A 57225-nucleotide genomic window follows, 5' to 3' on the forward strand; every position below is an offset into this window, starting at 1 on the left:
CATCTCTACTACTTCTACTACTTGGCATTTCCTCAGTTTACCAACTAGGAACAATAGCCCCCCTACCCATCAAGACGATAGGGTCGGCTCTCTTCCGTCAGATGATGGCTGCTACTGCCCACCATCTGAGGCCTGAACGCCTTTTGCAGCGACAGTTCAGGTTTTCCCAGACTATCAGCGGTCTGCAAAACCGCCCCCAGCACGCTCTAGGATACGCCCCACGTTGCTGCTTCGCTGGTCCCTTGGTAGCAGCACTACAATTACCCGCGCCAATGGATTGAGCCGCCCACGGGTAATAAAACTCACTGTTAGCCTGTGCCTCTAACGCAACAGTCAGCTCTTAGCAAACATTTCGAGCCATGCATCAAGATCTTCGCGAAGGTACCGAATAGCACGTCTCCCTATTCGAATATAACGTGGCCCAGGCACGCGCCCCTTCAAGTCACCGTTCATGCGTGACTGCCTGAGAAAGGACCTGCTCATCGCAATGTAATCGGCAGCTTCTGCCTCGGTGAAGCCCCTTTTTACAGCAGCCATACACGCCCCCAAGAATGTGAAGATCTCTGGGAGCCATTGTTGCAAAGACAGAAGTCATTTGTCACAGGAGAAAAATAACCAATTATTTATTCTTCCCACTTCCTGTATTCTGTGAATATTTTGCGTACTGTTGCTGGTGAAGTCCCTCTAGCTTCAGCCACTTTCCCTGTAGCCTCTTCAAACCCATATCCTTCTTCAATATAGGTTTCTACCATTAAACCTATCGTCACCATTTCACTGAGTTTCGCATTTAATGACTTTGCCCTCCTTCCTTTGTGGAAGTGGATGTTAAAAATGCTGTTGTAATCTGGCATTAATCCTTGTTGAAATTGCCTCACAATCTCAGACAGCGCTTCTGTAATGAACTCCTCTATAGGTTTTGGCACGTCTCTGCCCAGGCGCTTGCATCGCACGTAGAAATGTAAAATAAGGTCACCCGAGCAAGGGGTGCCATTCCTAATATATTCCTGTACCTTAATATCATCCTTAAGCCAAGTCATGCCCCCCCCGTTATGGTTTTCTCAGCCCCGAATCCACCACCCCCCTAGAGAGAAGCAAGTTTGCGAACTGCATCTGCCTTGTGGTCTTGCGCGAGGTGAGCATACCTCAAGGTCATTCTTATATCAGAGTGACCGAGTAACTCTCTAACTGTGTTCAATGGCACCCCTGCCATTACTAGCTTAGAGGCGAAGTCATGGCGCATGTCATGCCATCTAAAATTATTAATAGCAGCATATTTTACGAGGCTATCCCAAGAGGAGTAGATGTTGTCGAATCGCTCCCCCTTTTTATTGCCAAATACGAATCCAGTGGTCTTGCCGGTTTGCTCTTTCCAACGCTTCAGCGTAGTTTTAGCGGTTTCATTTAAAGGGATGTGTCTGGTGGTTTTGTTCTTGGCGACCACTCCATGAACAGTAAGTGAATCAACATCGAAGTTAACATCCTCCCAGCGCAGGCTGAATAACTCCCCTCGTCTCAGCCCTGTGTTAAGGGTGACAAGAACCATGGGCTTAAGGTAGTCAGCGAAGTCATCTGTTCGGATCTCAGGGTATGGTGCTAGCTTCCGTTCCAGCCTCCATTTGTTTGCAGTAAGCCTTTTTGCCCTCAGACCTGCCTCCCGTTCATTTAAAGCCGTTATGAGCCTTGTTCTTTCGTCCTCAGACAAATAACGAATTGCCCCATTGCTGTCCGTCTTGATCGGCTTCAATTTTTCCAGCGGGTGGATCGAAATCACACCCCATTCAACAGCCCTTGAGAGCGCTGAGTAAAGGCAGGAGATATCCCTGTTTACTGTCGAGGGCTTCTTTCCTTTCTTCATCTGCTCAGCTCTCCACTTGGAGATGTCCCAGGCATGAATCTCTTGTAACTCCCTATCCAGCAGGTGCGAGAAATTCCGTCTAATCCTGTCAAGAACATCCTTTCCAGTTCTTAATTCAGCCATTGCCCATGGCTCATATTTCTTATCAAGGAAACCAGAAAGGGTGTTGTAAAGGTTACTTTTGGCCTGTTGTTTTTCCGATTTCTTTTTTGCCTGGACGTCGATTCCCAAAAGCGCTTCGGCGGACTTCTCCTCGGCCCTCTCCCTTGCCTGAGCAAGCTTGATATCTCCCAGACGTCCGATTTTGTAGCTTTTGTTAACTCCCGCCGCGTTTCGATACTCATAGTAGAAGGTCATGGTGCCGGTAGGCTGAATGCGCAGTACAAACCCTTTAATACTGGTATCGTATACCCTAAACAGTTTTTCTTGAGGGGCCAGCGTCTTGAGAAAGTCCAAAGTTATCTTTTTCTTCATATTCGCCATCATAGCCCCCCAAAGTTGAAATTGTGCGGCAAATGTGCGGCAAAACCCGTGTACAAAGGGGTCTTCCAGTGACACCCAGTGAACAAACTATGCCAAATAAGGGCATGAAAGTAAAGGGAAAGACGTAATCATACTTGTTCACTGAGGTACACCTTGCAGACGGGTGAAAGGCTTTCACACGGCAGGGGTCACTGGTTCGAACCCAGTATCGCCCACCATGCAAATAGCAAAGGCCACGTCAAACGACGTGGCCTTTTTGCTTATACACTACTCTTTTCCCTGCCATGGATGCTGTTTTCCGCCTGGCTGCCCCCCACCCCGATCGTAGACCAGTGACTGGCGGCAGCCGCCGACTCCCAGGCTACAGAGATTTCACGAGTGGTTGCCTGCTACCGTTTTTCCCCGGTGAATTCGAGCGCGTCACGCGTTACAGGAATGATCGTGGTTCCTGCGGCGCTTGCCATAGACGGCGAGGCCGAGGAGGCCGGCACCCAATAGTGCGAACGTCCCGGGCTCAGGGACCGGCGCGGATGAAGATTCGGCGGAAAATGCGATTGCTCCGTCCTGGCTGCTGTAATACCAGTTCCCCGGGGTCGGGTCGAATCCCGTGGCGTGCAAGACCCCTTCTCCGAGAAGGTTCAGGAAGTATTTCGACTGATGGCCTCTGTTGATGGAGTTCAGATCGAAACTGTAGGTATTGCCGAGACTGGTCAGGGTCCATAAGGATTCCATCGGTACCAGCCCCGAACTTGGATTGAAGGTGAAGCCGGTGAACACGACAGGAGTCCCGACCGCAATGGCCGAATAGGTCCCGGAATTGGTGCCTGCCACCTGGGAATCGCCGAAGAATACGCCGGTGGCGTTGATGATGGCCGCTGCATTCGGGGTCGCATGTCCGCTCCCGGTGAAGTTGATCGTGCCGGTGATCGGGATGGCCCAGGCGGACGTAGTCAACATCACGAGTGCAGCGGTTGCCAGTACTGCAGGAACCTTTTTCATGCTTCTCTCCTTTTTCGCGCGATCCGCATCTGGTTGCCTTAAGGACCCCATGGTGTACCGTGAAACGATGCAACCCTCTCGTGGGGTGTCCGCAACTAACGCGCCAACTGCGCACCGAAGTTCATATAAAAGCCATGACAAAAAAAAGCACGTAGTGATCGAACGGGGTAGACTCATTTTATTTTCATCACCGCATCGCGCAGGATGGATCTGACCTCGCCCAGGACCTGCTCCGTCCCCACTTTCAGATCCTCCCATTCGTCGTCGCTAGCGACCGCAACCCTCTGCAACCGTTCACTCGCCTCATGCCGCTTGCGCTGCAAGGCCTCGATGGCTTGATGGTAATCCGACTTGGAGTCGGCGGTCGCGCTCGCAGCCTTGTCCTTTAGCCGGTCGATCTGGTTATCCCATTCCACCATCTGCGCCGAGAGTTTCTCGACATACTTTCTCTGCTCGTCCATGTATGGGTACCTCCTCCCGCTGCTCCACTCGACAAGCCTGGCTTTTTCCGTTTCCCACTGGGGGGTGAAGCGCCTGCCCCTCCCTGAGGCCCGCAAAAGCGAACCATCACCTGGAAAAGATCAGCACGCTGTAGGGCCCCAGAGAAATTGCGGCATGACAGGGGAGGCCGTCGCACTCGCCCGTTTCGGCACCGGCGTCACCGCTTGGATGATCAGAGAAAACTTCGCTGTAGCCCTGCCAGTCGCTGTTGAAGCGCAGCTTCCAGGTACCTTCGGCCGGGAAGCCGACGACGTAGTCCTCCTGCGGCTCTGCGAGGAAGTTGGCAACCACGACGACGTCATCCCCCGCTCCGCCCTGGTCCCAGCGGTGGAAGGCGATCACCTTGGCCTGCTCGTTCAAGTGATGCACCTGGGTGAACTGCCCGCAAAGACCGCGGGTGAAACCAGCGCGGTTGAGCCGCAGATGGATCAGGTCCCGGTAGAGCCGGACGATGCCGCGGAACTCGTCGCGCTGATCCCAGTCCAGCGGGACCGTGTCCCGGAACCACTCCCCTTCGAGAAACTCCTGCCCCTGGAACAGCATGGGTATGCCGGGGGCCGTGAAGACCAGGGCGGCGGCCAGGGTCGAGCGTTTCTGGGCGTACCATCCCTTGGGGTCTCCGGGGTTTATCTCCTGCGGGACGCGGGCCTTGCCGTTGGCCACCTCGTCGTGGCTTTCGCTGTAGATGACCCGATCGAAGGCGTCGTCGTTGTAACGGTAACATAAGGCGTCGCGGATGGCGGCAAGCGAACGGTCCTGATCGTCGGGGGTTATTACCGCCCGGCGTATGGGATGCACGAAGTTCGCGTCCCACTGCGACCCGAAGCCGGCCCCCCCTGCGCCCACGGTCTTGGTGAGCCAGCTGTTGTTCTGCAGGTCCTCGGCGATGGTGATGCGGCCGGGGAACTGCCGGGTAACCTGTTCGTTCAGCCACTGCAGGAGGCTCCACCCCTCGGGGAGGTCGTTTTCGGCCGTCCCGTCGACACTCCTGATGAACTGGGTACAGTCGTAGCGCAACCCGTCCACGTGGTATTCCCGGAGCCACATGAACACGTTATCGGAGATAAACTGGCGCACCTCTCCCACGCCATAATTGGGACGGGTCTCCCCCCAAGGGGTGTGGGACCGGCCGTCATTGTAGAAGTAGATGCCGCCCAGCCCGTTCTCGGACCAGCCGTCGAACTGCCACAGATCGAGGTCCCCTGGCCCCAGGTGGTTGTAGACCACGTCGAGGATCACCGCGACTCCCTGGCTGTGGGCACGTTTAACGAAACGCTTGAAGGCCCGGGGGCCTCCGTAGCTCAGTTCGACGGAGAAGATATGGGCAGGGTTGTATCCCCAGGATCGGTCGCCGGCAAACTCGCCCACCGGCATGATCTGGATGGCGTTGACTCCCAGTTTTTTCAGATGCCCCAGACGGGCCGCGATCGAGTCGAACTGGGCCGCCGCGTTGTCATCCTCCTGGTCATTGAAGGTCCCGACATGCAGCTCGTAGATGACCAACTCGTTCCAGGGAGCCAGGTGGAAGTCGTCGCCCCAGTCAAAGTCCGGATCGTGGACCACCGCGTTGCCGGTCGAACCGGTCACCTCTCGGGCATAGGGGTCGATGCGCGTCAACTCCCCTTTTTCGGTAGCGAGCAGGTACTTGTAGGGATCACCGATTTTGGCCCCCGGCACATCGGCATACCAGTTGCCGTTTTCTTCTGCCTGCAGGGGGTTCTTGGCACCATCCCAGTTATTAAAAGACCCGATGACAGATACCCCCGTTGCATGTGGAGCCCAGACACGGAATCCGACTCCCCCACTGTGCGGTGTCGCCCCCATCCCGTCGGCCCTTTTTACCTTGGGCTTGTCCTCCTTGATATCGGCCTCTTTGCTCATACCCACGGCCCTCCGGCAGCACTAACTGCGCCTCACCCTTCCGTGACAGTAAGCCGGGAGCCACCCGGTCAGCAGTCTTCAAAGGCTATCCAGGCCGCAATAGGGCCGGTGGTGTTCAAGGTGCTTCCTTTATGGGTCGATAGACCTTTATGTGACGGAAAACCTCTTCCCTGCCGAATCTGCCAAACTTCAATCGTCCTCTGTCGAAGTCCTTCATGGGCCTGCTCCTAATGCTGATTCCATTGAGTATTTAGCCCTTGAAAGAGGCCGGATCGCTCAGGAATCGCAACTAGCGTGCCGGATTCGTCAAGGAGTCTTAATAATTGCAAGAGTTCGATTGCACGAGGAATATTGAAGGAATCCGGAGGGGTGCCGGGAAAAACCGCAATCGGAACCCGTCATTTTTGACATAACTGCGATATATGGCGGGCAGCGCCGGGACGGACTCGTTGGCCGCACACAGTGTCGCGCTCATCGCCAAAAAACACAGAGCATTACGCAATCAAAAGCCGCAGACCAGCTTCTGCGCGCTAGTTGCCTCATGCCATCCAGACGGGAAGCAACGGCCGGTTCACCCTTGCGCCGCTGGAAGCACAACACCGTCAATAACCTCACCATCGGCAACGACGGTTCCGTCACATGTGGCGGTCGGCGCACCTTACCAGGTCGCCACGCGGTTTTCCCTGAGAGCTAAGGTTTTGCTATGACTGGTCAATACTGCCGGTTGACGAGTATCCGGCTATTGGCTTGTCAATTGCAGTGTGAAGGGGACTACAACGGATTCGAATTCGTTATTGAAAGGAGAACATCTCATGCTAAAACTGCAGCGTATTTTGCGACTAGTGGTCTGTGCCGGGTTGGTAGGAGCGTCCTTCGGGTGTGCCTCTAGCAGAACCCATGAGAGCACCGGCGAGTACGTCGACAACACCGTGATCACGACCAAGGTAAAAGCAGCCATCTTCAACGAAGCCTCGCTGAAAACCTTTCAGATAAGCGTCAAGACCTACAAGGATGAAGTACAGTTAAGCGGGTTCGTTGATTCGGCTCAAAGCGTCGCCAAGGCAGGAGAAGTCGCCAGGAGCGTTCCAGGCGTTGGATCGGTGAAAAACGATTTGCTGGTAAAATGACGCACGATGGGCGCCCCGAGGGACATTCTGCTCATGATTGCCATGTTTGCGGTGCTGATAAAGTTTATCCAGGGGCACAGGGGCCCTTTACGTTGCTGCCCCCACGAAAGGCAGCGATTTGTTTAAAAGGGAGCGGCGTCAGCGCTCCCTTTTAAATATCCGCGCCGCAATTGAAGAGCCGCACGGCAGCAATCCCTTGCCGACCAATGCGCGCGGGCCAGCGACGGCCTTTTCAGGCATTGGCAGACAATGCCAGGTAGGCGGGTGCCTATGAGGTGGGACATGAAAGTTTCAAGCATCGTTATCGCTGCAGTCGGCATGATATTTCTGGTCCATGTCGAAGTTTGCCAGGCCATCGACCAATCCATCTGTACACCGGGTGAAATCACCTACTACCCTGGCGGGCAATTGAATTCCTGCACCCTTAAGGATGATGTCGGCATCGATGGCGTTAAATGCAAGCAGTATGCGCTTGTCACTCTATATCGATCAGGAACACTGCAAAGTTGTGTCACAAGCGACTATTTCAATTACAAAGATATTACCTGCAACCAGTACAGCCAGGTCAGTTTTCATGCAAACGGCAGACTGGACACCTGCACTCTTTCCAAATCCCTGACGATCGACGGCAAGAACTGCGCCCCATTCGAAACCATCTCGCTTTTCGAAAACGGGAAACTGAAATCCTGCAGCACCCCTCATTGACCGCCCCGCCCCCCTGTGCCCCGGGCACGGGAAGCCGTTCTCTCCCACTCTTCAAGAAGAATCAGCTTGGAGTCGGCCAGCCCCTGGTAAACATCTGCTCCATCTGGAGTGCGATCTCCCTGTTGAGGACGACCGCATTCGCCTCGCCATTGCTTGACATGCTCAGGTAGTCCAGGTTTGTCGATCCTACCATGGTCGGTTGGGTAAACTCGCACATCCGGCAGCAAGGACGATGGCCAAAGCGAGGGGCGAAAACGGATATATACATGTAACCAATTTAATTAAATCTACCTGTCCTGACGTTGCCCTCCCATGCCGGCCTCCACGTTCGCCCTGTCCGAAACCAACTCTCAACTATACATGCCGGAACAGGCCACGGGCGAGAGACAACTCCAGGAACGGAAAGGGTCGTTCGACAGGCGAACAGGCACAAGGATCCGAATTAATGTCGGAACGATGAATGCGGCCGACAGCCCCGATGAGAGCGGGTCCCTGATCGCCATCGTCTTCAAGAGAACTGCCAAATACGGCGGCCCGAAATTTGGTATTAGCCAGATGTGGAAATGGGTGTTACTCTTAGTCGCAGACTTGAATGTATCAGTCAATGTATTTAATGTGTACAAGCAAATGTTTTGTGAACTTTGTAAAGAGATCGTGTATCTAAAATTTGGTTCAGAGTGTCGGGACACGAGAGGTTACAGATGGGTATTGACAAAGACAAGAGCCGTCTGAATGCGATCTACAAACCACGCCCCGCCGCACAACATCGTATAAGTGCCGTACCTGTCCCATCGCCGCCCTTGACGAAAGAAGAAATGCAAAGGCTTGTTCAGCAGCTCGAAATCCACCAGATCGAGCTTGAAACGCAGAACGAGGAGTTACGCCAGGCCAGGGAAGAGCTTGAAGTCTCACTTAACAACTACTCAGAACTATATGACTTTGCCCCGTTAGGCTATTTCACCTTCGACATAAACGGAGTGATACGGCAGGTAAACCTGACCGGCGCCCAACTACTGGGAGTGGCGCGACACCTGCTGGTCGACACCCCCTTCACCCGGTATATCGCCGATGCGCAAGGACGGGAGCTTTTTCCCCGGCACCTTGCCAGTGTCGCACAAAATTCGACCCCACAGCAGTGCCAAATCAGACTGAAAGGAGAAGACGACTCTATCGTCTTCACCCAGTTTCGCTCGGTCAGGGTCGACGGCAGCAGTAAGAAGGACGGGCATGTCCGTATCTTTTGCTCGGTGGTTGACGATACTATTGCCAGGCGCCTGAAAGAAGACCTGCAGAAGTCTCATGATAGCCTTGAATCAACTGTGTCAAGCCGGACCGGCGAACTGGCGGGGACGAACAAGTTGCTCGCGCGTGAAATTGAGGAGCGAAAGAAGACAGAGGAGTCACTCCAGGAGGCCTACTCCGTCATAGAGCGGCTAAAGGACCGACTCCAGGCAGAAAACATCTACCTGCAGCAGGAAGCTGCCCGGCAGTACAACTTCGGAGAGATCATCGGACAAAGCGAGGCCCTGGCGCAGGTAATGGCCCGCGTCGAACAGGTAGCTCCCATGAACGCCACGGTTCTGCTGCAGGGTGAAACCGGTACCGGCAAGGGAATGGTGGCGCGAGCCATCCACAACGGTTCTGTCCGCAGGAAGCGCCCGATGATAACGGTCAACTGCACGGCGCTGCCGGTTACCCTTGTGGAGAGCGAACTCTTCGGGCGGGAAAAAGGCGCCTTCACCGGGGCTTTCGCACGGCAGATCGGACGCTTTGAGCTGGCTGACGGCGGCACCATATTCCTTGATGAAATCGGCGATATGCCGCTTGAATTGCAAAGCAAACTGCTCAGGGTCATCCAGGACGGAGAATTCGAGCGACTGGGTGGCAACCAGACCATCAAGACCGATGTACGTATCATCGCGGCTACCAACCGTAACCTGGAGCAGGAAATCCGGACCGGCAGGTTTCGGGAAGACCTCTACTACCGGCTCAATGTATTTCCAATCTTGATGCCGCCGCTTAGGCAGCGCAGTGAAGACATACCGCTGCTTGTTGATTTTTTTCTCGCCAAGTTCAACAAAAAAAACGGCAGGGAGATCACCACCGTCCCGAAGGAGACCATACGCGCCCTGCAGCAATACCAGTGGCCTGGCAACGTGCGGGAGTTGGAAAGTGTAATAGAGCGGGCAGTAATCACGAGCCAAGGGAGCACTTTACAGGTGCTGGACCGGTTCGACAGCTTCCGGTCGCAAGAGGATGCCGCAGATAAGAGCTGGCAGGAAGCTGGTGAAGAGCGGAAGTGGCCGGAAGATATCAAGACCCTCGTCGACCTGGAACGCGACCACATCCTCAGCGTCTTGCTGAAAACAGGCTGGCGCATCGAGGGGGGAAGTGGCGCGGCTGTGATTCTAGGAATCAACGCCAGCACCCTGCGCGCCCGTATGCGAAAATTAGGAATCGTCCGTAAATAGCTGCACCCTTCACGGCCTATGTTCCGGCTACTCCGTTTTTTCATCCCGCTTTAACCTCCTACACCCTTCGATCAGAGCGCTTTTCTGGGTCTTAATGGCTACCTCGCACCAACGTTCATCTTCATCGGTCCAATGCGCTCTGCGACTTTTCTGGGTAAGCAGGTTTTCTATATTTGACTCAATCCCCCGTACGAACCCGATGAATTCTCTATATTGCTTTTCTCCGTTGTCTTCTGTCTTGTCCTCGACGCTGAAATCCATGGCACTCTCCTTTTATCGGTATTACTGCCTCCATACCTGGGAAAGGTTCGACGAATACCCACCCCTGTGATGGCGGGCTGAGTAAGAAATTGGTTCTGGGAGGGGGGGTGACGAGCAAATCCTAGGCAGATGAATAAACGCGGACCGCTCAATAGGGCCAGGTACGCCCTACTGAGCGGAACTCATTTGTTACTTCTTGATCACGCAGTCGATGATGGCATTTATCCTTCTGTTCTGTTGCCTTCCCTCGGGCGTGTCGTTATACGCGATCTGCCGGGTGGCTCCATACCCCTTTGCTGAGAGCCGGACCCCATCGATACCGCTTTTTTCGATCAGGTAATGCACCACACTTTCGGCACGCTGCTGGGAGAGCTTCAGGTTGTGCTCGGCAGAGCCCATGCTATCGGTGTGTCCCTCGATCACTGCGGTGGTCGTCGGGTACTTCTTCATGTACTCGCCGACGGCGTCGATCTGGTCGTAAAAACGGGGGTCGATGCGGGGGCTGTCCGAGGCGAATTCAAGCTTCAGATTCATGCAAAGCCGTTCGGGGGGAGGTGCAATGTCCTTCACGTCGAGCGCGCAGTCGATGATGGCATTGATGTGCCGGTTTTTCTGCCGTCCCGCGTCGGTTGCGTTGTCGGCCACCGGCTTCGCCTCGCCGTATCCCTTGGCGGAGAGGCGGGCGGGGGCGATACCGAAATTATCCTCAAGGTATTTCACCACGCCCTCGGCACGCCGCTGGGAGAGTTGCACGTTGTAAGCCCGATCGCCGACCTCATCGGCATAACCTTCGATGACTGCGGTCGTCGAGGGATACTTCTTCATGAAGTCACCGACTCTGGCCACCTCATCGCGATACTCGGGGCGAATGTCCGCCTTGTTTATGTCGTACTCGATGCCTAGGTATACGCAGTACTTGATCCGGTCCGGGGTCGGTTCGACGACCGGTACCGGTTCAGGCTTCAACTGGCCGGGTTCGCCCACGGGAATGATTTCTTCAACCGCTGCGGCCCGCGGCGGACAGAGGGCGTTGGCCTGCGCCGTGGCCTTCTTAGCCAGTGCGACGCCCTCTTCGGTATGGCAGGCCCTGAAGACATCGTAGGCGTTGTTCCTGGCATCCTCGGCGGCTTTGAACTCGGCAGGGCAGGTCTTGTCCTTGCCGGCCTGGCGCGCGGACTCCACGGCCCGATCAGCTTCCTGCATCTCCGAGCGGATGTAATACCCTGGAATGCTGCCGTGACCGTTGTTGACCTCGTAGTGAGCACACCCGGACAGTGCCGCCATTGAGGCCAACAGCATCGGAAGTGAAAATACTCTCAAGACTTTTGGCAGGTTCATTTTATTCTCCTTTCATACTTCTCGTGGCCGAATTAGTACCTCGTCGACGCCAGATCATCAGTTTGCATGAAGAAAACCGAGCTAAAGTAGAGAAAGGAGCAACTAACGAGCCAATGTGTAACAGCGCGCATTGAGAGTGCAAGCCCTTGATTCAGAGCCTTGATCTGAAGAAGGCCCCGCTCGGCCTCGTGGATCCACCAATAAGTCCCGTCACATTCCACATTACCGCCATATAATACGGCCGTGGGACAGGTGAAAAGTCTGGCGTTCACTGGTCGTGGCCGTGCCGAAGCAGGATGCCGTATTTCTGCATCCGGGCCTGAAGATTTCCGGGAATGAAGGGGCGCAAACCGCCTATGAAGCGGGCGAAAAATCAACGGCGGGATTTACGGGGAGAGATAAAGGGGTGAGGGAATCCGCCTTTTATCATAGCTGTGACATAAGACGGAGCACTGTGGTAGCCATCGTTAAGCGGGACTGAAAAGGGTACAGAACGGTCAGCACGGGCGGGCATTAAGCAGGTCGCATCACAGCGGACTCCCTGCCGCAACAAGCTTCTCGAGCCTCGCAATTTCCTCGCGTAACCCAGCCTCCAGGGCCTTGGCAGCGGTAATATCCGAAAAGGTGATCACCACCCCGTCGATTACCTCCTCCATGGTACGATAAGGCATGATGCGCACCAGATACCACCCCCCGTTGTTGGTGGCGATCTGCCTCTCGGAAAAGACCAGAGTCCGCAGCACCTCCTCCGCCTCCTCGATTATCTGAGGATAGTGAAGATGGCTCACGATATCGCCCAAGGGGCGCCCCACGTCACCCGGGATCAGTTTGAAAAGCTTGTTCACCCCCTTGGTGAAGCGCCGGATGCGGAAATCATTGTCCAGGAAGACGGTAGCTATTTCCGTGGAGTTCAAGAGATTCCTCATGTCGTTGTTCATCCTCGCAAGCTCGTCCATCTTCGACTGCTGCTCGGCGTTCACCGTCTGCAGTTCTTCGTTTAAGGACTGCATCTCCTCCTTCGACGTCGTCAGTTCCTCGTTGGTGGACTGAAGCTCCTCGTTGGTGGACTGAAGCTCCTCGTTGGCGGACTTGAGCTCTTCCTGCGAGGACTGCATCTCCTCGCGGGTGGTCTGCAGCCTTTCGCGCAACTGCTGAAGCTCCTGCTCCAACTCGACAACCCTGGCGTGATCGGATGGAGATGCCTTGGATCTGGTCGACCTTCTCCCCCCCGGGGGCGTGGCCTGGTCGATGAAGACGATCATCACCATTCCACTGAGCGCCTCCGGCTCTTCTATGGCCCGGACGGTGACGTCAACGGTCTGCGTACCGCTCCCCCCCGCGATCTTGACCCCCTTGAGGACAACGGCCTCCTTTTGCATGAGCGCCTTCTCGAACGCGATCCTCAGGTCGTAACTGAGCCCTTCGCGCGCCATGGCGAAGATATTCCAGTTGGCCTTGCCGGCCGCAGGCTCGAGATACTTGCCCGTCCGCCCACTGATATACAGGATGTCACCCTTGTCGTTGACCAAAACGGCAGGGGGGGAAAAATGCTGCAGCAGCAGCCTGTCCGCGAGCGACTGAAGATTGGTTGCAGGTTTGGGCATGGGTAATTCCTTGGCAACCCCCGGCTGCGGGGGGACAAAAGATGGTGGAAACGCGAGCGGTTCGTTTGACATGACGGTTTCGCGCCGGCGAAAGATTCTCGACTTGGTGTTCAAGGCAGTGAAGAGGTCGGCGCTGCTGTTTAGCGATTCGGCACTCCCCAGGAACAGGACGCCGCCCGGGTTCAGGCTGTAGTGAAAGAGCGGCAGGAGCTTTTTCTGGACTTCCGGCGTCAGATAGATCAAGAGGTTGCGGCAGATGAGGACGTCAAGCTTGGTGAAGGGGGGGTCCATGATGAGGTTCTGCGTGGCGAAGGTGACCATCTCCCGGATCTCCGTGCCGATCCGGAAGCCGCTCTCCTCCTTGACAAAAAAACGGCGCAGCCGCTCCTCAGACACGTCGGCCGCTATGTTGGCGGGATAGACCCCCTGGCGAGCGCGGTCTATGGCATCAGGATCCAGGTCGGTGGCGAAGATCTGCAGCGTGAAACCCGCCTCCGGTTTAAGCCGCTCCACCGCTTCCTTGAAGGTGATGGCCAGGGAATAGGCCTCCTCCCCGGTGGAGCAACCCGCCGACCAGGCCCTGAGCCCCCCGCGCCGATCCGCCAACAGGGCAGGAATGGCCTGCTCCCCCAGGAGTTCCCAGGCCTCCGGATCGCGGAAAAAGCTGGTCACGCCGATCAGGAGTTCACTGAAGAGGAGTCCCACTTCATGGACGTTTTCTTGCAGGTAGCGGACATAGGTCGCGATCCTGTCGATCTGATGGATACCCATGCGCCGCTCGATGCGCCGGTACAAGGTGTTCTTCTTGTACAGCGAGAAATCGTGTCCGGTCTTGGCGCGTAAAAGGATGAGAACCTTCTCCAGAGAGCTCGGGTCCTTGTCCTCGAGCGGATAGTCCGCCTTGGAGATGATGATCGCGTGCCTGAGGTAGTCCACGATCTTTCCGGGCAGGTCTTCCACCGGGGCCACCAGATCGGCGAGGCCGGCATCGATGGCGCTCCGGGGCATGCTGTCGAACTTGGCCGAGGCAGGATCCTGGACCAGCGCCAGGCCCGCCTTTTCCTTGATGGCCCTGAGGCCCATGGTGCCGTCGGAGCCCATCCCGGAGAGGATGACACCTATGCTGCGTTCCTGCCGGTCCTCGGCCAGAGAGCGCAGGAAAAAGTCGATGGGAAGCCTGAGGCCGCGCGGCGTAGTCGGCTCGAACAGGTGCAGGACGCCGTGCAGGATGGACATGTCCCGGTTGGGAGGAATGACATAGACGCAGTTAGGCCGGACCCGCATCCGTTCCCTGACCTGGAAAACCTCCATCGCGGTGATGCGCTGGAGCAGTTCGGGCATGATCCCCTTGTGGGTCGGGTCCAGGTGCTGGACGATTACCAGGGCCAAGCCGCTATCCCTGGGCATCCACCGCAGGAACTGTTCCAATGCCTCCAGTCCACCTGCTGAGGCGCCGATGCCGACGATGGGGAAAGGTATGTTGTCCCGGCGCAACGAGGTATCTCTTGTTGAGGGCTTGTCCGGTTTGTCGTCCCTGGATGTCGGGGTGGAGGTTTTTCTCATGCGGGAAATATATCAGCATTCACTGGAATAGTCTCATTTATCTTGCGGAGAGGGGCAACCGCGGCATCCCTTCTGGTCCACCCGCTTGACGGGCCCGGCATTTCCTAGTTTATTTATCCCCGATGCTGTTTTCTTTGGGGGGTGACGCGCCAGGCCAGACAGTACTTAGATAAGTGAAAGGGCGGCGACATGAAAAACCACGACGACAAGAGGCAAAAAGCTCACGACCAACTGCGGAGCAAGGCAGAAGCCTTGCTGCAGGCGAAACAGGATCGGCAGCCTCCATTGCCCCCCCCGAAGGCCCCCAAAAGGGCACTCCATGAACTAGAGGTCCATCGGATCGAACTGGAAATGCAGAACGCAGAACTCATCAGGAGCCGGGTCGAGGCCGAGAAAGCTTTGGAGAGGTACACCGACCTCTACGATTTCGCGCCGCTCTGCTACCTCACCCTCGACCCTGCCGGGGTGATCACCGCCGTGAATCTCAGCGGAGCCGCCATCCTGGGGGTGGAGCGCTTTCGGCTGCTTGGCCGGCGCTTCGCCTCGTTCATCGTTGAGGAGGGCCGGCAGGCATTTGCAGCCTTCCTGAGCAAGGCCTTCATCAGCCATACGAAAACCTCCTGCGAGGTTTCCCTGCAGACAGATACCAAGGTGCCCTTTTTCGCGCAGATCGAGGCGATAGCTGCGGAACCCGGGGCGGAATGCCGCATTGCCCTGATCGATATCACTGAGCGCAAACTGTTCGAGTCCAGGCTATTCCAGGCCCAAAAGCTTGAAAGCCTCGGCATATTGGCAGGCGGCATCGCTCACGATTTCAACAACCTTCTGATGGCAATCTTCGGCAACGCCGATCTCGCACTCCTGCACATCGACGGGGAGTCGCCGGCCGCCGAGCACCTGCAGAGAATTCAGCAGGCGGCAGCACGGGCCGCCGATTTGACCCGACAGATGCTCGCCTATTCCGGCAAAGGACGATTCCGCGTCGAAAACCTTGACCTGAACGGACTTATCGAGGAAATACTGCAAATATTAAAAATCTCCATTTCCAAGAAAGTGTCCGTGAAATTGAACCTGCAGCGCCCTCTCCCTGCGGTGCAGGCTGATGCCACCCAGATGCACCAAATAATCATGAACCTGGTGATCAACGCATCCGAGGCGCTGGAAGAGAGAGGAGGCAGCATCATCATTACCACTGGTGACCAGGAGTGCAGCGGCAACTACCTGAACGAGGAGGCGTTGAGCCAGCACCTCAGCGAGGGCCACTATGTCTATCTGGATGTCGCCGATACCGGCTGCGGCATGAGCAAGGAAACCATGGCAAAACTGTACGACCCGTTCTTCACCACGAAATTCGCCGGAAGGGGGCTGGGCATGGCGGCGGTGCAAGGTATTGTCAGGGGGCATAAGGGGGCCATAAAGGTGGAAAGCGTGCAAGGTGTCGGTACGACCTTCAGGGTGCTGCTGCCGGCAAGCGACCTGCCTGCCGAACTCTTGCATCAGGATGAAAGTATCGATGACTGGAAGGGGAGCGGCACGGTCCTTCTGGTGGACGACGAGGCTGAGGTGCGCCGTATAGGGGCAGAGATGCTGCAAAGCCTTGGTTTTACGCCGATCACGGCCAACGATGGGCAAGAGGCACTCCGCATTTATCAGAAGGTGGCCAACATCGCCTTGGTGATCCTTGATTTGACCATGCCAGTAATGGACGGCATCCAGTGCTATACGGAACTGCACCGACTGGATCCCGACGTCAGGGTGATCATGTCCAGTGGCTATTCGGAGCAGGAGGTGGCACAGAAATTCACCGGCCAAGGGCCTTCCGGTTTCCTCCTCAAGCCGTACACCCTGTCAGCCTTGCGCGATGTTATAAGGGCTTTTTGCTGAAGCACCCACATTCCGCACTATCTGATGGTTCTACCATATGTTACGGCAGACGCTGGCTGGCGCCCCCCCCCGCTCCCCTCTACCCCCTCTAACCCGCTGATACCAATCGATTTACAAAACCAGAGCGACCCCACTTTCATGGCAAACCTTTTGCTGACTAGGGACAGAACAGCAAGCCACACTCCTCTACCGGTTTCAGCATCGGCCCGAGAGCCGGTCCCACTCCGACGAAAATGCACCAAAAGAACGTGGGCATTATTGGGCGGTTTGCCTTATTTTTCCCAGGAGCGGCGCATTCCACTCTTGGGGTGGACCTTAACCCGGAGCGGAGGCAATAGCCCCAAAAGCCCCTGCCCCTACGTACATGGACGGGAGGACCGCATGCGAAAAATACGTTACGGATTGATTGCCCTGTTGATGTTGCTGTGCTCGGCGAATGCCTCGGTGGCAGGTGTGACCATCGGCATCGGCTTACCCAACGTGAGCATCGGGATCAACCTGCCACTGTTCCCGGAGTTGGTCCCGGTGCCGGGCTATCCGGTCTACTACGCCCCGGAGGTGTCCGGCAACTACTTCTTCTACGACGGCATGTACTGGGTGTATCAGAATGACAATTGGTACGCGAGTTCCTGGTACAACGGCCCTTGGGGATATGTGGACCCGATATACGTGCCGCTTTATATCCTGCGCATCCCGGTGGGGTACTATCGTCAGCCTCCCGGATATTTCCGCGGCTGGCAGTCCAACGCACCGCCGCGCTGGGGTGAACACTGGGGCCGCTCCTGGGAACAGCGCCGCAGCGGTTGGGACCAGTGGAAACGCGGCTCTACACCAAGACCAGCTCCACTTCCCACCTATCAGCGCCAGTATACCGGAGACCGCTATCCCCCGGTGGAGCAGCAGCCATCGATACGCACCCAGCAATACCAATATGAGCCGCGTGAGGAAATGATTCGCCAGCATTTTAAGCAAAGTGGACAAAAGACACCTGCCGCCGGGCGCGTCAAGCAGGAAGCACCCCAGGTGAGAAGCCCACAGCAGCAAGAAGCTCCTGCGCCCCAACGCCAGCCTCAGCACCCGGCTGGCGATAATGAGAAGGCAACCCCGGCCCAAGCCACGCCGCAGCAACGCCCTCCATCAACGCAGGAGAAGCGCCAGCAGCAACTTCCTGCAGCTCAACGCCAACAGCAGCAACAGCATGCTCCGCAAGATCATGAAAAACAAAACCGCGAACCAAGAGGCGGCGGACAGGAGCATGGACAGGAGCATGGACAGGAGCATGGACAGGAGCATGGACAGGAGCATGGACAGGAGCATGGACAGGGGCAAGGGACGAATAGGGACTAGGGATGCGGCAAAGCAACCGGTCACTAAAGACCGGCACCCCACCCCACTTTGGCAACGTGGGGTGTTTTTTTTGTATCGCATGAATAATTCGGCGCATTCATCAATTCGCAGTGGGAGCCTTGCCGGTCTCAATTTCACGCTTTTCATGGTAGAGGAAGCGGACCATGTAGTACTCGAAGGGGTAGCCGCTCTCATAGTAGCGAAAGCTCTGTTGATGCCGCATGTCGACTGCCTCCAGTGACGCCACCCCGGCGCTGATGGCAAAAGAGTGGCCGGTGTCTGCGAAAGGGTCGAGCGCGGTATAGATCCCGTAGGTGATCCCGGTGTCCACGGCGAGACCTCCCGTGTCGCGCACCGAAGAAGGGCCAAAGAACGGCAGCACCAGGTAGGGCCCGGAGCCTGCCCCCCAATAACCAAGGGTCTTGCCAAAATCCTGGTCATGGCGGTCCAGGCCGAACCGGGTGGCCGGGTCGAACATGCCGCCCAGACCGATGATGGTGTTGGTCAGGAAGCGCCCCAGCGTCGTCGCCGACTCCCCCCCCTTTAACTGGAGCAGGCTGTTGGTCAGATTTCGTACCTCCCCAAGATTATTGAAGATACCAGACACGCGGTGCTGGACGAAGGTCGGCGTGACGAACTCGTAACCGTTCACGACGGGGATAAGGAGATATTTGTCGAGATAGTAGTTGAACCGGTACATGCCCAGGTTGAACCCTTCCCATGGATCCGCCACATCGGCGAAACGCTGGTCCCGGAACTCGTTTATCGAGTGCCAGGGCCGCACCTCGAGTTGGCTCTTCACGCCGGTTGCGCACCCGGCGAGAGGGAGAGCCAAGGAAAGAGAGACCGCTATCCGGCAAGCATGGTATCTCATGGCAGCACCTCCTTATCCTTGAAGAAGTCGACCATGTAGGCCATGTTCTCCTTGTACTCGAGGTTACCGAGATGGCCACCGCGTGGGTAAATCTTGGTCCTTGGACCAAAGAGTTCCCGCAGGTAGTCAAGCTCGGCCTTGGTCAGTATGAAATCGTTCTCGTTGGCCATTACACCGAATTTGCTGTTCCCCTTAAGGTATGCCTCGATGTGCCTGAGGCTCAGGGACTCGATGAACGCCTCCCTGGTGAGTCCGGGCCGCTGTTTCTGGAAATAGGGATAGAAGTACTCGTTGAAATAGTCGAAGAAGCTCAGGTGGGTGGAAACCAGGAAATAGTCGGAAAGCGAATCTGTAGGCTTGAGCACCCGGTTCTTCGCAACCACATAGCCGCTGTTGGTCACGACATCGGATGCAAATATTACCCCTGCCAGGTTGATGCGGAAGGTGAGTCCGATGAGCCCTGCCGTTTCCTCGGGGGAGAAAAGCTTTTCCTTGTAGATGGAGTAGAGAAAATCATCATTTATGGCGACAAAATTGCCATAGCTGTAATATTCGCTGAATCTGGACAACATTCTGTTAAAGAATACCCCCTGCTTCTTGGCACCTCCGGGGATAAGTTTCAACATATCCTCAATCCTCGTCACCGCCCCATAAAGACTTACCGCCGGGTTGATCATGAGGACCTTGCGAAAGTTAAAGCTGCGGCGTTCCTCGTCAAGTTTAGCAACGAACGCCGCCTGGGTAGCCCCGAGGCTGTACCCCCCCAGATAGAAGGAGGAAACCTGAACCTCACCCTCAACCATTTTCCAGACACCTTCCATAGCCCGGTACAGGTCGGCCGAATCCTCGGCCAGGTCACCCGGGATCCCGCTTTGGGAGGCGGAGACGATGAAATTGGCATGGGAAGGTGATGGCAAGGTTATCACGTGGAAGCCTGCCAGGTAGAGAGCCTTCATCATAATCACGAGTTTGCTGGACCGGTCGTTTGCGCCCGCTCCGCCTATCAAAAAGACGAGCGGCGCCTGCTTTTTCTGATAGGCGAAGGTGCAGCGCAGTCCCTCGTCGTAAAAGAAAACCGGAGGCTTTTTCCGATGCGGCACTGCATCGAGTAGAAGTTGCCGGGTGCGGACCTGCCCGGGGAGCGCGGGCATGAGAGCCGCCGGCGTTCCGAGGATGGTGGCTTCGTACGCCCCCTTGATCGGGTATCCGTATCCGTCATCCGCCGCGATGCTCGGCAAGGGGAGCAGCAAGATGCAAGCGGTGATGAGTAGTCTTAGAACCATACAGGCCTCCCGATTGAAATTCGTGCCTTGAGATTGATAAAGTTCCTGGCACGCGTCTACTTTTGCCGATCAGAATAGACTCTGAAGTACAACTAACGTGCCACTTGAAAACACCTTATGCTTAAGCGTTGAATCGTGGAAATACGTCACACCTACCGACCTTACCCAGCACTGCACGCGGTAATCCGTAAAAATCATCTGTCGTATTTAGCAATGCCGTCACATATAGCGGCCGCCACCGTAATGCACGGGGACGCCAGGGCTCAGTCTAAAAGAACCGGGGTTGTTTTTTGTTGTCCCGTCGCCTATTTGCCTTTTACATCGCCCCCACCGGCCCTGGGCACGCTAGCTGCAGCAGTCCCACCGGCCAGCAGCTGTGAGCCCAGCGGGCAGCCGAATGTCGTAAACCCGTGACCCACTGAAAAGCTGAGCAAAGGAGCAGGGCGATGAAAAGATTAATGGCAACCCTGGGGGTGTTGGTGGCAGCCATGATGCTGTCCGGCTGCATTGTCCCTTACTGGAGCGACGACGAGCGTGGTGGTTACCGGGACGGTGGTTACCGGGACGGCGGTTACCGGGATGGCGGTTACCGGGATGGTGGACGTTACGACGGTAGGGACCGCCGCTGACAAAAATGTTGAGGCCGAGGGCGATCAACATGTTGCGGTCCCCCTATCGGCAGCAGACCGGTGACGCGTGGTCTTACCTAGGGAGAACCTATGCAATCAGAAAAAATAATGGTCGCCTTCGTTATAGTGCTCACCGGGGCACTGTTAACCCTCAAGCCCATCGCTTCGCGGACGGCAGAACATGCGCCCCATGCTCACGGCGGACCGGTTGCAGCGTTCGCCCCGGGACAAGTCCCCATCGCGGAGGTGGGTGCAGCTGACCGGAGCGATCGTCCTGCGGATAGCGGTGCCGAGATACCCGCGAAAAAAGCGCCCCCACATCCAACTTCCGTGCAAGGCGACCCCTCCGGAGCCCTACTTGAGGATCTGGTCAAAATGGGCCAGGGACAGCCTACAAAGAAACCATGACCACTGCGCCGCGTCGAGGCAACACGCCGGCCTGGCTGCCTTCATGCCGCTTAAGCCAAGGACTTCATATGCACATAAAAATAGAGGCACTCGGACCAGGCCCGAAGCAAATACAGGGCGCCCCGAGCTCTAAGAAAAATAAACCCGGTGGAGAAACCTCGTGCCGCCATGCGCAGAGCCCGCTCTACGCCATGCCTTCTGGGAATGACCTCCCGATGAGCGACGCCGACCCGTTGCACATACTGCAGGAGTTGCAACTCATGACCGAGGCCAACCACAACCTGGAGTCGTTCAACTCCGCCATTGCACACGACCTTTGCTCCGCAATCACTGCCATCAGCGGCTATTGCCAGTTGCTCACCGAAGTTTGCAGTAACCAGCTCGATGAGCAGGGGAAGGCATACCTCGGGTGCATCTACGATGCGACGCTGGACATGAAACAGCTCATCGCGTCCCTGCTGAACTTTTCGCGCATCGGCCGCGTCGAACTGCACCGGGAGAAAATAGACCTGAGCGAGATGGCAAACGTGGTGGCTGAGCAGTTGAGACTCTCACAACCAAAGCGCAGGGTCACGTTCCGTATCGCCCGGGGCATCAGCGCCGAAGGTGACCCCGGACTTTGCCGCAGCGTGCTGGACAACCTCATCGGCAATGCCTGGAAGCATGGCTTCCATCGGGGAAATACAGTCATAGAGTTCGGCATGACACTACTGGCAGGGCAAACAACCTATTTCGTCCGGGACAATGGGCCGGGATTCGACATGGCGGTTGCGGACCGGATCTTCGCCTGCTTCCAACGCCTTCCCGGGACCACCGTCGAGGGGCACGGCATCGGCTTGGCCACCGTCGACAGAATAGTCAGGCGCCACGGCGGCCGCGTCTGGGCCGAGAGCAGACCGGGGGAAGGCGCGACCTTTCTTTTCACCATGGGATGACCCGCCGGCGCCTTCTTAAACGCATCAAGCCTCCACTTCTGCACTAGTGTTCACCTGCATGACAGCTTGCTGGACATCCCCCTGCACGGTTTGCACCTTGCTGGTGGTCGTTGCTGATCGCTGCATTCCGGTGGTGGCGTAGCCGCTAAGAAAGATAACGGACGCGAGGAACAGCGTGGAAATTGCGGTCAGTCGAGCCCTGAGTTCCATGACGGTCATCTTTTTTTTTGTACGCGCAAGCCGTCGGACTCGGGAGCTGCTCGCCTGAATCCGACTTCACGAATGAGGCGGAGATGAACATTCTGCTCGTCTATCCCGAGTATCCTGACACCTACTGGAGCTTCCGCCATGCCTTGCCGTTCATCGGCAAAAAGGCGGTATTCCCTCCACTGGGGCTACTTACCGTGGCGGCAATGCTTCCGGAACAGTGGGAGTTGAGGCTCATCGATCTGAATGTGGAGCGACTTTCAGACGGCGACCTGCAGTGGTCCGATTACGTCTTCATCAGCGCCATGACGGTCCAAAGGGCATCGGCACAGGAGGTCCTGGATCGGTGCCGCGCCGTTGGGGTCAAGACCGTCGGCGGAGGCCCGCTTTTCACCACCTGTCATGACGAATTCCCGCAGGTAAACCACCTCGTGCTCGGCGAGGCGGAGGTCACCCTTCCGAGGTTTCTGGCTGACCTGGAAATAAAGATGCCGCAGCGGCTGTACCTTCCCGACGGCCGGCCCGACATATCCCGCACGCCGCTTCCCCGATGGACGCTCATCGACCTGCACAAGTACGCCTCCATGAATATCCAGTATTCACGGGGATGCCCCTTCGACTGCGAGTTCTGCGACATCACCCAACTCTTCGGACAGAAACCGAGAACCAAGACCACGGACCAGGTGATCGAGGAACTCGAAGCGCTCTACCGCGTGGGATGGCGTGGAGGGGTCTTCTTCGTCGACGACAATTTCATTGGTGACAGGCCCAAGCTGAAAAAGGAGGTGCTCCCCTCCATGATCTCGTGGATGAAACGACGTGGGAACCCATTCTTTTTCTATACCGAGGCTTCCATCAATCTCGCCGACGACCCGCATCTTCTGGAACTGATGTTCGCCGCCGGCTTCCGGGAGGTGTTCATCGGCATCGAAAGCCCCGAAGAGGATGCACTCAGGGAAACCGGAAAAACCCAGAACCGTAACCGCGACCTCGCCGCCTCTGTGCGGTGCATCCAGCGGGCGGGGCTCCAGGTGCAGGGTGGCTTCATCGTGGGCTTCGACAGCGACTCGCCGGCCATATTCGACACGCAACTCCGCTTCATCCAGGAGAGTGGCATAGTCGTGGCTATGGTGGGCATATTGATGGTCCTTCGCGGGACCAGGCTGCATGGCCGACTCGCAAACGAGGGAAGAATCATCAACAGCTCGACCGGGAACAATACGGAGGCCTTCTTGAATTACCGTCCGAAGATGCCCCCTCATGACCTGATTGCGGGATACCAGCGTCTGGTGAGGACGCTCTATTCCCCCAACTATTTCTACGACCGCCTGATGATCTTTCTGAAAGAGTACCGGCTTTCGGGGACGTCTTCGTTCGCCCTTCTGCAGCCCCGGGACATCAGAGCGTTCATCCGTTCCATACTGTTTCTCGGCATTCTGGGGAAAGAGCGAATCCACTACTGGAAGGTCTTCTTCTGGACGTTACTGAGGAAACCGCGACTGCTGCCTCTGGCGATAACGCTGACGATCTACGGTTTTCATTTCCGCACCGTCGCGGCAGAAATTTGCTCATCGCCCCACCGTACATCCCCGGAACAACCGTAAGGCCAGGCAAAAATCCCCCACCCTAGCCACCCCGCTCTCTACCGTGATTACCCGGCGTTGTCGTAGGGAGCCCTCGCCCTGTCCAAAGACTCTCACGGCCGGAGCCGCCCGCCATGCCCATCCGGGCGCACAAATGCGCGGAGGGCCATGCTTCTCCGCGAAATATGAAGGTTCCACCAAATGATGCGGCCCGAGACTACTCCGTGGTACCGATCTGACTGCAGAGCGGTCGGAGAACCTGCCCCGGCGTGGCGCTACGCTGTTCCGTGTCCAGGCCAGCCCCATTGGCATATCCCGTGCTGTAGCATGTGAGAAGGAAATTCAAGGGAGATCAACGTGAAAGCCTGCAAGGGTGTGGTCCAGTTGAAGAGAGGGTTTGCTGGCGCGCATGGCAACAAAAGGAGGATCTCATGCTTTGGACAATTTGTCTGATTCTGATAGTTCTGTGGCTTGCGGGTGTCGTCACCTCATACACAATGGGGGGCCTGATCCATATCCTGTTGGTCATAGCCATAATCGTCCTGCTGGTACGCGTCATCCAGGGGCGTAAGGTGCTGTAACCATGTCGCTAGACATGGTCCCCGAGCAAAGCAACCTGGTAAGGACCGCCCCGCGCCTGTTGCAGATACTGCGGGTGCTGGCCCGGCACAAGTTCCTGGGGGGCATGCGCGGCAAGGAACACTGGCCCGGACCAAAAGAGGTACGGGAGACCTTTGAGGAACTGGGGCTGACCTTTCTAAAGTTCGGCCAGGTGCTGGCACTGCGGCGCGACCTTCTGCCGGACGCCTACATCGAAGAACTGGAACTGCTGCACGACCAGCTCCCGTCACGCCCTATAGGTGCGGTGCGCCGCACGGTCGAGCGGGAACTTGGCAAGCCGATGGGGGACCTATTCGCAACTTTTAGCGAAACACCGCTGGCCGCTGCCACCATCGCTCAGGTGCATGAGGCCACTTTGCACTCCGGGCGCCACGTGGCGGTAAAGGTGCAACGGCCAGGCCTTGAAGAGATGATCTCCACTGACGTCGCGGCCATGTTCTATCTGGTGAAGCTGGCGGAAAAATTTTTTCCGCGCCTGCATGCACTCGACCTGCCCGTGTTGGTGCGGGAGTTCGCCGCTACCTTGAACAGGGAAACCGATTTCAGCCACGAGGCCCGCTCCCTGGTCCTCTTCCGCAAGGCGCTGGCGGATGTCCCGGGTCTCTGGATTCCCGATGTCGTGGCTGAACATTCCAGCGGCAGCGTGCTCACCATGGAGTTCGCTGCCGGCAACAGGATCGATCTCTACGCGGATTTGCACCCCGAGGACATGCCTCGCCTCATCAACACATTGGTGAGGCTCACATTGCAGACCATCTTCGAGGAGGGGCTTTTCCACGCCGACCCGCATTCGGGAAACGTACTGGTACTCCCTGACGGGCGACTCTCACTCCTCGACTTCGGGATGACGGGTGAGTTGGACGAACCGATGCGCGATTCGCTGACGCTGCTGCTGGAAGCGGTAGTAAAAAGCGACGCGCGCGCGGCCACCGAGGCCTATCTTGAGATGACCGCGGCAAGCGAGAAGGTGAACCGGGGGGCCCTTCTGATGGACATCAAGGCGGTACTCTCCGAGATTCACCGAATCGATCTGGCGGAGGTTTCCATCGGGGATTCCTTCGGGTCGCTGCTGCGCGCCGGCAGCCGCCACGGAGTTCACAATCCCGCCGAGTTTTTCCTCCTGACGCGTACCTTCATCATCCTGGAATCGATGATACGCCAGCTCGACCCGGAACATGACTACCTGAAATCGTTTCGACAGGAGATCGCGCGCCTGACCAAACAGCACTTCTCGCTGCCGAACATCAATGAAAAAACGCGCAAGTTCGCCCGCGAGTTGGAGCGACTGGCAGGCGACGCGCCGGGCGACACGCGCCGCATTCTGCGGCGCTTTGCCGAGGGCGATCTGGGGCGGCTGCAGACTCCGGCCCTCGAGGCTCTCGGGGGACGCGTGAGCCGCAATCTGGAGCGGCTGACCGGGGCCATTGCTGCCGCAGCACTGGTGGTCGGCGGTGCCATGCTGGTACTCACTCCGCCTGGCGGCTGGAACCATGCGCTTGGAGAGACGATGGTCGTCACAGGCATCACCGGCATTGTCATGATATGGATAGGTGCGTTGCGTCGCGACCGAGGCAGGCGCTGATCTCCTCTGGCAAGGACGCCGACCGGGCCTTGCTATTCAGTGTGAAGAGGTAGAAGGCATGAAGGTATTGGGGGGAACGAAAGCGGAATTGGTTCGGGAGGTCGCTGAACTGCGCGAGCGTTGTGCCACCTTGACGCTGACGGCTCACTTATGCCTGGAACTGAAAACCGAGATACAGGAGGCAAGGGAGTACGCCGAGAGCATCGTGCAGACCGTGCGTGAGCCGCTGGTGGTCCTTTCCTTCGATCTGAAGATAATAACGGCCAACAACAGCTTCTACGAAACGTTCAAGGTTACCCCCGAAGAAACGATCGGCTATTTCATCTACGACCTGGGGAACCGGCAATGGGATATCCCGAAGCTGCGGGTGCTATTCGAGGAGATACTCCCCCACGATACCGTCCTAACCGGTTACGAGGTGGAGCATGACTTCCTCGATATCGGCAAGAAGATCATGCTTCTGAACGCCCGCGAGATCTTCTTGGAGAAAACGGGCTCGCGCATCATCCTGCTGGCCATGGAAGACATCACGGTGCGAAGATTAGCGGAAAAGCGGGTCAGTGAAGTCGTGCGGCAACAACAGGCCATCCTCGACAACATCCCCAACATGGCCTGGCTAAAGGACAGCGCAGGAAGGTATCTCGCGGGGAACCAGCCGTTCACCGAGGCGGTAGCTATATCCCCTGAGGAATTGATAGGAAAGAGCGATTCAGACATTTACCCACCGAAGCTGGCTGCGAAGTACCGGAAAGACTCCCGAGAGGTGGTGGCAAGCGGCACCCGCACCTATTTCGAGGAGTCGAGCCCTGGGCCGCTGGAGAGCATTCAGTACCTGGAAAAAGTTGAGACTCCCGTTTTCGACGATAACAACGTGGTCATCGGTACTATAGGAATCGCCCATGACGTCACCGCGCACAAGGAGGTCGAGGTAGCTCTGCGTTACGAAAGCACCCACGATGCCTTGACCGGCCTCTACAACCGGGCCTTTTTTGACGAAGAACTGGAACGGATGGACCAAGAGGATATGTTTCCCATGAGCGTGGTGATGGCGGATGTCAACGGACTGAAAGCTGTCAACGACACGGTGGGGCATGCAGCGGGAGACGAACTTATACAGATGGCCGCCCGGGTCATCCGGCACGCATTCCGGACCAAGGACATCGTTGCCCGGATTGGAGGAGACGAGTTTGCCGTAATTCTGCCGGAGACCGAAATCAGTGTGGCCAGGGAAACCGTCCGCAGGATAATGAAATCCCCGGAGGTCATGGATGGCCGGGTGAGCATCGCCTTCGGCATAGCCACAGCAAAAAACAGGGATGAGATTAAGGACGCCTTGAAACTGAGCGACGAGAGGATGTATCGGGAAAAATCGGAGCAGAAGCAATCGCAGACAGAAGGCCTTGAAGACCAGGGAGAGGAAACGCCATGAACATTTTCGATTGTGCCATCAAGATGGAAGAGGACGCGAGGGCGCACTACCAGCAACTGGCTGAGGCAACCGACGATCAGGAACTGAAGAATCTCTTCGCCATACTGGCGGAAGCCGAGCAGGAACATCACGATGCCTTGGTACAGCTAAAAACAGGGATTAACTCAAAAAGCCCAAAATTCAAGGCGCTGCAGGAGACCGCCTGCCTTTTGAACCCCATGCTCGCCCAGCGCGAACAGATGGCAGGGCTAAAAAAAGACCCCGACGCCTATCAGGCTGTCATCCGTCGGGAACAAAGATCGATCGAGTTCTACCACGAACTAGCTGCACAGATAAAGGACAAGGAAGCCCGTAAGATCGTGCTGAGCATCGCCGACGAGGAACGTAGACACCTGAGCATCATCGAGAACATCTATTCCTTCGTCGAGTCGCCCAAAAACTTCCTTGCCTGGGGGGAGTTCAGTAACCTCAAGGAATACTGAGAGGGGACTACACCAGCAGAGGTCGATCATGGAATCCGAACGGGGAAAAAAGAAACGGTGCCGGACGGAGGACGAAACGCGGCGGCTCCTTCACGTGCTGCAGGTGCACCAGATCGAACTGGAGATGCAGAATGCGGAGCTCCGCCATGTAAGGGATGAGCTAGAGGCAACGCTTGGCAAGTTTACCGACCTCTATGATTTTGCCCCGATCGGCTACTTCACCCTGGACCGCGGGGGAACTATCCTTGCCGTGAACCTAAGCGGCTCCGCTCTTCTGGGCATCGCACGCGGAGAGGTTTTGGGCAAGTCATTCCCGGAATTTGTGTCCGACAAGTCCCGAACTGACTTCTTTGAATTTCTCGGGAGGGTCTTCGCCTTGCAAAGGAAGGAATCCTTAGAGATGGCGCTGCACCCGCAAGGGCACGATCCTCTTTTTGTGCGCATAGATGCCGCGCTCTGCGGTTCGGGGATCGAGTGCCGCCTTGCCGTTTCGGACATCTCCGAGCAGAAGCGGGTCGCAGACGCCCTGGCGAAGAGCGAGGAGCAGTACCGTGCCATAGTGAGCAATATAAACGAGTACGTCTACAGTGCGAGCTTCGAAAATGACGCGTTGGTGTCAGCCTACCACAGTCCCAAATGCGTTGCCATCACAGGGTATTCCCCAGAGGAATACTCACGCGACCCGTTTTTGTGGCTCTCGATGGTTCACGAAGATGACCGGGAACTGGTTTCCCATTTTCTCGATGCCATTCGTGCCGGCAAAAACCCTGAGCCGATCAGGCACCGCATCCGGCACAAAAACGGCGGCGAACGGTGGATACTGAACAGCTGCACGGTGCAGAGGAGGGAAATAGAGGGGGTTGCCACGATTTCACGGCTGGACGGTTTCATCCTCGACATCACCGAGTTGAAGCTCGCAGAGGAGAGCATATTTTTCCTGGCCCACCACGATCCGCTCACCGGACTTCCCAACCGCAGCACACTGTACCAGCGGATAGGCCAGGTCATGACCGTAGCCCGGAGAACGAGCAAAAGCATTGCCCTGCTCTTTCTAGATATCGATGGCTTCAAACAGGTAAACGACACCCTGGGCCACGATGTTGGAGACAGGGTCCTCCAGTCAGTTGCAAGGCGCCTTAAGGAATGCACGCGGTACTGCGACATCGTGTCGCGGCTTGGTGGGGATGAGTTTGTCATCATGCTTTGGGATTGCGGCGCCGCGGAGGCCACAGCCGTGGCAAATAAAATCATAGCGTCAGGTTTCACCGTCGCGAAGGTAAGTGCCGCCCTGAACGCCAGCATAGGCATAAGCCTGTTCCCGCAAGACGGTACGGACTACCTCACCCTGCTAAAGCACGCCGATATCGCGATGTACCACGCCAAGAAATCTGGCGGCAAGAGACATCAGTTCTTTACCCGCAAGTTAACCGAGCACGCCCGCGAACGGTTCATCATGGAGGCCGATTTGCGGCACGCGGTGGAGCGGAACGAGTTCGTGCTTTACTACCAGCCGAAGGTCGACCTCATTACCGGCAAATCCAGAAGCATGGAGGCGCTGATCCGTTGGCAGCATCCCGTCAAGGGTTTCACCCTCCCGGGAAATTTTATCGGCATCGCTGAGGAGACAGGACTTCTTACTCTAATCAGCAAATGGACCATACGAACCGTCTGCCGGCAGTTACGCCAGTGGAAGCAGCAGGGGGTCGGTCTTCTTTCGGTGGCCATAAACCTTTCCGCAACCTTTTTCCAGCAGGCAGACTTCGAGGAGACCATCGAGTCGGCCCTGTATGAAACAGGGGTGCCGCCAGAATGCCTGGAATTGGAGCTGACAGAAGCCACCCTCATGAGCGATCCCGAAAAGGTCCTGGCGAGCATGGCCGCCATGAAGGCCCTCGGGGTACAACTGTCCATCGATGATTTCGGGATGGGCTATTCCTGCCTGAATTACCTGAAGAAGCTCCCTATAGACAAGCTGAAGATCGATCAGTCTTTCATTCATAATATAGCTTACGATACCGATAACATGGCGGTGGTTCGGGCCATCATGAGCATAGGTCGAAGCATGCAGCTCAAGGTGATAGCGGAAGGGGTTGAGAACGCTTCGCAACTCGCCTGGCTTCAGGCGGAGGGGAGCGAGGAGGCGCAGGGGTTCTACTTCAGCCGCCCGCTGTCGGCAAGCAGGCTGACCCCCCTGCTCAAGCAGGAGGCCAACTACCTGCACAATCCCCGCGGCAGGCTGAGGCTGAGAGAGCCTCAACTCCTGACCTAGCGCATCTTCTTTCGCGTGGCTTGAACGGTCCAGCCGTTATACCGGTTTTTTTGGGCCTCGTTTTCCTCCTGGGGACGAGGCTCCTTTTTTTACCCCGCCGCCAGACAGGCCAGCGGCGTACGCTGGCGTCAAGGACCATAAGGCGGACGCCGTTTTCTGCCACACCACGACCCGCCATATATGGCAGTTATGTCAAACATGACGATCCCGGGTGGCGCAGACGCTCTCCCCTCCCCCCGCCGGATTGAGAAGGCACGCAGTTTCAGACCCTTGCAGACAGAGTGTCAACTCGGATTCTTTGGCATGCTAGTTGTAGAACCAGATATTAAAATGGTATTGCCTAAGCTTTTGTAACCACAACGAGAGGAGATCGAGCCATGAAAACAAGAACCGTATCTATCTTGCTGGCAACCGTCGCTTTTATGGCGCTCAGCGTTCCCGCGTCCTTCGCCCAGATGAAGCATATGCCGATGGACGATCAAGGACCGGGATATGGACAGATGATGGAGCCCGGCAAAATGGGCGACATGACGGGGATGTGCCTCAAGCATGCGGAGAAGCTCGGTCTCACCGATGATCAGATCATGAAGATGAAGCCTCTGCACCGGGAAATGCAAAAGAAGCAGGCACGGTTCGCGGCGGACCTGAAAATTGCGGAAATCGAACTCGCCGAAATCATGGACGTAAAGGATTTCGATCTGGAGAAGGCCAAGTCAGCTGTCAAAAAGATTGAAGGGATAAAAACATCCCATCATCTGGAAATGCTGACGGCTATGAAGGATATGCGGGCGATCCTGACGGACCTACAGTTTAAGGAAATGATGAAGATGGCGCCCATGAAGATGAAGATGGGCGAGGGGAAACCCGGCGCGAAACATATGAAGAAACGTAAGTAGCCCGGAACCCGCTGACGTGGGGGGCCTGGTCCTCAAAACCAGTGAAGGGGGGGGCCATAAGTTTCCGCCATTAGCCACCTCCATTAAAAGGCCTTTGGTACCCCCAAGGGCTTTTTCTTTTTCAGGTTCAGGAATTCAACGGTTGCCACAGCCCTTGGGCTTTCTAGTAATAAAAGCACATCTGCTGTCTAATCGTGGTATGGTACAAAGGACAGAACTTTTACGTAATGCAACTTTACGACAAGGAGTAACATCATGAGTAAAGGCCAAGACAGCAAGAAATCATCCAAAAAGGAACCGGCAAAAACACAAAAAGAAAAGAAGGCCGACAAACGGCTCAAAAAAGAGGAAAAAACTGCTGGCGTAAAGCTTACGATCTAAGAAAGTCCGTCTTGATATTGTTTTTGAAGACAGCGACAGCCCGCGGTACTTTACCGTCTCTTGACAACCACCGCACAGCCGCTCTTCTTCCCTCTGAATTTCCCACGCAACGGAATCTCCTCCAGCCTGCTCTTCACGTAACAAACCGTCTGTAACAATGGGAGAAATCATGACCCTCACAATAGTGGTTATCTGTGTCTTTTGTGCCGCAGCCCTCGCCCTCCTGAACAAGGGGCCAATGGACCGCCAATCCAAGCAGAGCACGACCTACTGGGCGCGATACGAGGGTAAATAGACCTTATACAAAATGGCGTCGTTACGGCGGCTTGCCGCTGGATAGACTTGAGCAGCATCCCGTCCTCCTGTCTTGATTTATTGGGTTCTTGGTCGAAACCAATAATGCCAGACCTGAGGCGGGATGCACTTTTTGATGAAGCGGATCCCTCCCCTGCACCCATTTCCTTCTCTTGCGTCCTTACCCCTGGCCCGAGCCCACCGGGTCCTGGGGAATCGCGATGTTCACACGCGTCCCTACCCCGAGCTCGGTTTCGATCCGGAACTCGCCCCCCAAGTACTCGATCTTCCTGCGCAGGTTGAACAGGCCGAATCCACCGGTGCGACTCTTTTTCGCGGCGGCCTCAGCGGGATCGAAGCCGGTCCCGTTGTCGGCTATCTCGATAAGCATGCACTCCCCGTCGCTGCCCAACCGGATACGGGCCAGGCTGCACTGCGAATGCTTGACCACGTTCAACAGGATCTCGCGCACCGCCTGGAAGATGGAGGAGCGCACCTCGTACCTGAGCGCCGGCGGGGTGTGGTCGTCGACCAGTTCGAAGTTCAACCCGTAGTTTTCCCTGAGTTCCTCCGCCAACCACTTTATCGCCGCTCCCAATCCCGCGTTGGCGAGTATGGGGGGGCGCAACTGGAAGGTAAGGGACCGGATGTCCTGGATGGACTGGGAAAGGAGCTTGTCGATCTCCTCGGCTACCGCTATTTCCTTCTCGGAACCGAGTTCGTTGGCCAGCCACTGCAACTTGAGCTTCACCAGGATGAGGTGCTGACCGACCTGGTCGTGCAATTCACCTGCGATCCGCTCCCGTTCGCGCTCCTCGGTCAGGGAGAGTTCCTGGGTCAGGGCCTCCATTTTATTTTGATGCTCGAGAATCTGCTCTTCGGCCCTCATGCGCTCCTCGACCTCGGCGCGCAGCCGGGCGTTGGCGGCGGTCAGCGATTCCGTTCTCGCGGCGACCTGGCGCTCCAGCTCGTCCCGGGCATTCTCGAGGGCCATCTCCGCAAGCTTTCGCTCGGTGATGTCGATGGTGACCTGGATGGCGGAATCCATCCTGCCATCGGTCACCAGCGGCCCGAGCACGGTCTCGAACCAGCGCGTGCTCCCGTTGTCTCCACCCCCCGAGACGATGATCCTCTGCGGAGTCTGCCGTTCGAAGGTACTCTTAAGTGCGGCGCGGTAGATCTCCTTGCTTTCGCCTTCCAGGTAATCATACGAACTGGTGCCGATCACTTTTTCCGGATCGAACCCTTCCGAGCACCGGTTGATGAATCCTATGTTCCCCTCCCGGTCGACGTTGGTCACCAGGAAGGGAGCGTTCATCACCAGACTGCGGAACTTCGACTCGCTTTCGACCAGTTTCAGTTCGAGTTGCCTGCGCTCGGTCACGTCCTCAAGCAGCCACAGCGTCCCCTTGGAGAGGTCCGGCGGATCGATGGCCTTGCCTATGTACCTGACGCGCAAGCGTCCCCCATCCTTTCGTATCAGATCCTGCTCCGTTTCAAACGGCACCCCCTGGGCCAGCACCGGATACGCCTCCTGCGCCAAAAGGTCGTAGGCCTCGTCGGAGGGATAGAGTTTACGCGTGGTTTGGAATTCCATCTCCTGCTTCGAATACTGGAACAGTTCCTCCGCCTTGCGGTTGATCCATATCTGTTTCCGGTCTGCGATCTTGAAGATGGCGACCGGCGCGTTTTCGAGGATGATGCTCTGCTCCTGCATCATAGCCTTCAGTTGAGCGTTCATCTGCTCGAGCTCGCTTATGCGCTTGCGGGAGACCTCGCCGAAGGCCTCGGCGATGGGGCGTCCGGTGCTGATGATGGTCTTCCAGAAGGTGAGCACCCCGACCAGGATGCAGACCCCGCCCGTGTATTGCGCCGTCCTGCCGGCCCACCCGATGGGGCTTCCGACCGACTTCTGCAAGAGCACGCCGGTAAGCCCGGTGGCGAAAAGGGCGAGACCGGTTGAGTACCAGCGCAGCAGTTCGACCCGGGAATCGAGGTATTGTTTCGTGCACAAGGCGGCGGTCGCGGCGTAAAAAGCGATCGCGGTGGCCAGCACAGCCTTTCCGGTCGAGGTGGCCCCCACCCCCTGCACGATGAAAGGCGCGGCAAGGTCAGTGACCGCTGCCACGACGATGCCGCCCGAGACCGCCGCGACCCCGAGGTACCCCAAAAGGACCAGGCGGAGCCGGAGCCGACGTGGGACGTCCTTGAGCCCAAGCAGCGGCGCGACGGCGCTGGCCAGGAGCAACAACCCACTGAGAAGGGCGCCGCTGTTGTAGATGGTGACCGTTGTGTTGGGCCCGTCGTGCCCGCCTATGAACCATCCGCAGACCGCCCCGCCAGCCCCCAGTGCCAACATACCGCAGCCGAGCATGAGCATGGGGAGGCGACCGACGGCCAGGAACAGCCTGGTCGAGATGAAAACGATGAACAAGGGGGTTAAAGCGAGGAAAACCGTGTTGAGGGCGGGAAGCAGGGCGGTCGGCTCCACCACCACCTGGGGGTCCACCCAGTAAAGAGTTGCTATGAGCGTCGCGAAGCACGTAAGCAGCTGCGCCGCTATATTACCTAACCTGGGCATGATCAATCACCATTTACGCCAACCAGCATGATGGTCATCACTGAACCAACGCCTGCACGTTGACCTGTCGAGGGTGTACCTTGACGTTGTTATCTGCTTTGTTCTTGATGCCCATCGGCAAAGGAACAGTCATAGAGTGCCGGAAAAATACCACATTGCATGTTTATTACAATAAAATAATGCCTCGTCAACCTGGTTTGCAGTTACACGGACTCAAAAGTAGATGGTTGGAATGGGCCAAAAGGCAAATCCCCACTGCCCCCCCCTTCGCAAAGGGGAAACGCGGTTCTCGTGCCGCTTGGTGGACAACATGGTACAGATCCCCGGCATTTCCCGTTGAACATGAAAAAGGCCAGGTCCTCCTGTGGACCTGGCCTTTGCCTTGCTGCGAAGCGTCAAATAAAGAAGTCATCATTCCCGCGCAGGGGGAAGGCGGTTACTGATGTCACGGTCGATGCCCCGGAAACCACAGAACGCACCCTCGGTGTCGAAGATGGGCACGGCGCTGGTCTCGAGGAGTACTTCACGGCCGTCTTTTCTGAGGTTCAGGTTCTCCATGTTGTGAAACGGTTCCCGGCGCGCAATCAACTCGCCGAAGATCATGAGGAGCCGGTCGGCCTCGCGCCGCGGCATGAAGTCGAATGGGGTCTTCCCTACCACTTCCTCCGGCGTATACCCCAGGAGGTCGAATACCTTGGGGCTGGCGTACGTGTAGACCCCCTCGGCGTTCACCTCCCAGACCCAGTCGGAAGTCACCTCCACCAGCGCCTTGAAACGCTTCTCGCTTTCCCTAAGGGCGGCCTCTGCCTTCTTCTGACGGCTTATGTCCAGCATTACGATGCGGCATTCCCCCTGTTCCTTCGAGACGGTGGACTCCAGCAGTACCGGGGTGTCGTTGTGCAGCCGGACTTCACAATGAATCTTGCCGGTTCCCTGACACAGGCGCCCCAGGTAGTCAACAAGAGCCGGACGGTCTTCCTTGAGCACGAAATCGAGCAGATCCTTTCCCTGCAGCACGACGCGGTCCCTTTGCAGGAGCTCGCAACAGGTGAGGTTGGCTTTCACGATGCGGCGCCCCTGCCCCAGGGTCAAATAGCCCACCGGCGCGAAGTCGTAAAGCTCCGCGTACTGGGCCAACGCCTTGTCCAACTTCGCGTAGGCGTCCAGCAGTTGCTGGTTTTGTCGTTCCAGTTCCTGGTTCTGAGCGCTCAGGTCGTTCATGGTTGCCCCACTGGATGCCGCGGCTCTCAGAACTTCAGCCTGAGACCGAGGGTTGCGTTGTGCGTTTGGAGCTCGAATTCGCTGTTGATGAAGGATGCCTTCGAGGTGCCGAAGTAGCGGTAGGCGAGGTCGAGAGAAAGCTGCCGGTTCAGGGCAACCTCCAAGCCCCCCCCTGCCTGGTAGGCGAGCACCACCTGGTCGTCTGCCCAGTACACAGGGTCTACCAGGGCGGGAGTGAAGACGTCGTTCAGATGCAGGGCGGCGAACCCGACGCCGCCCCCGATGTAGGGGGTGATGGGGCTGTCGTTGTGCATGTCGAAGAAGACGTTGGCCATGAAAGCGGTCGTATCGACGTTCCCCTCCTCGATCCGTAAGGACGGGCCTCCATCGCGGTCGGCGATCGTGTTCAACTGAATGTCCTTGTATGAAATTTCCCCTTCGAAACGCATGAAGCCGAAGTCGTAACCGAGGGTGCCCCCCACGTTGAGACCGGGATCGAACTTGATGCGATCGTTGAAGGTGGTGGGGCCCTCGAAGCTGGTCGCGTTGACTGTCTCGGGCACGGTCAGACCGACAAAACCGGAGACGTAGGGGCCGGGACGGGGCGGCGTCGCGGAAGCGGCGGCGGGAAGAGCAAGCAGGGTCAATACGAGGATAGCGAGTAGGGTCTTTTTCATGGACGTCCTCCTTGTAGTAGGTCTCTTTCACAACATTCGAAAGCTACGCCAGGGCAAGCCACGGAAGTATACAGCGATCGGACCGGCTTGTACACGCTTTCGTTATCAACGTCCTGACATAACGCCGGCGGAGCACCCTCTGACTCAGTTCCTGGCCGGAGCGTCTGGCGGCTGAGTCCTCACCGCTGCCAGTGATTCATCTATGGCTGAGAAGAGATGGCGGTAGTCGATCGGCTTTTCAATATAATGATCGAGCTGAAACCCGCCCCCCACCGCATGTTCCACCGTCGCTCTGCCAGTATCCGCCGTGATGAAGATGAATTGAACCTGCGGCTTCATCTCCCTGATTGCCCGCACCATGGCCACGCCCCCCATCTCGGGCATGTTGACATCGGTGATCACGATGTCCACCGCCCGTTCCTTGAAGAGTTCAACCCCTTTCCTGCCGTTGTCCGCGGTGCACAATAGCAGGTCGCCATACTTGCGCCGCAGCACGACGGAAAGGATCTCCAGGGTGTCGCAGTCGTCTTCAACAAGCATCATCGTCGTTGCCATGTCACACCTCTATCCTGAATTGAGCCCCGCCCGCGACGTTGCACGCCGTGAGCATACCGCCCATGTTTTTCTCTATGATGGTCTTGGACATGAAGAGCCCGACCCCGGTCCCGCTCTGCGGGCCCTTGGTGGTGAAGTACGGGTCGAAGATCTTGTCCATGATTTCCTCGGGTATCCCGCCTGCGTTATCGGTCACCGTGACCACCGCTCTCCCGTCTTGCTCGGCGATGCGGACCAGCACCTTCGGGGAGACCACCTCGCGTTCCGCTATGGCATCCCGGGCGTTAACCAGTATGTTGAGCAGTACCTGGGCAAACTCGTTCGGGTACCCCTCGATGGCGGGATCGCCATCCTGCTGCACGTCCAGGGTGACGCCAAGAGATTGCAGGCTGCCATCGACAAGCGAGAGCACCTTGGCGACTTCGTCGCAGACCTTGAAGCGCCGCTTTTCCTTGTCCGGCCTGAAGAAATTCCTGAAATCGTCGATGGTCTGCGACATGTGCTGCACGAGCGCCATCGACTTGGACTTATTCTCCTCCAGGAACTCACGATCGAGCTCCCCCAGTTCGTGGAACAGCAGCGGTTGCTGCACCAAAAGCCCCAGGGCGTTGAGCGGCTGACGCCACTGATGGGCGATATTGCCCACCATCTCCCCCAGTGCGGCTTGGCGGCTTTGCTGGGTGAGGAGGTGTTCCTGCCGGCGCACCTCTTCCATGGCCCGGATCCGTTCGGCGGTCTCGCGCTTCAGGTCTTCGATGGTGTCGGAAAGCTGTCGCTCCGCCTGGTCCCGTTCCGCCGCCCTGCGTTGCAAAAGCTGCGACGCCTGCACCAGGGCCTCCGCTACGTCCGAGGTCTCCTTGCCTGAATCGGTGCCGATCGTCGTGGCCGGCTCGCCGCGGCCGATGGCAAGGGCGGGTTCCACCAGCGACTGGATATCCCGTGCGATCCGCCTCGCGATCCATGAAGCGAGCAATATCCCCAAAAAGGAGGTGAAAACGCCTGCGCCCACCACCCAGCGCATCCAGCTGTAGATCTCTCGGAGCGCGAATTCCCTGGGGACCGCGACGGCCACGGTCCATCCCGACAAGGGGGACTTGGCGTAGGCGGAAAAGGCGACCCCGCCCTGGGGAGTCTTGATGCGGAGTATCCCCTCGCTGGCACGCGACATGGCTGTGCGCAGTTCGCCGGTTAGTTCCTTGCCGACGAAGAGGTCGCCCTTGCTGGTCCGGACGGTGATCACACCGTTTCGGTCCACGACGGTGCCGTACCACTCCTTGAACACGTTCTGGCTCCGCAGCACCGAGGAGAGCTCGTGCGCGGGGAAAGACATGGAAAGATCATAGGCCACGCGGCCATCGATCATGACCGGTACGTCGATGGCGATCACGGGACGCCTGGTTATCGCGCCGTAATAGAGGTTGCTCACGACCGGTTTGCCCCCCTCGAAGATACGGCGCACCGTGTCAGGGTTGTTGCGCTTGGGAAGCACGCTCCCCAGGGGGCGGTAGGTGTTCACGAGTTGCTGCCCGTCGGACTCGGCGACGATGATGTCCGCACCGGGGTAGTTCTTGAGGATTTCCCTGCTCTGCAGATGTATGGCGACGAAGTCGCGGGCGCGAAAGGAAGGAGAGGTACCAAGAGCGGTGAGGGAGGCCTGGACGTTGGCGAATTCGCGGTCGACCGCCATGGTCATCGAGCGGGCGTTCTCGAGGAGGTCGCGGTTCACCTGGTCCAGCTTGGTCACATAGACATGACGGGCCATCAAGGCCCAAATCATCCAGACCGGCAGGACGCAGGCGGCAACCAGCGTGGACAATTGGTGACGGATAGTTGGTTTCGCGCTAGAAAACATCAAGGTCCTTACCGGGAGACGAGGCCTCCCTCCGAGATCAGCTTAATGTGCGGGGCGTGGCTCATTCCAGCATCTCGGTGAGTATCGCGTCCAGACTCTTTCCCTCATAGAGACTTTCCAGTAACTTGTGCAGGGTGGTCTGGATGCCTTTGTACTGGCAGTTTGCTACCAGCTGGTTCTCAAGGATCTGCAGTTGGTCCCTCGTCATTGTCACCTCCGCTCTCTCATTATGAAGATATAGACACCAATTCTGCCAAACACGGTGCCCCTGTCAATGTGTCCCCCCTACGTCCGTGGCTGTTGAGTGTCATTTCCTCTCCAGCGAACGCCGAAACCAGGAGAGCACCGCCTCGGCCGACTGCGCGCCGGACAGCTGCTCCACAGATTTACCCCCGCGCAGCAGATGCAGCACCGGGATGCCGCGCACCCCGAAACGCGCCGACAGCGCCGGGCTTTGATCCGTGTTGACCTGTACCACCGCGGCCTCCCCGGCCAGTAGCGCCGCCACCTTTCGCACCGCCGGTGCGAATGACAGGCAATGCGGTCACCAGGGGGCCCAGAACTCGGCGAGCACGGGCCCCGGGTAGGAGGCGATGAAAGCGTCGAAACCGGCGTCATCCAGTTCGCGGGGGGTGCTGTAGAGAGGGGGAAGTTTGGCGCGGCAGTTGCCGCATCGCCCGGCCACCCCCTCCTTGTCGGCGGGGATGCGGTTCGCGGCGCCGCAACGGGGACATTTGAGTTGGAAGGATGTCATATCTGCCTCCTTTGGGAATTTCGACTGCAGAATTCTACCATCCACCCAGCCATCCATCACGCTACTATCGTTCGCGATGTCCACGAAGCGTGACCAGTGAACGGAAAGTTCTCGCTGCCAGCTTGTCCCCCCTCCCGGCCTCCCCCTCCGGGGGGAGGGGCGCGGCCCGACCGGTGTACTGTAGGGGCGAATGATCATTCGCCCGCCTTCGATTAAAGTGGACGGGCACCTGAGGAGCCAAACACGGAATGCAGAGGGAAACCTCCCTTTGACGCCCCCCTCCCGCAAGAGGAGGGGGACTAAGGGCGACCTTTTCCAGGAATACTCCGATCACCCACGCAAAGGGGGAAAGGTAACAGCGTCGTCGCGTCCTTCGGCGGACCGCGCAACCCCGACTTTCAGGAAGACCCTTTCGTTTCCGCCCACGATTCTGCGTTTCACATTCGTGCACTTTCTGGTATGTTGGGATGTTCGTAAATTCACCGGAGGTCTTATACCGCATGAAGTACCGCATCCTGCTCCTGATCCTCGCCGTCGCCCTGCTGGCCGTACCCGGCGCGCAGGCCGTCAGCCCCGCCAAACCGGCCCAGCCCGCCGCCGGTCAGGGGGTCAACGTCCCCATACTGCTCTACCACCGCTTCGGCCCCACCGTGGCCGACGGCATGACCATCAAGACTTCGGTCTTCGAGGAACACCTGAAGTACCTGAAGGACAACGGGTACACCGTGATCCCGCTCAGAAAGCTCGTGGACTACTACCTGAAAAAGGGCCCCGCCCCCGCTCCCAAGTCGGTGGTGATCGTGGAGGACGACGCGCACAAGTCGGTCTACAGCGACATGCTGCCACTCGCCAAGAAGTACAACGTCCCGGTCACGGTCTTCGTGTACCCCTCCGCCATCTCCAACGCGAAGTACGCGATGACCTGGGAGCAACTGAAGACCCTGCAGAAGAACGGTTTCGACATCCAGTCCCACACCTTCTGGCACCCCAACTTCAAACGGGACAAGAAGAAGATGGCGCCCGCCGAGTTCGAGAAGTCGGTTCAGACCCAGCTCAAGAAGTCGAAGGCCAAGCTGGAAGAGAAACTGGGGACCAAGGTGGACCTGCTCGCCTGGCCCTTCGGCATCTATGACGACTACCTGCTGAAGAGGGCGGCAGAGGCGGGATACGTGGCGACCTTCACCATTGAGGCGCACCACGCCGGCCCCAACGACGTCGCCATGAAGCTGCCGCGCTACCTCCTGATCAACGCGGACCAGGGTAAATCCTTCGCCCGCATCGTCGAGGGAACCGCCCCCAAGAGAAACGTGGTGTACTAATACCGGCCCAACAGGAAAAGCGGCGCCCGGCAATGGCGCCGGCGCCGCTTTTTTGTCACAGCCGTCGTGATGGTTACATGGAAGAAAAGAAGAACTGCGCTGAAAACTGCAAGAAATACCCATGCCCGGACTGCACCTTCTGCCAGTGGTGTTCCGATGACAGGTGCAGGATGTGCCGGGCGCGACATAAACCCGCGAGAAAACTCTCAACCGCGGAACAGATAGCTCTTTATGAAGCTCTTAACCAGAAAAAGCCCGAGTAGTGCCAGCCTGTTTCTCTCCCCCCCCATTCAAATCCCTCAAGTAGTATCCCCTGAATCCGAATAGTAGCTTGGGTCAGATGTCAGCCCCCTCACGCACCACCACGTTCTTGACGGTCACCCGTGCCCTGACGCCGCAGATCTCGCGGAACAGGGACGCCAGGTATCTGAAGGTGACCACCTTGTGGAAGAAGGACTGCGTCATCCCGTAGCAGAGTTTGCGCAGCCGGGAGGGGTTCCTGCTCCCCAAAAGGAGCGGGCAGTAGTCGGAAAGCTGCACCGTGACCCGGACCCGGTCCGCGCCCGCCGCGCTCAGCAGGGAGAACATGCCGCTGTCGCACTCCCCCGGCTGGACCAGGATGCCTCCGCTGATGCAGAGGTGCACCGCCTGCGTCGTCCCCGCCGTCTCGAAGCGGGGCGCGCTGAAGGCGAGGAGGGCGCAGCGGGTACCGGTCACCCGGAACTCCACGGCGCTCGCGGTCATGACGGGTGTGATCACCCCCAGGGTGCAACGGCGCACCACCTTGAAGTAATGCTCCAGCAGGAAAGCGGGGGTGGCGCGGAACGCCGCCTCTGCAGGGAGCTCGATCCACTGCACGGAATAGACGGAGGAGTCGGGCAACAGTATCTGCTGGCAGGATATTTCCAGTTCATGCGGTCGTGGCGTGCCCATGAAGACTCCGGTGCATACGGCGAAGTTGGCGGCGATGGGCAAAGATAGCACAGAGTGGCTCCGGTTGGCTACGGAGCAAGACGAATTGGCTTCAACACGTCCCCATAGGGAGAAGGTTCATGGAATTAATAGAGTGGTCGGATAGTCTCAGTGTGGGAATCGGGAAGGTGGACGAACAGCATAAAAAGCTGATCCAGATGATGGACGAATTGGACCAGGCCATCAGGAACAACGAGTCCGCCGACGTGGTGGAGGACGTGCTCACCAACCTTTTCAACTACGCGCAGGCACATTTCGCCGTGGAGGAAGAGCTCTTCCGGACGCATAAATACCCCGAGATGGCGCTGCACGAACTGGAACACCAGCGCTTCATCGCCAAGGCTTTCGCCTTCAAGGAGCGGCTGAGCTCCAGGAAACCGGGGCTCGCGCTGGAGCTATTGAACTTCCTCTCAAGCTGGGTGCTGAACCACATCGAGCTCACCGACAAGCGTTACGCGAAATTCCTGCACGACTGCGGGGTGAGCTGATCCAGCCGTTTCACCCCTTCACGGCGATGACGTACTTGAGGTAGCGTCCCTCGGGAAAGGTGACGGGGTACGGGAAGTCCTCGGGCTGGCCGCTGAAGGAAACCACCTGCAGTTGGTCCCCTCCCTGCAAGGCCCCGCGGCGCAGTTCCTTCAAGTAATCCGCAAGGTCCACCTTCTGGTGGTTGGACGAGGAGATGAGCACCCCTCCGCTTTTAAGGAGCTTGAGCGCCGCGGCCACCAGGTCAGAGGTGCCGCCGCGCGTGGTGAAGCGGCTCTTGGCCGTGGTGGAGAAGGAGGGGGGATCCATCAGGATCACGTCGTAGACCTTCTTCTGCCGGGCGAGGTCATCCAGCATGGTGAAGCAGTCCCCCACCAGGAACTCGTGCCGCTTCGGGTTCAGCCGGTTCAGCTCGAAGTTCTCCCTGGCCTGGGCCATGTAGCTCGGGGACGCGTCAACGCTGGTGACGAGGCTCGCACCAGCCGCGGCCGCTGCGACCGAGAAGGCGCCGGTGTAGGAGAAGAGGTTCAGGAAGCGCTTTCCCTTCACCCGCGCCATGAGGTCGCGCCGGTTCTTGCGCATGTCGAGGAACAGCCCGGTGTTGAGGCCGCGCTCCAGGCTGACCCGGAAGGTGAGCCCGTTTTCCCGCACCAGCAGAGGCTCCACCGCGGCCGTGCCCGTCAGCAGCCGGCCGTACTTCTTGTCGTCGCTTTCCGCCTCGAGCTCCCGGGTGTTCTGGGGGCGCCCCTTCTCGTAGATCCCCGCCGGCGCAAGGAGCTCCTCCAGCGACTGCGTCACCAGCTTCAGATGCCTGCGCCACCCCGAGCAGTAGACCTGCACCATGAGGTAGTCCCCGTAGCGGTCGACGGTGAGTCCCGGGAGTCCATCCCCCTCGCCGTTCACGAGCCTGTAGGCGTCCGAGTCGTCGAGGTCCGCGTGGTTTCGTCTCAGCGCCACCGCCCGCTCCAGGCGCGACTGCACCCAGCCACGGTCAAGGCGCATCCGCTCCCGCGACAGGATCCGGGCCACGATGCGGTCCTTGGGATCCAAAAGGGCCATGGCCATGAAACGCCCGCTGCCGTCGACCAGCTCCACCAGGTCCCCCGCCTCTCCGGCGGGCCACTTCCTGGTGTAGGCATCCGCGATGATCCAGGGGTGTCCCAGTTCGATCATCCGCACCGATTCGTTTCCTACCACGTACTGTTTGGACATGTGACTCCTTCGCGGTCGCCCCATCCCGCTCATCTCCGGGAGAAGGTGCCCGCAGGGAGGGTAAGGGAGCTGCTGTTATGGTGCTCTTCCTTGCGGCGCCCTCACCCCGACCCTCTCCCAAAGGGAGAGGGCGAAGCTGGAGGGTGCCAGCAGGGAGGATGAGGGAGCTGCTGTTCTGGTGCTCTTTATTTGCGGCGCCCTCACCCCACCCCTCTCCCAAAGGGAGAGGGAGGAACTGGAACACAGCACTGCTTCAGAAAAACAAAAAACAGGGGCGGCGATCCCGTACGGGATGCCGCCCCTTTTACCTTGCTGTCGCGGTACTTTAGTGGGTGACCTGGCCCGCCTGCTCGGCAGCCAGCGCCTGACGCGCCTGCTCCATGGCGTCGAGTTCTTTCAGCTTTTCGCCCAGCCAGAAGTGCAGCTCGCGTGCGGTCTGGTGGTTCACCACGACGCCGTTGATGACCTGGCGCACCAGGCTGCGGCCCAGATCCGACGGCTCAACGGCGGTCTCGGGACCGATGGTGCCGGTCGGGGTGATCTCGTGGCTGATGGAGTTGGGCAGCGGCTGACGCTCGAGGTAGAAGTTGATCACGAGCTCGCCACGCGGGGAGATACCGCCGTGCGCACCGTTGACGTAAATGGGGTTGTAATCGTAGGTGAAGATGTATTTAAAGGTCATTTCGTTCTGGTTTTTGGCCATTGCAGATCTCCTTTGTTTGATGTCATTGAATTACAGCACCGCTCTTATAGCACGGAGCGGGCGCTTATGGCAAACAATCAATGTAACCAGCACTAATCTTTGCTACCGCCCTGCTCCGGTTCAGGCATGCGCCGTCTTGGAGAGATAGTAGTCGTAATTCCCCTCGTAGAGCCGCATCTCGCCATGATCGACCTCGATGACACGGTCAACGAGCCGGCGCAGGAAGTGGCGGTCGTGGCTCACCAGGATCACCGTCCCCTGGAAGTTCTCCAGGGCGTCCAGGAGGATCTCGCGGGAGCGGATGTCGAGGTGGTTGGTCGGCTCGTCGAGCACCAGGAAGTTGACCGGGCGCGCGAGGAGCGTGGCCAGCACCACGCGACTCTTCTCGCCGCCGGAGAGGTTCTCGATGCGCTTGTCGACATCGTCCCCCTGAAACAGGAAGGCCCCGAGGAGGTTGCGGATGACGCCGATGGTGGCCAGCGGGATCACGTCCTGCACCGTCTCGAAGATGGTCTTTTTGGGATCGAGGATCTCCATGGCGTGCTGGCTGAAGTAGCCGAGCTCCACGTTCGCCCCGAGGTTCACGCTCCCTTCGGTGGCGTCGGTCTGGCCGGCGATGGTCTTCAGGAAGGTCGACTTGCCGGCGCCGTTCACCCCGACCACGGCGATCTTGCTCAGGCGCTTGATGACGCCGGTGACGCCGGAGAAGATGGGGTGCACGCTGCCGTCAGGGTTCAGCCAGCTCTTGCCCAGGTTGCCCATGACGACGACGTCGTCGCCGCTTCTGGGGGGGGTGGCGAAGTCGAACTTGACGACCCGCTCTTCGGGCGGGATCTCGATGCGCTCGATCTTCTCGATCTTCTTCACCCTCGACTGCACCTGCGCGGCGTGGGAGGCGCGGGCGGCGAAGCGGGCGATGAATTCCTCCTCCTTGGCCAGCATCTCCTGCTGACGCTTGTGGGAGGCGAGGAGCTGCTCGCGACGGATGTCACGCTCCTTCTCGTAAAAATCGTAGTTACCGCCGTAGGTGGTGACGGTCTTGTTGGCCACCTCTACCACCCGGGTCACAACGCGGTTCATGAAGTCACGGTCGTGGCTGGTCATGAGGAGCGCGCCCTTGTACTCGTTGGCAATCCACTCCTCGAGCCAGATGATCGATTCGACGTCGAGGTGGTTGGTCGGCTCGTCCAGCAAAAGCACGTCGGGCGACAGGGTGAGGATCCCGGCGAGCGCCACGCGCATACGCCAGCCGCCGCTGAAGGACTCGACGGGGTTGTGGAAGCGGTCCGGACCGATGCCGAGGCCGGTCAGCACCTCCTTCGCGCGCGAGTCGAGATCATAGCCACCCCTGTGCTCGAACTCCTCCATCGCGGAGCCGTAGCGCTCCAGCAGCGCTGTCATGTCGTCATCGGACATGGGGAGCCCCATCTGCTCCTCCATCTGCTTCAGTTCCCCGGCGAGACGCACCGTCTCCGCCGAGACCGCCATCACCTCTTCCAGCGCCGAACGCCCCGCCATTTCACCGATATTCTGCGAGAAGTAGCCGATGGTCGTCTTCTTGGCCACCGTGATCTCACCGGCGTCCACATCTTCCTCGCCGGTGATGATCCTGAAGAGGGAGGTCTTGCCCGCACCGTTGGGGCCGACCAGGCCGGAACGGGTACCGGGGAGTATCTGGAAGCTGGCATCGCGGAACAGGACCTGCGAGCCGTGCTGCTTGGTTATGTTGGACAGATGGATCATGCTTTCTCCCTGTGCTGAATTCGCAACTGTCCAGCGTTAGCATGAACCCGGCTACAGTGACAACTTAATTTTCATCAAGGATGTTAAAAACCAGACCGTTAGCCGCGGGAGGAAATCAGAGAACTGCACTGCAAACCTCACACTATAAGCAGACCGGTGACATGGAGACAACTGTGGGTCTGTGAAACGGCGACGCCTCTGAGAAAGCGGCGCCTGGCCCGGATAGTCTCAGAAGTTCCCGTGGTTGTTGTTTCAATCTTGTTGGGTCATTTAGCGTAAAAACCGAACAGCACCTGTTCAAAAGCCGTACAACATGAACCTCAGGACCTACCCTACCCTGCCCTGACACGTACTCGACGCCACCGCAACATACTGTAACTACTGGCTTATAATCTTAATGAGAGATAATGTCCTTAGGAGGAGATTTGGGCTTCGTTTATGCTACAGCGAGGGAAACCAATCTGATCCGGTAGCGGGAGGAGAAATTTATGAACATGTTCGGCGCACTGATGATGACCGTCACCATGACCATGACCGCTGTCATGTTGCCTCGCATCTACATGTCCTGGATCGTGGCTGAACGCTACTTCCTGGAGGGAGAGGTCGAGCAGTTGATGCAGCTCCTTGTGGAGCAGAACAACTGGGTGTGGCGGCAGTTCGGTTGCGGCGCGGTGGCTGTGGCCATGATCTGGATAGTGCGCAACTCCCAGCACGACCTGGCCATCCCGGCCTCCATGGAGGCGACGCTGGCCATCTACGCCGCCATCTCGCTTGGTTTCGCGGTACTGGAATCGCTCATCGCCCAGAGGGTGTCCGGCTTCCTGGCGCTGGTACCGGCCCGCGCCGAAACAGGTGAAGACTAGCGCTTTTTGAGGGGCTCGACCACGCGCCGCACCAGATTCGCCAGGTAGATGGAAACGAACATGATGAGGGCCACGTTGACGAAACGGGTCCAGATAGGATCGGCGGCGAGCCCCCGTCTGGTGATATTGTCGTAGATGTACCAGCCACTCAGGAGTGCTCCCACCACGGCGCCCGCGATAACGAAGGGGCGCCGCAGCTTTGATACCTGCTTTTGCTGCTTAGGCAACATCTCCTCCCCCGCTCAGTGATACTGGCGCTCGCCGAAGAGGGCGGAGCCTACCCGCACCAGGGTGGCACCTTCCTCGATGGCGGCCTCGAAATCGCCGGACATTCCCATGCTCAGTTCACGCATCTCCACTCCCGGGATGGCTGCCACCCTCACCTCGTCGGCCAACTCGCGCAGCTTCCGGAAATACGGGCGCGCTCCCTCGGGGTCATCGAAGAACGGAGGCATGGTCATCAGCCCCTTGATCTTGAGGTGAGGCAGTTGCGCCAGTTCGCGCACGAGTTCCAGGAGTTCCTCGCTGCTCGTCCCTCCCTTGGTCTGTTCGCGGGAGATGTTCACCTGGACGAGGATGTCGCACACCTTGCCCAACGCGCCCCACTGGCGGTCGATCTCGCGGGCGAGGCTCAGGCGGTCCACGGAGTGGACCAGGTCGACCTTGCCGGCGATCTGGCGCACCTTGTTGCTCTGCAGGCTGCCGATGAAATGCCAGCAAATGCCGGCCGGGAGTTCGGGCTGCTTCGCCACCAGTTCCTGGACGTAGTTCTCACCGAAGATAGTCTGGCCGCAGCCGAAGGCCTCGGCTATCGCGGCGGCGGGTTTGGTCTTGGAAACGGCGACGAGGCGCACCCCCTCCGGCTCGCGCCCGGCCCTGGCAGCGGCCTGCGCGATCCGCTCCCGGATCTCCCTGAGATGTTCGGCAATATTACTCATCGCGTCCCCCTCCCTCTACAGTGCTCCCAGTACCCTGAGCTTCTCGACCACCTCGCACAGCGGCAGCCCCACCACGTTGGTATAGGAGCCGTCGATCTTGCGCACCATGTGCGCGGCCCCCCCCTGGATGGCGTAGCCGCCGGCCTTGTCGAAGGGACAGCCGGTGGCGATATAGGCGTCGATCTCCTCGTCGCGCAGATGTTTGAAAAAGACCTTGGTGCGTACCGCCTCCACCAGTGCGCCGTCGCGTTCGCGGTCGTAGATGGCGAAACCGGTCACCACCTCGTGCGGCACGCCGGAGAGCTTTCTCAGCATACGCTGGGCGTCGGCGTGGTCTTTGGGCTTACCCATGATCTCGCCGTCGCAAAGGACGATGGTGTCGGCGCCGAGGAAGAAGCGCCCGTCGGTCCTTTCGGCGGCGGCCCTCGCCTTTCCTTCCGCAAGACGCAACACGTGGTCCACCGGATCTTCACCGGGAAGCTGATCCTCGCAGATGTCGGCGGGGAGGACGCGGAAACTGATCCCTGCGGATTCGAGGAGTTCGCTGCGCCTGGGGGAGGCGGAGGCTAGGACGATGGTGGTTGCTGACATGTTGGTATTCTCCTGACGTCCCCGCGCTGCGGGGGGACGGATTAAATTGCCGGCCGCAACCGGCGCGGGCATCCCCTGATCCCCTGATCCCCTGATCCCCTGATCCCCTGATCCCCTGATCCCCTGATCCCCTGATCCCCTGGTCCCCTGATCTCTGATCTCTGATCTCTGATCTCTGATCTCTGATCTCTGATCTCTGATCTCAGGTCTCTGGTCCCCTGATCCCCTCTCCCCCCGGGAGAGGGTGCCCGGAGGGCGGGTGAGGGCGTTGCCGTGATCAAGAAGGGTGCGCAGCAGCGGCACCCTCATCCCGCCCCTCTCCCGGGGGAGAGGGAGGATGACAGGCGGCGGTCGGGGCACGGGCGGCCGGGCAAATGTTTATTTGCCCCTACAACGCCGGCAGAAGCGGAATATCAGGACGACCAGCAGCGCGGCGGTGGCGCCGAGGGCCGTCTTGAAGTGACTGCCGGTGGCGATACCGTAGACGAGCGAGGCGACCCCCATGACGAAGACCAGGGCCTCCAGCGAAAGCAACCGCCCTACGACGCTTATCTCCTGCCGTTCCTTGTTCCCTGTCATGGTATCCTCCTCGATGCGCCTCCGGGGGGCGCGGCACCGGTGGTTATCCCGCAACTCCAGGCAGCCAGGCTTCCAGCGCCTCAAGCCCCCGCTGCGCCAGAAGGCCGCGTTTCTCCTTCTTCTTTATGCGCCCGGGCAGCGGCGGGAAGAGGCCGTAGTTGACGTTCATGGGCTGGAAGTGCGCCGCTTCCGTGTTGGTGATGTGGCGCGCCAGCGCGCCGATGGCGGTTTCGGCGGGAGGGACGGTCAGTTCCTCCCCCTTCGCCAGCCGCGCTGCGTTGACGCCAGCCACGAAGCCGCTCGAGGCGGACTCGACGTACCCTTCCACGCCGGTGATCTGCCCTGCGAAGAGGACCCGCGGGTCGCTCTTCAACTGGCAGGTGGCCAAGAGGAGCTGCGGCGCGTTGATGAAGGTGTTGCGGTGCATGGAGCCCAAGCGCAGGAACTGCGCCTGCTCCAGCCCGGGAATCATCCGGAAGATCCGCTTCTGCTCGGGCCAGGTCAGCTTGGTCTGAAAGCCGACCAGGTTGAACATGGTGGCCTCGCGGTTTTCCTGGCGCAGCTGGATCACCGCGTAAGGTTCCACCCCCACCCGGGGATCGGTGAGCCCCACCGGTTTCATCGGGCCAAAGCGCAGGGTCTCGATGCCACGGCTCGCCATCTCCTCGATGGGCATGCACCCCTCGAAGTGCACCACCTTCTCGAAGCTCTTCGGCTCCACCTTCTCGGCGGCGAGGAGTTCCTTCACGAAGTGGTGGTACTGCTCCTCGTTCATCGGGCAGTTGAGGTAATCGTCGCCGTCCCCCTTGCCGTAGCGGGAGGCGCGGAAGGCCTTGTCGTAGTCGATGGAGTCGGCGGCGACGATGGGAGCGATGGCGTCGTAGAAGTACAAGTAGCTGCCGGCCAGGCCGCCGATCTCTTCGGCCAGGGGGCCGCTGGTGAGTGGTCCGGAGGCGACCACGACGATCCCCTCCTCAGGGATACGGGTCAGTTCCTCGCGCACCACCTCGATGTCGGGATGCTCCTCGATCATCTTCGTGATGTAGGTGGAGAACAGTTCGCGGTCCACGGCCAGCGCGCCTCCGGCGGGGACCTTGGTGGCCTCCGCCCCCTCCATGAAGAGCGAACCCAGGCGGCGCAACTCCTCCTTCAAAAGCCCCACCGCGTTCTCCAGGGAATCGCCGCGCAGGGAGTTGGAGCAGACCAGTTCGGAAAGCCCCGGGAGGTGATGCGCCTCGGAGTACTTGCCCGGCTTCATCTCGTACAGGCGGACCTTCACGCCGCGTTTGGCCGCCTGCCAGGCCGCCTCGCATCCGGCCAGTCCGCCGCCTATTACCGTGATCTGCTCAGTCATTACTTCTCCTAATCTTTAAAACCAAAAGCTTTAACGCAAAGGCGCAAAGGCGCTGAGGAAAAACCCGCGAGGCAAACATAATTACCTAACACAAAGACGCGGAGACGCTAAGAAACCAGGAAAAACTTTCGAGGGAAACGCAACCGTGTTTCTCCTTGCGCCTTTGCGGCTTTGCGTGAGATGGGTTTGCGAGCCTGTCCCGCCAAAACTAAAGCGGGGTCCGAGGACCCCGCTCACTTCGTCTATCACTACCGCCCCGCCCTACTCCTTGTTGCTCTGGTAGTCGCACCCTTCCTTGGGACACTTCAGGAACTCGCCTTCGCGCTTGTAGACCTTCTTCACCAGAAGCGGGAAACCGCACTTGGGACAGGGCTTTTGCACGGGAAGATCCCACAGCGCGAACTTGCACTCGGGATAACGGTTGCAGGAGTAGAAGAGCTTGCCGAAGCGGGACTTCTTCTCGATCAGCTCCCCCTTGCCGCAGGCGGTGCAGGTGATGCCGGTCCCCTTGGGCTTCACCAGCGGCTGGATGTTCTTGCAGTTGGGGTACGCGGAGCAGGCGAGGTACTTGCCGAAGCGCCCTTCCTTGATCAGCATGTGGCTGCCGCACTTGTCGCAGACTTCCTCAGAAACCACAGGCTCAACCACCTCGCCGGTTTCCTTGTCCAGCGGACGGATGTAACGGCACTCGGGGTAGCCGGTGCAGGCGAAAAACTTGCCGAACTTGCCGAGCTTCACCACCAGCGGTTTGCCGCACTCGGGGCAGACCTCGTCGGTCGCCTCGGTGGTGAGGTCGGACTTGCTCACCTCCCCTTCCTTCAACTTCAAAAGGTTGATGAACGGTCCCCAGAACTCGTGCAAAAGCGGCCGCCACTGCTTCTCGCCGCGCGACACCATGTCGAGCTGCTCTTCCAGGTTGGCGGTGAAGTTGTAGTCGACGTACTGGTTGAAATGGTTGGTCAGGAGGTCCGAGACCACCATCCCCACGTCCTCGGGGAAGAAGCGCTTCTTGTCCAGGCGCGCGTACTTGCGCTCGATGATGGTGTTCATGATGGAGGCGTAGGTCGACGGGCGCCCGATGCCGTACTCCTCAAGGGTCTTCACCAGGGTCGCCTCGGTGTAGCGCGGCGGCGGCTGGGTGAAGTGCCGCTCGGGGAGCAGCTGCTGCAGCTTCAGGATGTCCCCTTCGGCCAGCGGCGGGAGTGTTCCTTCCTTCTCCTTGTCCTCGACCTCGTCGTCGACCCCCTCGATGTAGAGCTTCATGAAACCTGCGAAGCGGATCACGGTGCCGGCGACGCGGAAGCGGTAACCCTCACCGGCGGTGATCTCGACGGAGGTCTGGTCCAGGAGCGCCTCGGCCATCTGGCAGGCGACGGTCCTCTTCCAGATCAGATCGTAGAGCTTGAACTGGTCCGAGGTGAGGAACTTCTTCACCTCGACGGGGGTCTTGGAGATGTAGGTCGGGCGGACCGCCTCGTGGGCCTCCTGCGCGTTCTTGGACTTGTTCTTGAAGAAACGGGGCTTCTCCAGGGCGTACTCCTTGCCGTAGAGCGAGGTGATCAGCTGCTTCGCATCCTCGAGGGCCACGTTGGAGAGCGCGACGGAGTCGGTACGCATGTAGGTGATGAGACCGACCGCACCCTCGCCGACGTCGATACCCTCGTAGAGCTTCTGCGCTGTCGACATGGTCTTCTTGGCCGAGAAGCCGAGCTTCCTGGCCGCCTCCTGCTGCAGGGTGGAGGTGGTGAACGGCGGCGACGGCGAGCGCTTTCTCTCGCTCTTGGTCACCTTGTCGACGCGGTACTCCGGGCTCGCAGGCGTCCCCACCACGAGCGGCTCCGCACCATCTTCCCCATCCTGCTTCGGGAACGCGCCGGTGCCGCCGAGTTTCTCGTAGAGCCGGAACGCCGCCCCGCGGTCAGGGATGTCGAACTTGCCGAGCTTCTTCCCTTCCGCCTCGACCAGCGCGGCGGTGAGCCCCTGCTTCTTGGCCGTCTCCAGCTTCGCGCCGATGGTCCAGTACTCCTGTTCCTTGAAGGCCTGGATCTCCTTCTCGCGCTCGCAGATGAGCCTCAGCGCGACCGACTGCACGCGGCCGGCGGAAAGACCGTAGCGGATCTTCTTCCATAGAAACGGCGAGAGGGTGAAGCCGACCAGGTAGTCCAGGATGGAGCGCGCCTGCTGCGCGTCCACCAGGTGGCCGGAGATGTCACGCGGGTTTTGCACCGCGTGCACGATGGCGTCCTTGGTGATCTCGTGGAACACCACGCGCTTTATGTCGAAGGAGATTTTCTTCTTGCCATCGAGACCGAGCGCCGCCAGGAGGTGCCAGGATATGGCCTCCCCCTCGCGGTCGGGGTCTGTCGCGAGAAGCAGCGAGGTGATCCCCTTCATCTCTTTCTTGATGGCGTCGATGTGCTTCTTGCTCTCGGGGAGCACCGCGTACTTGGGCTCGAAGTCGTGCTCCACGTCCACCGATCCCTGTTTGCTGGGGAGCGCGCGCACGTGGCCGAACGAGGCCAGCACCTTGTAATCGGGGCCGAGAAATTTTTCTATGGTCTTCGCCTTGGCGGGAGACTCGACTATGACGAGATTATGAGACATTTGTCCACCTGGTTACGGTATTGGTCAGACGACCACAAAGCGCTTGCCGGGAAGCTGGGTGATGATCCCCTTCATTTCCAAGCGCAGTAAAGTAGCGGAAACCTCGCTGGCTGTCAACGCGCTCTGCACGATGATGTCATCGATCTGCAGCACGCCCTGGCACAAAAGCGCGTAGAGCTCGGCCTCCTGCGGGGTGAGCGGGAAGGAGCGGGGCTGTTCCAGGGGGTGCGTGGCGAGGGGCTCGATGGCGAGTTCCTCAAGGATGTCCTCGACCCGCTCCACCAGCTTGGCCCCCTGCTTGATGAGCCCGTTGACGCCGCGGCTGCCGGACGTGGTGACGTTGCCCGGGACGGCGAACACCTCACGCCCCTGCTCCAGCGCATACTGCGCCGTGATCAGGGAACCGCTCCCCTCACCCGCCTCGACCACGACCACCCCGAGGGCCAGGGCGCTGATGATGCGGTTGCGCCGGGGGAAGTTCTCGGGGAGGGGAGAGGTTCCCATCGGGAACTCGCTGATGAGCGCCCCCCCCTCGCACAGGGTGCGGTACAGGGTGTCGTTTTCGGGGGGGTAGATCACGTCGACGCCGCAGCCAAGGACCGCGACGCTACGCCCCTCCGCCTTGAGGCAGCCCCAGTGGCTGGCCGTGTCGATGCCGCGGGCCATGCCCGAAATCACGGTGACCCCCTGCCCCGCCAGTTCCTTCGCGAGACGGGTCGCGGTGCAAAGGCCATACTGGGAGGCATGCCGGGAACCGACCATGGCGACCGCGGTCTCGCTCCCCTCGAGCGCCCCCATGAGGTAGAAGAAGGGGGGTGGATCAGCTATCTGCATCAACAGGCGCGGATAGCGATGCGAGAGGATGTCGACCACCTGCACGCCGCTTGAGTGGACCCGCTCGCATTCCGCTTCGGCCCAGGCGCGAAAATCGTGTTCCGCGATGGAACGGGCGGCCGCGGCGCTCACCCCCTTGACGGAGGAAAGCTCGGAGACCGAGGCCTTGAGGACCTGCTCCGGGGAGCCGAAGTGCGACAATAGCCTCAGGAAGGTGACGTTCCCCACCTGCGGCACCGACTTAAGCGCGAACCAGTAGTAGTGATCCATGGGGTCACCCCCTTTGGCGTCACCTGCTCTTTTTCATCTCCACGCGGTCGCCGCGGTAGACGGTATCGACGCTCTTCACGATCACCGCGGTCGAGCTGTTCATGCCGGTGGCAACCACCACCAGCGCGCCGACCACCTCCACCGGGAGCTTCTCGATCTTGGCGTTGGCGTAGCGCTGATCGGGTACCACGTCGCGCACGATGTAGAGCATGTTGCCGGGCTGCACCCCCTGGGATTTGCCCAGGTCGAGGAAGACGACGTCGCTCACAGCGAGGGCCTGGTTGCCGGTCTGGGTCTGCACGATGTAGCCGGTCAGGTCGCGGTCGGCGGATTTGAGCGTGATGGTCAGCTTGCGCTCCTGGTAGGGGAGCAGGAAGGAGCCGGCGCTGATCTCCTGGAAGCTCTTGGTGACGATGGCCTTGGACGCCTTCTCCTCGAGTTCGGAGAGCTGCAGTTCGCCCAGCGGCATTACCTGCTGCCCCAGGATCACGTTGGTCACCGGGTGGCTCACCGGACCGATCTTCTTGTATATCTGGTAGCGGTCGCCCGGGTTCCCCCCCTGGATGCGCCCGATATCGGTGTAGACGATGTCGTCGGTACCGGCCATCTCGCGGTTCTGGTGCAGGGAGATCACGGTGCCGGAGGGCTTCAAGCCGTTCTCGATCAGGAACCCTTCGCTGCCGTTCACCGTGAAGGTCACCGGCTGAGCCTCCTCACGAAGTTCCTGGGGAATGGGCGCCTGGGGCTGCGGGGCGGAACCCGGCGCCGGCTCGATCTCGATCCGGTCGGAATAGATGCGCACCTTCTGCCCTGGATAGATGAAATGGGGATTGCCGACGGCCTGATTGTTGGCCCAGACGTTGGGCCAGTAGTAGGGGTCCTTCAGGAAGCGCTGCGACAGCCCCCACAGGGTGTCGCCGGGGACGATGGTGTAGATGGTCGGTTGTTCCTGTGCCGCGGCGAACGGCGCGGCGGCCGTCAGGCCCAGGAAGAGCAGTGCCAGACAGAGGTGTTTTTTCATAGGCTCCTTTAGGGGCACGGTCGCCCCACCCTCCTCCTCGCTCCGTACCGGCGGCGAGGCATGCAAAGTGATACAGCGCTCATGACATCGGTAACCAGATCAACGGCCAACCATTCATTAGTTTTCGGGACCCATTCTGAAGAGGAAGCCGGAAAAGCGCGCCGCATAAGCCACTGAAACCGCGAACTTAGATGCCCCGTCTTTTCGGCTTGCCTTCGTTGGTACCGACAAAAATTTAACATAATTAAAGCCTTTTGCCCATCAATGTCAAGGGGAAAGCGCCTTTGGGGGGTTCCCTTGTCCGGCCGGTCTGTGCTAGGTTACCCGGTGCCGGGTGTGCCGCTACAGCGCAATCGCCACCGGCGGCAACGGGCCGACAAGGAGCACGGGTGACAGGTAACGGGAACGAGCTGGAGAATTCGGGGATGGGTGAAACGGACGGGGAGCGGGTGGTGCGCCCGCGGGTGAAACCGGAGCTGCTGGCGCCCGCCGGCAACATGGAGAAGTTGAAGGTGGCGATCCGCTACGGCGCGGACGCCGTCTACCTCGGAGGGAAGGCGTTCGGGCTTAGAAACCTCGCCGGCAACTTCACCCGGATCGAGCTCGACGAGGCGGTGGCGTACGCGCACCGGCACGGCGTGAAGGTGTATCTTACGGTGAACGCCTTCGCCGACAACGAGGACCTCCCGGTCCTGGAGCGCTACCTGGCCGAGGTGGCCGGCATACCCTTCGACGCCTTCATCGCCGCCGATCCCGGTGTGGTGGCGCTTATCGCCGAGCGCTATCCGGAGCGCGACATCCACCTCTCCACCCAGGCCAACACCACCAACTGGCGTTCCGCCCGCTTCTGGCAGGCCCAGGGGGTGAAGAGGGTCAACCTGGCCCGCGAGATGTCCCTGGACGCGATCCGGGAAACCGCGCAGCGCTGCGACATGGAGCTCGAGGTATTCATCCACGGCGCCATGTGCATCTCCTACTCCGGGCGCTGCCTCCTCTCCTCGGCCATGACCGGCCGCGACGCCAACAAGGGGGAGTGCACCCAGCCCTGCCGCTGGAACTACTCCATCGTCGAGGAAACCCGCCCCGGCGAATACTTCCCGATCCACGAGGACGAAAGCGGCACCTTCATCTTCAACTCCAAGGACCTCTGCCTCATCGAGCAGCTCCCGGCGCTGGTGGAATGCGGCGTCGATTCGCTGAAGATCGAGGGGCGCATGAAGGGGATCTACTACGCGGCGAGCGTGATCCGGATCTACCGCGAGGCGCTGGACCGCTACTGGGAGGATCCGCTTGGGTACCGGCTCAAGCCGGAATGGCTCGAGGAGCTGGCCAAGGTGAGCCACCGCGGCTACACCACCGGGTTCCTGCTCGGCAAGCCGCGCGACGTGGACCACGAGTACCTCTCCACCTACGTGCGCAACTTCGAGTTCGTGGCGCTGGTGGAAAAGGGAGTGCCCGGCGGCGCCCAGGTGATGGTGCGCAACCGGCTCCAGGCGGGGGACGTGCTCGAGCTGATCGGCCAGGGGGCCCAGTTCACCCGCTTCACCCTCTCCGCGATGACCGACCTCGACGGCGTCCCCCTCACCGTGGCCCACCCCAACCAGCAGGTGATCCTGGCGGGGGTCGAGGGTGCGGGCCAGTTCGACCTCATCAGGCGGGAGAAGCTGGGGTAGCCCCCGCCGTCACCACCCGGTTCTTGCCGCTGTTCTTGGCGCGGTACAAAAGCTGGTCCGCGCACTCGAGGAGCGCCTGGGGATCGACGCCGTCCTCCGGGAAGGAGGCGACCCCGACGCTCACGGTGACCTTCCCCAGGGGCTGGGTCTCCCTCCCCGCGAACGGGTGCTCCGCCACCCGCACCCGCATCTCCTCGGCCGCCTTCACCGCCCCCTCCTTCGCCGTCTCCGGCAGCAGGAGCACGAACTCCTCCCCCCCGTAGCGCGCGGCGACGTCGCAGGCTCTGGAATGGGACATCACGATCCGGGCCAGCCCCTTCAGGAGCCGGTCCCCCTCGGGGTGGCCGTGGGTGTCGTTGTACTGCTTGAAGTTGTCGACGTCGAAGAAGATCAGGCTGCAGCGCTTGTCGAAGCGTTTGGAGCGGGCCACCTCCTGGGCGAACGCCTCCTGGAAGTAGCGGTGGTTGAACAGCGAGGTGAGACCGTCGCGAACCGCCATCTCCTTGAGCGCCAGGTTCGCCTCCTGCAGCT

The 57225-nt window shown here is 59.0% G+C and carries 52 protein-coding genes (1 of these 52 cut by a window edge); 19 read left to right on the forward strand and 33 right to left on the reverse strand.

Translation table 11 applies throughout. The features are described 5' to 3' along the window. Positions 1-333 precede the first annotated feature (333 nt). The 6 genes from KP001_RS22370 to KP001_RS08000 all read right to left on the reverse strand — a co-directional run bounded on the left by KP001_RS22370 (position 334) and on the right by KP001_RS08000 (position 5719). On the reverse strand, positions 334-537 hold the full coding sequence (locus KP001_RS22370; protein ID WP_217289001.1) for a helix-turn-helix transcriptional regulator: 204 nt from the start codon (positions 535-537) through the stop codon (positions 334-336). Positions 538-623: 86 nt separating this feature from the next. Further along, the gene (locus KP001_RS07980) at positions 624-1037 is read right to left on the reverse strand and encodes a hypothetical protein (protein ID WP_217289002.1); all 414 of its coding nucleotides are present in this window, start codon (positions 1035-1037) and stop codon (positions 624-626) included. 44 nt (positions 1038-1081) lie between these two features. Next, a complete protein-coding gene (locus KP001_RS07985) occupies positions 1082-2329 on the reverse strand; it encodes a site-specific integrase (RefSeq protein WP_217289003.1) in 1248 nt (415 codons plus the stop codon). A 429-nt stretch (positions 2330-2758) separates the two neighbouring features. After that, complete coding sequence (locus KP001_RS07990; RefSeq protein ID WP_217289004.1) at positions 2759-3337, reverse strand: PEP-CTERM sorting domain-containing protein; 579 nt, start codon at positions 3335-3337, stop codon at positions 2759-2761. A 173-nt stretch (positions 3338-3510) separates the two neighbouring features. Continuing rightward, a complete protein-coding gene (locus KP001_RS07995; protein WP_217289005.1) occupies positions 3511-3798 on the reverse strand; it encodes a sll1863 family stress response protein in 288 nt (95 codons plus the stop codon). A gap of 106 nt (positions 3799-3904) precedes the next feature. After that, complete coding sequence (locus KP001_RS08000) at positions 3905-5719, reverse strand: alpha-amylase family glycosyl hydrolase (protein ID WP_217289006.1); 1815 nt, start codon at positions 5717-5719, stop codon at positions 3905-3907. Between the two features lie 812 nt (positions 5720-6531). On the opposite strand from KP001_RS08000, the gene KP001_RS08005 reads away from it, so the two are divergent. Beyond that, positions 6532-6846, forward strand: a complete 315-nt coding sequence (locus KP001_RS08005; RefSeq protein ID WP_217289007.1) for a BON domain-containing protein — start codon at positions 6532-6534, stop codon at positions 6844-6846. Positions 6847-7128: 282 nt separating this feature from the next. After that, a complete protein-coding gene (locus tag KP001_RS08010) occupies positions 7129-7551 on the forward strand; it encodes a hypothetical protein (RefSeq protein WP_217289008.1) in 423 nt (140 codons plus the stop codon). A gap of 61 nt (positions 7552-7612) precedes the next feature. Here KP001_RS08010 and KP001_RS22375 read toward each other — a convergent pair whose 3' ends face one another. Continuing rightward, a complete protein-coding gene (locus tag KP001_RS22375) occupies positions 7613-7819 on the reverse strand; it encodes a phospholipase D-like domain-containing protein (RefSeq protein ID WP_367620601.1) in 207 nt (68 codons plus the stop codon). A 433-nt stretch (positions 7820-8252) separates the two neighbouring features. Between KP001_RS22375 and KP001_RS08020 the strand changes: the two genes are divergently transcribed. Beyond that, a complete protein-coding gene (locus KP001_RS08020; RefSeq protein ID WP_217289010.1) occupies positions 8253-10022 on the forward strand; it encodes a sigma-54 interaction domain-containing protein in 1770 nt (589 codons plus the stop codon). Between the two features lie 27 nt (positions 10023-10049). Here KP001_RS08020 and KP001_RS08025 read toward each other — a convergent pair whose 3' ends face one another. The 3 genes from KP001_RS08025 to KP001_RS08035 form a co-directional block, all read right to left on the reverse strand. Beyond that, positions 10050-10283 carry a hypothetical protein gene (locus tag KP001_RS08025; RefSeq protein WP_217289011.1) on the reverse strand — a complete coding sequence of 78 codons (234 nt, stop codon included), beginning with the start codon at positions 10281-10283 and terminating at the stop codon, positions 10050-10052. Positions 10284-10472: 189 nt separating this feature from the next. Next, positions 10473-11621 (reverse strand): OmpA family protein, encoded by a 1149-nt coding sequence (locus KP001_RS08030; protein WP_217289012.1) that lies wholly within the window; start codon positions 11619-11621, stop codon positions 10473-10475. Positions 11622-12148: 527 nt separating this feature from the next. After that, positions 12149-14719 (reverse strand): chemotaxis protein CheB, encoded by a 2571-nt coding sequence (locus KP001_RS08035; protein WP_239027929.1) that lies wholly within the window; start codon positions 14717-14719, stop codon positions 12149-12151. Between the two features lie 258 nt (positions 14720-14977). On the opposite strand from KP001_RS08035, the gene KP001_RS08040 reads away from it, so the two are divergent. Together KP001_RS08040 and KP001_RS08045 are read left to right on the forward strand one after the other, a co-directional pair. Further along, a complete protein-coding gene (locus tag KP001_RS08040; RefSeq protein ID WP_217289014.1) occupies positions 14978-16672 on the forward strand; it encodes a hybrid sensor histidine kinase/response regulator in 1695 nt (564 codons plus the stop codon). 381 nt (positions 16673-17053) lie between these two features. Further along, the gene (locus KP001_RS08045) at positions 17054-18019 is read left to right on the forward strand and encodes a hypothetical protein (RefSeq protein WP_217289015.1); all 966 of its coding nucleotides are present in this window, start codon (positions 17054-17056) and stop codon (positions 18017-18019) included. Positions 18020-18119: 100 nt separating this feature from the next. On the opposite strand, the gene KP001_RS08050 is transcribed toward KP001_RS08045, so the two are convergent. Then, entirely contained in the window at positions 18120-18893 is a 774-nt protein-coding gene (locus KP001_RS08050; RefSeq protein WP_217289016.1) for an MlaA family lipoprotein, read from the reverse strand. Next, entirely contained in the window at positions 18890-20176 is a 1287-nt protein-coding gene (locus KP001_RS08055; protein ID WP_217289017.1) for an alpha/beta hydrolase, read from the reverse strand. Before KP001_RS08055 ends, KP001_RS08050 begins: the two co-directional genes overlap by 4 nt. 446 nt (positions 20177-20622) lie before the next feature. Between KP001_RS08055 and KP001_RS08060 the strand changes: the two genes are divergently transcribed. After that, on the forward strand, positions 20623-20805 hold the full coding sequence (locus tag KP001_RS08060) for a hypothetical protein (protein ID WP_217289018.1): 183 nt from the start codon (positions 20623-20625) through the stop codon (positions 20803-20805). A 623-nt stretch (positions 20806-21428) separates the two neighbouring features. Further along, on the forward strand, positions 21429-22148 hold the full coding sequence (locus tag KP001_RS08065; protein WP_217289019.1) for a sensor histidine kinase: 720 nt from the start codon (positions 21429-21431) through the stop codon (positions 22146-22148). Positions 22149-22172: 24 nt separating this feature from the next. On the opposite strand, the gene KP001_RS08070 is transcribed toward KP001_RS08065, so the two are convergent. After that, on the reverse strand, positions 22173-22358 hold the full coding sequence (locus KP001_RS08070) for a hypothetical protein (protein ID WP_217289020.1): 186 nt from the start codon (positions 22356-22358) through the stop codon (positions 22173-22175). Between the two features lie 83 nt (positions 22359-22441). On the opposite strand from KP001_RS08070, the gene KP001_RS08075 reads away from it, so the two are divergent. The 8 genes from KP001_RS08075 to KP001_RS22210 all read left to right on the forward strand — a co-directional run bounded on the left by KP001_RS08075 (position 22442) and on the right by KP001_RS22210 (position 31598). Then, entirely contained in the window at positions 22442-23959 is a 1518-nt protein-coding gene (locus KP001_RS08075) for a B12-binding domain-containing radical SAM protein (RefSeq protein WP_217289021.1), read from the forward strand. A gap of 410 nt (positions 23960-24369) precedes the next feature. Beyond that, entirely contained in the window at positions 24370-24519 is a 150-nt protein-coding gene (locus KP001_RS08080) for a lmo0937 family membrane protein (protein ID WP_217289022.1), read from the forward strand. A gap of 2 nt (positions 24520-24521) precedes the next feature. After that, positions 24522-26141: an ABC1 kinase family protein gene (locus tag KP001_RS08085; protein WP_217289023.1), complete on the forward strand. Its 1620-nt coding sequence runs from the start codon at positions 24522-24524 to the stop codon at positions 26139-26141. Between the two features lie 58 nt (positions 26142-26199). Beyond that, positions 26200-27570, forward strand: coding sequence for a sensor domain-containing diguanylate cyclase (locus tag KP001_RS08090; protein WP_217289024.1), 1371 nt, complete (start codon positions 26200-26202; stop codon positions 27568-27570). Then, positions 27567-28052 (forward strand): ferritin-like domain-containing protein, encoded by a 486-nt coding sequence (locus tag KP001_RS08095; protein WP_217289025.1) that lies wholly within the window; start codon positions 27567-27569, stop codon positions 28050-28052. The genes KP001_RS08090 and KP001_RS08095 overlap by 4 nt, the downstream gene beginning before the upstream one ends. A 28-nt stretch (positions 28053-28080) precedes the next feature. Continuing rightward, positions 28081-30321, forward strand: a complete 2241-nt coding sequence (locus tag KP001_RS08100) for a putative bifunctional diguanylate cyclase/phosphodiesterase (protein ID WP_239027930.1) — start codon at positions 28081-28083, stop codon at positions 30319-30321. A gap of 377 nt (positions 30322-30698) precedes the next feature. After that, positions 30699-31217: a Spy/CpxP family protein refolding chaperone gene (locus tag KP001_RS08105; protein ID WP_217289026.1), complete on the forward strand. Its 519-nt coding sequence runs from the start codon at positions 30699-30701 to the stop codon at positions 31215-31217. Positions 31218-31472: 255 nt separating this feature from the next. Beyond that, the gene (locus KP001_RS22210; RefSeq protein ID WP_015719648.1) at positions 31473-31598 is read left to right on the forward strand and encodes a hypothetical protein; all 126 of its coding nucleotides are present in this window, start codon (positions 31473-31475) and stop codon (positions 31596-31598) included. Positions 31599-32073: 475 nt separating this feature from the next. Here the strand turns inward: KP001_RS22210 and KP001_RS08110 are convergent, their stop codons facing one another. The 7 genes from KP001_RS08110 to KP001_RS08140 all read right to left on the reverse strand — a co-directional run bounded on the left by KP001_RS08110 (position 32074) and on the right by KP001_RS08140 (position 39532). Continuing rightward, the gene (locus tag KP001_RS08110) at positions 32074-34473 is read right to left on the reverse strand and encodes a PAS domain-containing sensor histidine kinase (protein ID WP_217289027.1); all 2400 of its coding nucleotides are present in this window, start codon (positions 34471-34473) and stop codon (positions 32074-32076) included. Positions 34474-34884: 411 nt separating this feature from the next. Continuing rightward, a complete protein-coding gene (locus tag KP001_RS08115) occupies positions 34885-35694 on the reverse strand; it encodes a PAS domain-containing protein (protein WP_217289028.1) in 810 nt (269 codons plus the stop codon). Between the two features lie 26 nt (positions 35695-35720). Continuing rightward, complete coding sequence (locus KP001_RS08120; protein ID WP_217289029.1) at positions 35721-36371, reverse strand: outer membrane protein; 651 nt, start codon at positions 36369-36371, stop codon at positions 35721-35723. A 144-nt stretch (positions 36372-36515) separates the two neighbouring features. Further along, a complete protein-coding gene (locus KP001_RS08125; protein ID WP_217289030.1) occupies positions 36516-36926 on the reverse strand; it encodes a response regulator transcription factor in 411 nt (136 codons plus the stop codon). Position 36927: 1 nt separating this feature from the next. Beyond that, the gene (locus tag KP001_RS08130) at positions 36928-38688 is read right to left on the reverse strand and encodes a sensor histidine kinase (RefSeq protein WP_217289031.1); all 1761 of its coding nucleotides are present in this window, start codon (positions 38686-38688) and stop codon (positions 36928-36930) included. Positions 38689-38839: 151 nt separating this feature from the next. Further along, positions 38840-38986 carry a hypothetical protein gene (locus KP001_RS08135; protein ID WP_183347616.1) on the reverse strand — a complete coding sequence of 49 codons (147 nt, stop codon included), beginning with the start codon at positions 38984-38986 and terminating at the stop codon, positions 38840-38842. Between the two features lie 99 nt (positions 38987-39085). Beyond that, entirely contained in the window at positions 39086-39532 is a 447-nt protein-coding gene (locus KP001_RS08140) for a thioredoxin domain-containing protein (RefSeq protein WP_217289032.1), read from the reverse strand. Between the two features lie 500 nt (positions 39533-40032). Here KP001_RS08140 and KP001_RS08145 point away from each other — a divergent pair, with 500 nt between their 5' ends. Then, positions 40033-40851, forward strand: a complete 819-nt coding sequence (locus KP001_RS08145; protein WP_217289033.1) for a polysaccharide deacetylase family protein — start codon at positions 40033-40035, stop codon at positions 40849-40851. Positions 40852-41187: 336 nt separating this feature from the next. Here the strand turns inward: KP001_RS08145 and KP001_RS08150 are convergent, their stop codons facing one another. After that, positions 41188-41835 carry a hypothetical protein gene (locus KP001_RS08150; RefSeq protein ID WP_239027932.1) on the reverse strand — a complete coding sequence of 216 codons (648 nt, stop codon included), beginning with the start codon at positions 41833-41835 and terminating at the stop codon, positions 41188-41190. A 68-nt stretch (positions 41836-41903) separates the two neighbouring features. Here KP001_RS08150 and KP001_RS08155 point away from each other — a divergent pair, with 68 nt between their 5' ends. Continuing rightward, complete coding sequence (locus tag KP001_RS08155; RefSeq protein WP_217289034.1) at positions 41904-42311, forward strand: bacteriohemerythrin; 408 nt, start codon at positions 41904-41906, stop codon at positions 42309-42311. 10 nt (positions 42312-42321) lie between these two features. Here KP001_RS08155 and KP001_RS08160 read toward each other — a convergent pair whose 3' ends face one another. From KP001_RS08160 to KP001_RS08170, 3 genes are all read right to left on the reverse strand, one after another. After that, a complete protein-coding gene (locus tag KP001_RS08160) occupies positions 42322-43521 on the reverse strand; it encodes a class I SAM-dependent rRNA methyltransferase (protein WP_217289035.1) in 1200 nt (399 codons plus the stop codon). A gap of 325 nt (positions 43522-43846) precedes the next feature. Beyond that, positions 43847-44224, reverse strand: a complete 378-nt coding sequence (locus tag KP001_RS08165; RefSeq protein ID WP_217289036.1) for a hypothetical protein — start codon at positions 44222-44224, stop codon at positions 43847-43849. A gap of 120 nt (positions 44225-44344) precedes the next feature. Continuing rightward, complete coding sequence (locus KP001_RS08170) at positions 44345-45967, reverse strand: ABC-F family ATP-binding cassette domain-containing protein (RefSeq protein WP_217289037.1); 1623 nt, start codon at positions 45965-45967, stop codon at positions 44345-44347. Positions 45968-46455: 488 nt separating this feature from the next. Here KP001_RS08170 and KP001_RS08175 point away from each other — a divergent pair, with 488 nt between their 5' ends. Further along, on the forward strand, positions 46456-46830 hold the full coding sequence (locus tag KP001_RS08175) for a hypothetical protein (protein ID WP_217289038.1): 375 nt from the start codon (positions 46456-46458) through the stop codon (positions 46828-46830). Here KP001_RS08175 and KP001_RS08180 read toward each other — a convergent pair. The 8 genes from KP001_RS08180 to KP001_RS08215 form a co-directional block, all read right to left on the reverse strand. Continuing rightward, on the reverse strand, positions 46827-47057 hold the full coding sequence (locus KP001_RS08180; RefSeq protein WP_239027933.1) for a hypothetical protein: 231 nt from the start codon (positions 47055-47057) through the stop codon (positions 46827-46829). The genes KP001_RS08175 and KP001_RS08180 overlap by 4 nt on opposite strands. Before the next feature lie 15 nt (positions 47058-47072). Continuing rightward, positions 47073-47768, reverse strand: a complete 696-nt coding sequence (locus KP001_RS08185) for a YggS family pyridoxal phosphate-dependent enzyme (protein WP_217289040.1) — start codon at positions 47766-47768, stop codon at positions 47073-47075. Between the two features lie 15 nt (positions 47769-47783). After that, a complete protein-coding gene (locus KP001_RS08190) occupies positions 47784-48359 on the reverse strand; it encodes a Maf family nucleotide pyrophosphatase (protein ID WP_217289041.1) in 576 nt (191 codons plus the stop codon). A gap of 378 nt (positions 48360-48737) precedes the next feature. After that, a complete protein-coding gene (locus KP001_RS08195; RefSeq protein WP_217289042.1) occupies positions 48738-48938 on the reverse strand; it encodes a hypothetical protein in 201 nt (66 codons plus the stop codon). A 43-nt stretch (positions 48939-48981) separates the two neighbouring features. Continuing rightward, positions 48982-50292 carry a methylenetetrahydrofolate--tRNA-(uracil(54)-C(5))-methyltransferase (FADH(2)-oxidizing) TrmFO gene (trmFO, locus tag KP001_RS08200; protein ID WP_217289043.1) on the reverse strand — a complete coding sequence of 437 codons (1311 nt, stop codon included), beginning with the start codon at positions 50290-50292 and terminating at the stop codon, positions 48982-48984. Positions 50293-50553: 261 nt separating this feature from the next. Next, on the reverse strand, positions 50554-52896 hold the full coding sequence (gene topA, locus KP001_RS08205; protein ID WP_217289044.1) for a type I DNA topoisomerase: 2343 nt from the start codon (positions 52894-52896) through the stop codon (positions 50554-50556). A 24-nt stretch (positions 52897-52920) separates the two neighbouring features. Then, positions 52921-54000: a DNA-processing protein DprA gene (dprA, locus tag KP001_RS08210; RefSeq protein WP_217289045.1), complete on the reverse strand. Its 1080-nt coding sequence runs from the start codon at positions 53998-54000 to the stop codon at positions 52921-52923. Between the two features lie 19 nt (positions 54001-54019). Next, the gene (locus tag KP001_RS08215) at positions 54020-55021 is read right to left on the reverse strand and encodes a LysM peptidoglycan-binding domain-containing protein (protein ID WP_217289046.1); all 1002 of its coding nucleotides are present in this window, start codon (positions 55019-55021) and stop codon (positions 54020-54022) included. Positions 55022-55446: 425 nt separating this feature from the next. Here KP001_RS08215 and KP001_RS08220 point away from each other — a divergent pair, with 425 nt between their 5' ends. Further along, on the forward strand, positions 55447-56694 hold the full coding sequence (locus KP001_RS08220; protein WP_217289578.1) for a peptidase U32 family protein: 1248 nt from the start codon (positions 55447-55449) through the stop codon (positions 56692-56694). Here KP001_RS08220 and KP001_RS08225 read toward each other — a convergent pair. Beyond that, positions 56672-57225: the 3' portion of a GGDEF domain-containing response regulator gene (locus tag KP001_RS08225; RefSeq protein WP_217289047.1), read on the reverse strand. 415 nt of this gene lie beyond the right edge of the window; the window shows 554 of its 969 coding nt (coding positions 416-969); the start codon falls outside the window, past its right edge; it ends in the stop codon at positions 56672-56674. The two genes, KP001_RS08220 and KP001_RS08225, sit on opposite strands and share 23 nt — an antisense overlap.

Source organism: Geomonas subterranea, assembly GCF_019063845.1.
Taxonomy (GTDB): domain Bacteria; phylum Desulfobacterota; class Desulfuromonadia; order Geobacterales; family Geobacteraceae; genus Geomonas; species Geomonas subterranea.

What these genes read in the sequence shown, in the direction of transcription:
- KP001_RS22370 (WP_217289001.1), bottom strand. Translation starts at nt 537, where the DNA reads ATGGCTGCTGTAAAAAGGGGCTTCACCGAGGCAGAAGCTGCCGATTAC.
- KP001_RS07980 (WP_217289002.1), bottom strand. Translation starts at nt 1,037, where the DNA reads ATGACTTGGCTTAAGGATGATATTAAGGTACAGGAATATATTAGGAAT.
- KP001_RS07985 (WP_217289003.1), bottom strand. Translation starts at nt 2,329, where the DNA reads ATGAAGAAAAAGATAACTTTGGACTTTCTCAAGACGCTGGCCCCTCAA.
- KP001_RS07990 (WP_217289004.1), bottom strand. Translation starts at nt 3,337, where the DNA reads ATGAAAAAGGTTCCTGCAGTACTGGCAACCGCTGCACTCGTGATGTTG.
- KP001_RS07995 (WP_217289005.1), bottom strand. Translation starts at nt 3,798, where the DNA reads ATGGACGAGCAGAGAAAGTATGTCGAGAAACTCTCGGCGCAGATGGTG.
- KP001_RS08000 (WP_217289006.1), bottom strand. Translation starts at nt 5,719, where the DNA reads ATGAGCAAAGAGGCCGATATCAAGGAGGACAAGCCCAAGGTAAAAAGG.
- KP001_RS08005 (WP_217289007.1), top strand. Translation starts at nt 6,532, where the DNA reads ATGCTAAAACTGCAGCGTATTTTGCGACTAGTGGTCTGTGCCGGGTTG.
- KP001_RS08010 (WP_217289008.1), top strand. Translation starts at nt 7,129, where the DNA reads ATGAAAGTTTCAAGCATCGTTATCGCTGCAGTCGGCATGATATTTCTG.
- KP001_RS22375 (WP_367620601.1), bottom strand. Translation starts at nt 7,819, where the DNA reads ATGTATATATCCGTTTTCGCCCCTCGCTTTGGCCATCGTCCTTGCTGC.
- KP001_RS08020 (WP_217289010.1), top strand. Translation starts at nt 8,253, where the DNA reads ATGGGTATTGACAAAGACAAGAGCCGTCTGAATGCGATCTACAAACCA.
- KP001_RS08025 (WP_217289011.1), bottom strand. Translation starts at nt 10,283, where the DNA reads ATGGATTTCAGCGTCGAGGACAAGACAGAAGACAACGGAGAAAAGCAA.
- KP001_RS08030 (WP_217289012.1), bottom strand. Translation starts at nt 11,621, where the DNA reads ATGAACCTGCCAAAAGTCTTGAGAGTATTTTCACTTCCGATGCTGTTG.
- KP001_RS08040 (WP_217289014.1), top strand. Translation starts at nt 14,978, where the DNA reads ATGAAAAACCACGACGACAAGAGGCAAAAAGCTCACGACCAACTGCGG.
- KP001_RS08045 (WP_217289015.1), top strand. Translation starts at nt 17,054, where the DNA reads ATGCGAAAAATACGTTACGGATTGATTGCCCTGTTGATGTTGCTGTGC.
- KP001_RS08050 (WP_217289016.1), bottom strand. Translation starts at nt 18,893, where the DNA reads ATGAGATACCATGCTTGCCGGATAGCGGTCTCTCTTTCCTTGGCTCTC.
- KP001_RS08055 (WP_217289017.1), bottom strand. Translation starts at nt 20,176, where the DNA reads ATGGTTCTAAGACTACTCATCACCGCTTGCATCTTGCTGCTCCCCTTG.
- KP001_RS08060 (WP_217289018.1), top strand. Translation starts at nt 20,623, where the DNA reads ATGAAAAGATTAATGGCAACCCTGGGGGTGTTGGTGGCAGCCATGATG.
- KP001_RS08065 (WP_217289019.1), top strand. Translation starts at nt 21,429, where the DNA reads ATGAGCGACGCCGACCCGTTGCACATACTGCAGGAGTTGCAACTCATG.
- KP001_RS08070 (WP_217289020.1), bottom strand. Translation starts at nt 22,358, where the DNA reads ATGGAACTCAGGGCTCGACTGACCGCAATTTCCACGCTGTTCCTCGCG.
- KP001_RS08075 (WP_217289021.1), top strand. Translation starts at nt 22,442, where the DNA reads ATGAACATTCTGCTCGTCTATCCCGAGTATCCTGACACCTACTGGAGC.
- KP001_RS08080 (WP_217289022.1), top strand. Translation starts at nt 24,370, where the DNA reads ATGCTTTGGACAATTTGTCTGATTCTGATAGTTCTGTGGCTTGCGGGT.
- KP001_RS08085 (WP_217289023.1), top strand. Translation starts at nt 24,522, where the DNA reads ATGTCGCTAGACATGGTCCCCGAGCAAAGCAACCTGGTAAGGACCGCC.
- KP001_RS08090 (WP_217289024.1), top strand. Translation starts at nt 26,200, where the DNA reads ATGAAGGTATTGGGGGGAACGAAAGCGGAATTGGTTCGGGAGGTCGCT.
- KP001_RS08095 (WP_217289025.1), top strand. Translation starts at nt 27,567, where the DNA reads ATGAACATTTTCGATTGTGCCATCAAGATGGAAGAGGACGCGAGGGCG.
- KP001_RS08100 (WP_239027930.1), top strand. Translation starts at nt 28,081, where the DNA reads ATGGAATCCGAACGGGGAAAAAAGAAACGGTGCCGGACGGAGGACGAA.
- KP001_RS08105 (WP_217289026.1), top strand. Translation starts at nt 30,699, where the DNA reads ATGAAAACAAGAACCGTATCTATCTTGCTGGCAACCGTCGCTTTTATG.
- KP001_RS22210 (WP_015719648.1), top strand. Translation starts at nt 31,473, where the DNA reads ATGAGTAAAGGCCAAGACAGCAAGAAATCATCCAAAAAGGAACCGGCA.
- KP001_RS08110 (WP_217289027.1), bottom strand. Translation starts at nt 34,473, where the DNA reads ATGCCCAGGTTAGGTAATATAGCGGCGCAGCTGCTTACGTGCTTCGCG.
- KP001_RS08115 (WP_217289028.1), bottom strand. Translation starts at nt 35,694, where the DNA reads ATGAACGACCTGAGCGCTCAGAACCAGGAACTGGAACGACAAAACCAG.
- KP001_RS08120 (WP_217289029.1), bottom strand. Translation starts at nt 36,371, where the DNA reads ATGAAAAAGACCCTACTCGCTATCCTCGTATTGACCCTGCTTGCTCTT.
- KP001_RS08125 (WP_217289030.1), bottom strand. Translation starts at nt 36,926, where the DNA reads ATGGCAACGACGATGATGCTTGTTGAAGACGACTGCGACACCCTGGAG.
- KP001_RS08130 (WP_217289031.1), bottom strand. Translation starts at nt 38,688, where the DNA reads ATGGCCCGTCATGTCTATGTGACCAAGCTGGACCAGGTGAACCGCGAC.
- KP001_RS08135 (WP_183347616.1), bottom strand. Translation starts at nt 38,986, where the DNA reads ATGACGAGGGACCAACTGCAGATCCTTGAGAACCAGCTGGTAGCAAAC.
- KP001_RS08145 (WP_217289033.1), top strand. Translation starts at nt 40,033, where the DNA reads ATGAAGTACCGCATCCTGCTCCTGATCCTCGCCGTCGCCCTGCTGGCC.
- KP001_RS08155 (WP_217289034.1), top strand. Translation starts at nt 41,904, where the DNA reads ATGGAATTAATAGAGTGGTCGGATAGTCTCAGTGTGGGAATCGGGAAG.
- KP001_RS08160 (WP_217289035.1), bottom strand. Translation starts at nt 43,521, where the DNA reads ATGTCCAAACAGTACGTGGTAGGAAACGAATCGGTGCGGATGATCGAA.
- KP001_RS08165 (WP_217289036.1), bottom strand. Translation starts at nt 44,224, where the DNA reads ATGGCCAAAAACCAGAACGAAATGACCTTTAAATACATCTTCACCTAC.
- KP001_RS08170 (WP_217289037.1), bottom strand. Translation starts at nt 45,967, where the DNA reads ATGATCCATCTGTCCAACATAACCAAGCAGCACGGCTCGCAGGTCCTG.
- KP001_RS08175 (WP_217289038.1), top strand. Translation starts at nt 46,456, where the DNA reads ATGAACATGTTCGGCGCACTGATGATGACCGTCACCATGACCATGACC.
- KP001_RS08185 (WP_217289040.1), bottom strand. Translation starts at nt 47,768, where the DNA reads ATGAGTAATATTGCCGAACATCTCAGGGAGATCCGGGAGCGGATCGCG.
- KP001_RS08190 (WP_217289041.1), bottom strand. Translation starts at nt 48,359, where the DNA reads ATGTCAGCAACCACCATCGTCCTAGCCTCCGCCTCCCCCAGGCGCAGC.
- KP001_RS08195 (WP_217289042.1), bottom strand. Translation starts at nt 48,938, where the DNA reads ATGACAGGGAACAAGGAACGGCAGGAGATAAGCGTCGTAGGGCGGTTG.
- trmFO (WP_217289043.1), bottom strand. Translation starts at nt 50,292, where the DNA reads ATGACTGAGCAGATCACGGTAATAGGCGGCGGACTGGCCGGATGCGAG.
- topA (WP_217289044.1), bottom strand. Translation starts at nt 52,896, where the DNA reads ATGTCTCATAATCTCGTCATAGTCGAGTCTCCCGCCAAGGCGAAGACC.
- dprA (WP_217289045.1), bottom strand. Translation starts at nt 54,000, where the DNA reads ATGGATCACTACTACTGGTTCGCGCTTAAGTCGGTGCCGCAGGTGGGG.
- KP001_RS08215 (WP_217289046.1), bottom strand. Translation starts at nt 55,021, where the DNA reads ATGAAAAAACACCTCTGTCTGGCACTGCTCTTCCTGGGCCTGACGGCC.
- KP001_RS08220 (WP_217289578.1), top strand. Translation starts at nt 55,447, where the DNA reads ATGGGTGAAACGGACGGGGAGCGGGTGGTGCGCCCGCGGGTGAAACCG.